This window comes from Cupriavidus pauculus (assembly GCF_002858765.1).
GTDB lineage: Bacteria > Pseudomonadota > Gammaproteobacteria > Burkholderiales > Burkholderiaceae > Cupriavidus > Cupriavidus pauculus_B.
On record NZ_PJRP01000007.1, the window covers coordinates 1 to 57,671 of the forward strand.

Sequence of the window (57,671 nt, forward strand, 5' to 3'; positions counted from 1 at the left end):
ATTCGCTTACCAGCGCGATCGCCCACCTCCATTATCGCGACGCCCGCATCTACCTGCTCGACACGCCGGGATATCCCGACTTCTGCGGCCTGTCGATGAGCGGCATGGCGGCGGTCGAGACCGCCGCCATCGTCATCAACGCGCAGACGGGTATCGATATGACGACGCGTCGCATGATGGCGTGGGCGCAGGCGCGCAACCTGTGCCGGATGATCATTGTCAACGGCATTGATAAGGAAAAGGTGGATCTGCCCGCGCTGCTGACCGACATTCAGGAAGCATTCGGCAAAGAATGCCTGCCCATTAATCTTCCGGCTGCGCGAGCCACCCAGGTCGTCGATTGCTTCTTCAACCCGGCGGGCGACGCCGATTTCTTGTCAGTGGCATCGGCCCATGAGGCGCTCGTCGACCAGGTCGTCGAGATGGATCCCGAACTGATGGAGTTGTATCTCGAACAAGGCCAGCAAATCGAGCCGGAACAGTTGCACGCGCCGTTCGAACGAGCACTCCGCGACGGACACCTCGTGCCGATCTGCTTCACCTCAGCAGCCAATGGCACCGGCATCGCCGAATTGCTCGAGGTGTTTGTGCGCCTGCTGCCGAACCCGACTGAGGGTAATCCGCCGCTGTTTTACCGTGAAGCGGGTGAGCGCAAGGTAACCGTTCGCGCCGAGCCGGTGCCCGACAAACATGTACTTGCGCATGTCTTCAAGATTACGATCGACCCGTACCTTGGCAAAATGGCCGTATTTCGTATCCATCAGGGCACGGTCACGCGCGACAGTCAACTCTATATCGGTGAGGGGCGGCAGCCGTTCAAGGTGGCACATCTGTTGATGCTGCAGGGCAAGGAGCGTGTCGAAGTATCGCAGGCGGGACCGGGCGATATCTGCGCCGTGGCGAAGGTCGAAGAGATCGCTTTCGATGCCGTGCTGCATGATGCCTCTGAGGACGGCAACATCCATCTGCTCCCGCTTGATTTTCCCACGCCGATCTATGGCTTGGCGATTGAGCCTGCGCGGCGGGGCAACGAGCAGCGCCTGTCGGAATTGCTGCACAAGCTCACGGCGAGCGACCCATGCCTGCGCATCGAGCATCCAGCCGGCACTAATGAAACCGTCATGCTTGGCTTGGGCGAGTTCCAACTGCGCTGTGCGCTGGAGCGCCTGACCGATCATTACAAGCTCGAGGTCGTGACCCGGCCACCGAAGATCGCCTATCGCGAAACCATCGACGGCAAGGCTGAGGGCCATCACCGCCACAAAAAGCAAACCGGGGGCGCCGGTCAGTTCGGCGAGGTGTTCCTCCGCGTCGAGCCACTGGCCCGTGGCAAGGGCTTCGAATTCGTCGACGTGGTCAAGGGCGGCGCGATTCCGGGCCAATTCATTCCCGCCGTCGAAAAGGGGATCCGCCAAGTGCTCGACAGCGGCCCACTGGCGGGCTTTCCCATGCAGGATGTACGCGTCACCGTGTTCGATGGCAAGAGCCATTCCGTCGATTCGAAGGAAGTGGCCTTCGCTGTGGCGGGGCGCAAGGCCTTCGTCGATGCTGTGCTCAAGGCAAGGCCCAGCGTACTCGAACCGATCGTGGATATCGAAGTGACGACGCCGGAAGCGGCAATGGGCGACATCATCAGTGACCTGTCGACCAAACGCGGACAGGTCCGAGGCACGCGGAGCGCCGCTGGCAACAACGTCACCGTTGTGGGACAGGTGCCGCTATCCGAGCTCAACGAATACCAATCGCGTGTGAACAGTATTACAGGCGGCCACGGTCACTACGCGATGCAATTCAGCCACTACGAGCCCGTGCCGCTCACGCAGCAGGAACAGATGGCCGCCCAGCATAAGCCGCGGGAGGACAACACACCCTGATGGGATACGTTTCTGGTCAAATATACGAGACACGCTGAGGCGCGCCTGGGACGTTCTCACTCGCTTGGCAGAAAGGGATTGGCATGTTGACTCGTCGGCGCACCGGCCGCACCCGGCAAGAACGTCGGACCGACGGGCAGCGATAGCGCACCGCGGCCGCAGGCCCTTCCCCGCCCGGCCGCGCTCCCCCGGCTGCTCTTTTTGGCGGTCAGAGCCGCTTCGCCGGTATAATTCTGGCCGCACCTATTACCCGAATTCCTGTTGTCTGAAGTGATGTCTCAAATCTGCGCGCCTGTGCCACCCGCGGCGCGAAATGAACGCGTGAGCAGCGGCATCATCACCTACCCTCCACCAGCCCGCGCCAAAAGACGGCGAACGTTCGGCTCAGGATTCGCTTCACAAGGATCCCTGCAATGCTGAAGGCAATGCTGGCTACCATGCTGGTGGCCTGTGGTCTCACCACCACGCCCGTACACGCCCAATCCGCTCACGCCCAATGGCCCACCAAACCCATCCGCCTGGTGATTCCGTTCCCGCCGGGCGGCGGCACTGATATCCTCGCCCGCCTGGTGGCCAACCAGGTGTCGCAAGACACAAAATGGACCTTTGTCCCCGACAACAAGCCGGGGGCTGGCGGCACGCTCGGCATCGCGGAAATCGTCCGTACCGCACCGACCGGCTACGAACTCGTCATGGGCCAGAAAGACAACCTGGTGGTCGCACCCTGGCTCTACAAGTCGGTGTCCTATGTGCCGGGTCGCGACCTCGTTGCAATCAGCCACGTTGCCTACACGCCGATCGCCATCGTCACGTCAGCCAACTCGCGCTTCAAGACCTTGGCCGACGTGGTAGCTGCCGCGAAGGCGCATCCGGAATCCATCAAGTATGGATCGCCCGGCAACGGGACGACCATCCATCTGGCTGCCGAGATCTTCAGCCAGGCGGCCGGCATCAAGTTGCTGCATGTTCCATACAAGGGGTCCAACGCTGCCATGTTGGACGCCATGTCAGGCAACGTCGACCTGATGGTGGCCTCCGTGCCTTCCGCGCTGGCCCAGATCAAGGCTGGTAAGCTTCGCGCGCTGGCAGTGACATCGGCCACCCGTAGCACGTCGCTCCCCAACGTGCCGACTGTCGCGGAAAGCGGCTACAAGAACGTGGATGTCAGTACGTGGTACGGCATCTTCGCGCCGGCCAAGACGCCTGCAGATGTCGTGGAACGCATTGGGACTGAGGTCAACAAGGTTCTCGCCAAGCCCGACGTCATCCGCGCTATCCACGAGCAAGGTGCCGAGCCCAAGCTCATGACATCCCGGCAGTTTTCCGATCTCGTGACATCAGAATACAAGGCTTGGAAACCCATCGTGGAGCGCTCGGGCGCCAAGCTCGAGTAAGAGCGTCTTGTCGGATCCGGAGGGCGACTTGCATACTCGCCCCCGGATTCGTGCTTCGGAGCGCCCCATCGCCAGGAACCGCGAGGGTAGACTTCTTGCTTTTGGAAAGAGTGATTGAGTCGTCGGCGTCCGATTTTGCGAAGGAGCCCGGTTTCAGGGCACGGACCGCCGCACACTATCCAGTAAAGTCACGGCGGGAGCCGACAACATCGCGTTGTACCGGGTGATAATCGCAATGGGATGTTCCACGCCCTCAGGTGGCAATGCCTTGGCAACGACGCCAAGTTCACGCACAAGCTCAGTGACATACCCCGGCAACACCGCCACACCAACGCCGGCCTTCGCAAAGCCGATGGCTGACAACACGGTGCCCACCTCCATCGCACTGGTATAAGTCAAATGCCGGCCAGCGAAGACCCGGTCGATCGTTCTGCGGGTGCTGAACGTTGGATGCAAGGAAATCTGTGGGTGCGTAGCCAGTTGCTCCCAGCTCACTGTTCTCCTGCGAGCCAGTGGGTGGTCAGCTGCGCAGACGACAAACATTCTTTCGTTGTAGAGCGGCTCTAGTGCGAGCTTGGGATGTGGACCTTCGATCGAGGTCAGCCCAAAATCGGCTTTCCCGTTAACGACATAGTCGATGGTTTCGTCGGTGGACAGTTCATGCAGGGCGATGCGAATGGCGGGATGCGCCACATGGAACGCAGCCACCGCCTTGCGCAGAATCCCTACGCAAAGCATCGGCGAGGAGGCAACGCTGACCTCGCCGGCCTCCATATTCAGCAGACTGCGCAGACTGCGCTCGGCCGCGTCCATCGTACCCAGCACCTCGCAGACATGGGCATAAAGCTGGTCGGCAAGCAGCGTCGGGATGACTTTCCGGGTCGTGCGTTCGAACAGTCGCTGCCCGACCTTCGACTCCATCTCCTGGCAAACCTTGCTCACCGCGGACTGCGTCGTATGAATGGCCTGCGATGCGGCGCTGAAGCTGCGAAGCTCATAGACGACGCGGAAAACGCGAAACTCCCGGAGCGTGAAGTTCATGGGCGAAACAGGTATAGCGGAGCAGTCGATCATACAGGACGGCTCCACCAGTCCATCACCGCGTTCTTTTCCGCTCAAGGAACCGGGTCATATACGTATCCGGCTCCGTTCCCGCGTAGCATTCACCGAACACTGCGATACTGTGCTTCAGTCCGCGCTCGATGGTTGGATCCTCCCACGCACGCAACAAGGCTTTCTGGGCGCGCACGGCCTGAGGACCGCACTCCAGAATCTCCGAGACCGTGTGCGCCACAGCGTCATCCAGGCTGCTGTTGGTCACCACCTCATGCACGAAGCCCCACTGAAGTGACCGCTCGGCGTTGATGGAAGCACCTGTCAGCAGCATCCAGCGCGTATTGCCTTCGCCAATGAGCCGCGGCAGGATGTTTGCGTGGATGACAGAGGGAATACCGATCCGGACTTCGGGCATCGCAAAGTTCGCATGCTCATCCGCGATGCGGATGTCACAAGCGGCAGCGAATTCCATCCCGCCACCCATGCACCAGCCAGAAAGGCGCGCGATGGTGGGCACCGGGAAGTCACGCACAGCCTCGCAGAGATCGTGCAGGCGGGTAATGAACGCTACGGCCGTCTCGGGGTCGAGTCGGGCCAGTTCCTTGATGTTGGCGCCGCCGATGAAGGCCTTGTCACCCGTGCCGCGCAGTACGAGCACGCGCACGTTCGGACGCCTCGCCAGGCGCCGCAGCGTGAGGGTGAGTTCAATGATGGTGTCCGAGTCCAGAATATTGAGACTGGTCCCATTGGCAATCTGCAGAGTCGCCACACCCTGCTCCGACACCTCGAGGGCCAAGTGTTTCAGATCTTCCATGGTCATAGTTTTTGTCCTTGTGTGGGTTCGCCCAGCTTCGGCGCTGGCGACGGCAAGTCATGTGCGGCGGCAGGCGAACGGAATCGCGCGGCGATCCGGCGCTGGCCCGCATCCCCGCAATCCCGCTCATCAAAGAAGCCGACGGCCCGGAGCTGGGCGTCATCGATCAGATCTTCCATGCGGTTGACGCACGCGTGAGGAACATCGGCACGCTCCAGCAGCGCGATCCATTCGTCCGTGGTACGTGTCGCCATGACGTCGGAGAGGTACCCGTAGATCCCGTCGTAGTTTTCGGCGCGGGCGGCGGCGGTCTGAAACCTCGCATCCGACTCGAAGGTCGCGAGATCCCCGATCGCCTCGAAAAAGGCACGCCAGTGCTTGTCGTTGTAGACCACAGCCGCGATATAGCCGTCGCGCGTGCGATACGGCTTGCGATGCGGCGTGAGTAATCGGCTATAGCCCATGGGGCCGGCAGCCGGCTCGAACGATGCGCCACCCAGATGGTCGCCCAGCACGAACGCCGCGATCGTCTCGAACATCGACACGCGAATGGTGTCGCCCCGCCCCGTATGCTGGCGGCCAAACAGCGCAGCGATGGTGGCATGGGCAGCCGTGAGGCCCGTTACGCGATCGGCGATCAACGTCGGCACATACTGTGGTGCACCACCGGTCTGGCGGGCAAACAGGTCCGCCAGACCGGTCTGCGCCTGGATCACATCGTCGTAGGCTGCACGGCCGTGCATCGGCCCGCCATCGGCATAGCCGGTGAGTTCCACATACACGAGGCCGGGATTCAGCCGCCGAACCGATTCGTCGTCAAGTTCAAGGCGACGCATGGCTTGCGGTCGCACGTTGTGGACCAGCACGTCGAATGTCGGCAGCATTTCCCGGAGCCTGGCGATGCTGGCCTCCTCCTTGAGGTCAAGTACGACAGACTCCTTGCCCTGATTCGCATGCAGGAACATTGCGCCCATCCCGGCAACGCGCTTGGCACCGGCGTGGCGCATGACGTCGCCCTCCGGCGGTTCGACCTTCACGACCGTGGCGCCGTAATCGGCCAGGATCTGCGTGCAAACTGGTCCCATGATCACGGAAGTCAGGTCCAGCACCCGGACACCAGCCAACGGTCCGATGGGTTGTGCTAGCGAGTCCATCACTGCTGCTCCACGCCCGCCCTGGCAGCACGGGAGGTCCAGATACCGCGCTGTGCCACGGTGAACGATGCGAAATCCCGTGTGCTGGCCGGTGCCGCCACCATACCCAGTTTGGCGAGCTTTTCCACCACCGCCGGGCGCACGACCGCCTCGTTCACGGCCTTGTTCCAGCGATCGACAATTGCCGCAGGCGTACCGGCCGGGGCGGCCAGGCCGACCCAGACGACCAGATCAAAGTTCTTGTAACCCGCTTCGGCCATCGTCGGCACGTTCGGCAGTTCCGGCAGCCGCTTGGGGCTGGTAATGGCCAAGCCATTAAGCTTGCCGCCATGGAGGAAACTCATGACCACCGAGGTATCCGCCACCATGAAGTCGATCTGGCTACCGAGCAGGTCCGTCACAGCCGGCGGCTGGCTCTTGTACGGAATGGCGTCGGCCGGCACGCTTGCCATCTGGGAATACGTAGCGGCTGCAATCTGTGCAGACCCGCTGCCGTAACCGTAGCGCAAGTGGTTCTTCTGTGCATATGCCGCCATCTCTCCGGTCGACTTATATGGAGCATCGGGGCGCGTCACTAGCACCATGGGAATGGTGGCAATGCGGGAAATATGGACAAAATCCTTGATCGGATCGTATCCGGGACGCTTGAATAGTGCCTCGATGCCGGAATGCGTCGAGCTGCTAGTCAGCAACAGCGTGTACCCATCAGCAGGTGACTTCGCCACATAGCTGGAGCCGATGATGCCGTTCGCGCCGGGACGGTTGTCTACAACGATAGTCCCCAGCGATGCCCGCACCTCCTCGGCAACGATCCGGGCGGCAGTGTCCGACGCGCTCCCTGCGGTAAACGGAACAACAAGCTTGATAGGACGGCTCGGGTATACATCGCCTTGTGCAAAGGCACTCGGGGCGATGACCGTCGCAGTCACCAGGGCGGCAATCAGGGCTTTCATGGGCGTCTCCTTGTCTGATACCCCAATCTTCAGCCCGCCAACTCATCACAACAAGCGAATTGTATTCATAGATTTATCGTGCATTGGAATAAATTGGCCGCAGGCGCAGCAAGGGGAGCGTACGCGCAGCATCAACGCCTATGTAGTGCCAGTACCAATTGCGCGCAAACGACGAGCGTCTGACTTCCAGGCATGCCCTGACTGTTGGCGCTGGCCAACCAGTGTTGTCTCATGGCTGTCCGGGCAGGCGCCCATGCGGCAGGCTGAGTCCTTACACCAGCGGCTGGACCATGCCCCTGCTAGCCCCGCGTGGCTCCAGCGCTCGCGTAGGGACGTGGGTACGCGCCCCGGCCCCTTCGAATTCGACAATGACGGCGGTGGGACTTGCAATGCGGGTAATGGTCACCAGTGCCCCCCGAAACGTCCATGTCGTCTCGATCTGATAGGGACTATTTCGGTATGCTTTGCGGCGCTGCTTACTGTTCATATCGGAAACCGCTTAGTCAACAGGCACCGCCCGGTGACGTTGCTCAGCATTTGGCGGTGGAAGGCTCGGACTTCCTCAGCTGCAGCCAAGGTTGCTAGCATTAACTCGGTCATATATTTGCTAATCAAGGACAGGAGGTACCATTCGCGCCCGCCGCAATCCAGGCGGTGCGGGTGGCTGGAGTAAAGGTAACGTTGCCTGAGAGTTCGTCCGGCTCGTAAGGTTCCTGCCCGGTTAGCTCCCACGGAAGGATCACGAGACAGCCTCCTCCGCTGCTACCTCCGAGATGGCTTGCGCCAACTCCTCCGTAACACGGATCTCCGCCCCAATGGGGGTCATCTGCGCCGTTGCCGCGAATGGTGCCGCCGATGTCGGTGAAGGATGGCGATTGCGTCGCCATAGGAAGAAGGAGGCCAGACCCGCGTGAAGGACGAGAAACGCCCAAAATAGCCCGCTCGCACCTAACCGATTCATGAGCGGCGAGATAATCAGGGGACTAATGGCCGAACCTACCGAGTTGATCAGGAGCATGCCCTGAATGACGCGTACGAGTTCGCTCGCCTCTGCACGATCGGCCGAGTGACTCACCGCCACTGGATAGATCGCAAAAATGCCGCCCCCAATGAGGAACATCAGCACTATGAGCAGAGGCGGATAACTCGGCAGGATCAGGACGGCCAGAGAAACCACTGCGCAGCCCACACTCAGCGCAAGCAGTACAGTCTGCCTGTCCTGTCTGTCGGACCACCGACCTACCGGGTATTGCAGCGCCATGGCGCCGCAAATGGCACTGGCCATCAATTGGCCAACCTGGGCAACGCTCATGCCCTCTCGTTGCAGGTAAATCGGCAATAACGTGTAGACCGCCGCGATGCCCACGCCGGATCCAAAGCTGCCGATTGCGCCTGCGGGGGTCAAGCGGACGAGATTTTGAGGCATGAGCGGTTCGGCATGCGCCACTTCTGGCCCAGTCTTCGGTAGAACGGCCATGGGCAGCACAGCCATCGATCCCAGTACGCCGGCCACCATGAACGGCACGCTCTCCGCCGCGGATCCAATGGCGCCCAGACTCATTTGCGCGAGCATGATCGAGCCGTAGAGGGCAATCATATAGATCGCCAACAACCGCCCCCTGGACTTCGTATCCCCGACAAGCAGCAGCCAACTCTCCACGACGAGGTAGATACCCACCATGGCCCAGCCGTTCACGAGGCGCAGAACGAGCCAAACCCAGGGATCGACAATCAAACCCTGGAGCAGATACGTAATCGCGACAAGGGAGGCGAAGCTGCTGTACGAGCGAATGTGGCCGATCCGCGAAATCAGGCGGTCGCTGGTCACCGCGCCTAGGGTCAGCCCAACGAAATACGCCGACGAAATGGCGCCGATCATCGTTGCGGAAACACTGGCGGCATCGAGCCGAAGAGAAGTGAGGGAAGACATGAAGCCGCTTCCCAAGCTAACAATGAACAACCCTAAAAGTGGCCCAATCGCCACCATCCAACCGCTGCGCGACACAACTTCCTCACAAAGCAAAACAAAATGCACCGCGGAGAATACCCGATGTCGGCAACTGCCTGCCTTCGCGCCATAGCTGGCGTGCGGCTCATGGTCACGGAGCGCGTCAGAATCAGCGTGGTTTTGTTGAGTCCTCCCACTTGTCGACGGGAGCTTTTGCGCTTGGCACCAGACTAGGCGCGATTGAGAGGCAACCCAGCCGCCCGATCACCCTGGGCCACCGAGCATATGTTGAACGCCATCCACGAGGTAGTCGTTGGGAACGTCTACCTGAGCGCGGCGATACATGAAACGCTGACGCAGATCCTGACGACATCCACGAAAACGTCCCCATCGCAAACTTATCAGAGTGAGAGTTCGAGGCCCGCATCTAATCGGACGCGGGCTTCAGGACGCACGACGCACTCAGAACCGACACCGATCTAAATCAACCGCGAGTCGGAACAGGGCCATCCCGACCCTGGCCGCCGGTGCTGAGCACAAGCGCTGCTAGCTCGCGAATGCGGCAACGGCCCGATTGAACGCACCTGGGTTGGCGATATTCATGCCGTGAGAGGCGCCGGCAATCGTCTGCCGCGCCGCGCCCCCGATCCATTCCTGCAGGGACTCGACCGTGTTACGAAACATGCGCGGGCTTTTCTGCCCATCGATCAGCAGCGTTCGACACTGAATATCACCGGCGCCTTCGCGGGTGTAGGCAGGCAACGGGTCGCGCAGCTGCTTCGGAAGGGTGAGCGCATTATCGAGGGCCATCCCACGGAAGCTCTGCGAACTCTTGTTCCAGAAACCGGGCATGGTTACCGAGTCGACAAACAGCGTCAATCCGCCATCAAATTCGCCTTGCTCGATCAGCTCTGACGCTTTCGCTCGCAGTGCATGAACGGAAGGTGACAGGCTGCCGACCGATGCATGCGGCGTTGCCTGCAACGGGCCGCCTGGATCGGCGAGCGTGAGCGTCCTCACCAGATGGGGATAGTCGCGTGCCAGATGAAATGCAATACAGCCACCACGCGAGTGGCCAACCAGATGCACTGCCCCCCGGCCCAACGCCTCGATGAATTCCGCGACTTCGACAACATGGGCCTGCCAACTGAAGCCGCCGCGACCGAATGCATCGATTTCCGGCCAATAGTGGCCCAGGCTGGGAGCGAAGCAGTGGAAGCGCTCCGACAGCGTAGCGAGCTGCGGCTCCCAATAGCGGTAGTCGCACAGCGACCCGTGTACGAATACCATCGGCTCGCCGCTCCCCGCTTCTACATAGGGCACGGAGGTGCCCGAGCCTGTGCCGATAAAAGACGGTTGTGGCCAGGCAGCGGCTAAAGCCAGCGTAGTGAGGGGCGCTCGTGCATTCATGTGTGATTCCTTTGCCGAGACTGTGCTTGACGACGGTCAAAAAGAAAACCGAATAATATTGATGAAATCCATCAGCCATCCTGATAGGTCCGCATGGGCGATGCGGAGGCGCGCAGAGATGACGGCCAGCCGAGCACTTGTTTCACCTCGTTGCAGTGCTTTATAGATCACCTTCAATCAGGGATTTCAAACGGATTGGGATGTTGTCCGCGTAGTGGCTACGCCCGTTTGGTAGGGTCGCGGCGCCGATCGCCTTGCCCCGGAACGGAAGCGTGGCGTCACCTATAAATAGGCATACCGATCGCTCAAGACATCGTCATGCATAGCGAATGCCCCATGATCCTGTTCGGGGCCTTTGATCGCCACAATTTTGGCGACCTCCTGCTGCCACACGTCATGGCGCACAGGCTCGCATCCCGTCAGCTGAGGTATGCCGGTCTGGTGCAACGCGACCTGCGGGGCGACGGCGGCCATCGGGTCGAGGCCATCACGCGCCTCAACGCGGCCATGGGCGACAGCGCTGTCGACATCCTCCACGTCGGCGGTGAAATCCTGACCTGCAGTGCCTGGGAGGCGGCCGTAATGCTATTGCCGACAGAGCCGGCGCGATCCGTCGTCGCCCAGCTTGACGCACAACTGCAAGAGCGGACGGCCTGGGCACAGGCATTGCTGGGGCTCACCGATCGAGCACCCTATCTGCTCCCGGCGCAACTGTTTGCCAATGCCCGGCACGTCGCCTACCAGGCCGTGGGCGGCTTCGATCTCGACCGCATTGAGCCGGCGATGCGCGGCGAAGTTGTCGCGAAGCTCAAATCGGCCACGCACATCAGTGTCCGGGATCAACAAACTCACGCAATATTGTCCGCTTGTGGCATCGCCAGCGATCTCACACCCGACCCGGCCGTAATGGTGGCCGAATTGTTCGGCGCGCATATTGAGGGGCGATGCCGTCGCGGCAAGCTGGCTGGCTTGTTGTCCGCATTTCCGGGTGGCTATCTCGCGATGCAGTTCGCTGCGGAATTCGGCGACGACCAGACGCTCATGCAGTTGGCCTCGCAGATCCAGCGCATCACCCAGTCCACAGGTCTCGGCTTAGTGCTCTTCCGCGCAGGCGCGGCACCGTGGCATGACGATCTGTCCAGCTACCGGCGGCTTGTCGCGTTGGGGAACGGCGCATCGATCGCACTGTTTACCTCACTTAACCTATGGGATATCTGCGCAGTCATCGCGCGCAGCCGTGGTTTTATCGGGAGCAGTCTGCATGGCAGCATCGTCGCGGCCGCCTACGCCCTGCCGTGCCTTGGACTACTGCGGCCAGGGCAGTTGCCGCAGACCTCGAAGCAAGCCGCCTTCTGGTCGACCTGGAGCCCTGGCGGCCTGCCTGCGGCCGTCCCGATCGAGGCATTGGCCGACAGGATGCGCCAGGCCATGGCAACCGATCCCGTCGAACGTGCGAAGCTGGCCAAGGGGCTAGTCAACGCCTGTCGGCCGAGCTTTTTCAGGTAGCCCTTAGATAGAAAACAGCCTACGGGAGTGAACTTGACTAACCCGGACCTACCCGATAGTCGCCTTGCACCCGCAAAGGCTGCCCACCTCATGGCTGCGCAGGCAAGCCCATGCGACGAGCTGGTCATCCGCACGCAGCCTACTGCGGTTGACCGGCCTTGCCGGCGCAAGCGCCTAGCACTCGCCGCGACTATCCTTGGCTCGAGCATGGCGTTCATCGACGGCTCCGTGGTCAACGTCGCGCTGCCCACGGTACAAAGCGAACTCGGCGCGAGCATCGCCGATATGCAGTGGATCGTGAACGCCTATCTGCTATTCCTCGGATCTTTGGTACTGGTCGGCGGTTCGATGGGCGACAAGCTCGGTCGTCGCACGGTCTTCATTGCTGGCATCGGGGTCTTCACACTGGCGTCGGTCGCCTGTGGGCTCGCGCCGAATGCGAGTTCGCTGATCGCTGCGCGCATCTGGCAGGGTATTGGCGCGGCGCTTTTCGTACCGAGTAGTCTAGCGATCATCGGTGCCATATACGAAGGCGAGGCGCGCGGACGGGCAATCGGCACATGGTCGGCTGTCGGGGCGATCACGTCGGCGGTGGGCCCGGTGGTGGGCGGCTGGCTCGTCGATACCTTGTCGTGGCGTGCGATATTTTTCTTGAACGCCCCACTTGCGGCGGCAACGATCGCGCTGGCGATGTCGTCCGTGCCGAACAGCCACAAACTCGATGCGCCACGCACACTGGACTGGTCCGGCGCATTCACGGCGACAGCGGGGCTCGCCTCCCTGGCCTATGGCCTGACCGAAGCGTCAGCACGCGGCTTCACAGATTGGACCGTACTGAGCACACTTGGCGCTGGCGTGCTCGTGCTGGCTGCATTCGTGAAAATCGAAGCAGACAGCCGTCACCCCATGATGCCGCTCGACATCTTTCGCTCGCGCGATTTTGTCGGCGCAAACCTTGTCACGCTGCTGCTCTACTTCGGCCTTGGCGGCGCACTGTTCTTCCTGCCGTTCACGCTGATACGCGCACATGCCTATACGGCAACCGAAGCCGGCGCAGCGATGCTCCCGGTTCCGGTCATTATCGGCCTGTTCTCCCGCTTCACCGGTGGCCTGGCCAACCGCTTCGGCGCGAGGGTCCTGTTGAGCGCTGGCCCGTGCGTTGCGGGATTTGGATTCGCGATGCTCGCACTTCCGCTCGTGCACGGCAGCTATTGGATCGGATTCTTCCCGGCGTTGGTCGTGCTCGGCGCCGGCATGACGATCACCGTCGCACCACTCACAGCAACTGTCATGGAGTCCGTACCGAGCGAGCACGTGGGCGTTGCGTCCGGGATTAACAACGCTGTTGCCCGTGTGGCGGGCCTGTTGGCAATCGCGGTGCTCGGCATCGTGTTCGTGTGGTCGCATCAGGCGGCCGTGTCGCCACGGCTCGACGCACTCCATGTTCCTCTGGGTGCCCGCCAGGCAGGCGCGTTACTGGAGCCGACCGCACATGCCGGGGCGTTGGCGGGCGGCACCCGTACATCACCGCGCCCCCCCATTGCCACGGCCGATGCCGAAGCCATCGACTACGCGCTGCGCGCCGTCGCGCTAGTTTGCGCCCTGTGTGCATTTGCGGGAGCGGGTTTTGCGGTAGCCACCATCCGGCCGCGCAAGTGACCCGCTTCCTGCCCCGGACGACGGCAGACCGCCTCACATTGCGGTCAACGCACGTATACCGTCTCCCACGATCGGCTTGCGAAGGCACGCTCCCATCCGCCTTCCGCCTCCGCCGACGTGCGAGACGCGACACTGTTTTTTCCAATGGCCTTGAGCAGTCACCAAAACGCGCACCGCACATACCGCGCGGTGCCAGGTGACGCTACCAGCTCGAGTGCCTCTAAACAGGATCAATTTGAATCCAAACATCACTCCGTTCACCGTTTCGGTGTACCCCACTCAAGGTTGACGTGGCACGGGCGGATGCTGGCGTCCTCACGGTCCGCCACGCGCCATCGAAAATCGATACGCCACAAACTCAGGATATGGCAATGATCGAGTCGATGCTGGCGCGTTACGGCAGCCCCGAATTCAGCATTTAGTAGTCACTGCTTCGCACTTAAGTCATACGCCCAGGTCGGAAGGCACTGTCATGGCCTGCGCGTGCGAACTCCCGCACCTACCGGCCGGAGTTCACCGTCCCAAGGCACTGCCTCCAAATCCAGTACGGCTTCGCCTTCGCTGGTCTTCTCGTAGAGACGGTCGCGGATTGCCTGTCCAATCGCCAAACGGCACAACGCCTCGGAGTTGGAGGCAAACGCGCCCTGAAGCGACGCTGGCTCGGTCGACACCCCGAATGACCGCCTGCCCTCACCGACGAAGCTGGTGAAATTGACGCCCGACGGCTGGCCCGCGTCGACAAAGCTGACGGCAACATGGTAAGCAATCCCGGTGCCTGCGCCCGGAAGCTTGCACAGGAAATTGGATGATGCGGCGCCGCTGTTCATGCCTGAACTCCTCGCAAGTGGCCGATGATTGTTTGTCCAAATATGACGGGCAACGCTGCTAGAGCAAAGTCACTGGCGACTGCTCCATACGGCCCGTTGCAACTATTCACATCCATCACACGCTCTTCGCGTCTTTATCAGATCTGATGCTCACTCTACTCCGCTTTTGAGGCCACGGAAGCCTATCGTTACCCCGAAGATGTCGCATCGTGATCGGAGATAGCTCGGGCGCGGCCGCGCGCGCTCGACCCTTAGAGGATTCACCATAGCGATGTTTCGGGGGCGGCGGACTTGTCACCTATCCATGCTGCGACCGGTCGCCGTCAGTTTTCGCACATCTCGCGGTTTGCGACGGTGGCGCGATCTGGTGCTAACGTGAAACAAAGGGCAGCGATCAGCCACGCAGGTCCTGACGACGCCCGCGCCGGCTTTGCGCTGCGAGCCTACGGCGTCCGCGCTATCCTTCCCGGCCTGTAGGCAGCCTGTAGGCCGAGGCTTGCCGTACACCGGGTCAAATCGCGGTATTCCAATGACCTACAGCTCTCCCAGGCGCGCCACCGTCAGGTCCACTAACGCCCGCAAGCGCGCCAGCCGGCGCAGATCGCGGTGAACGCCAAACCAGACATCTCGCCCTGGCGGCGCTTCGCCCAGATCGATGCGGCATAGATCGGGGGTCGCATCGCCCAACGCGCACGGCAGCACGGCGAAGCCACCGCCCTCTGCGCACATGCGCGCCTGCACGCCACGGTTGTTACTGCGATAAGCGATGCGTGCTTTGGGTAGCATTCGGGCGACCCATGCCACGTCGGGAAGCATGCCGAAAGCCGTATCCATACTGATCAGAGCGGCGCCCTGGCCATCGCCTACGCGGGGCGCCACCCGGTCTCGATGCCCGTACAACGCATATGGCATGTGCATCAGTTTGCGCTGAATGACGTCGGGCTCCTCGAACGGCGTGATGCGAAATGCCAGCTCCGCCTCGCGACGGGCCAGGCTGTACTGGCGAGAATCCGTCACCAGTTCCAGCGACACGTCGGGATGCTGCTTGAGGAAAGACGCGAAGACCGGGGTCAACACGTGCATCCCGAACCAGTCGGACGACGTCACGCGCAGCGAACCTGTCAGTGAATTGCCCCTCCCCGCCAACACCCGGGAAAGACTGAGGGCTTCCTCCTCCATGCGCTCCGCATAGCCCAGGACGGCGCTGCCTTCATTGGTCAGTACCAAACCATCACTGGTCCTATGAAAAAGGGGCTGTCCCACGGCCTGCTCTAAAGCTTTAAGCCGTCGACCCATCGTCGGTTGTGTCTGACCAATCACCCGCGCCGCCCCGCCAAGCGTTCCGGCCCTCGCGATCGCGAGGAAGATGCGGAGATCGCTCCACTCCAGTCTGATGTCATACATATTTGATTACCCAATATTCACATTTGTTGATTTCCATGCGTTTTCGCATACGCCATCATGATTCCAATGACGAGCGCAACGCAAGTTTGTCAGTCGACAACCAAATGGAATCAGGAGATGACAATGTCCATGCAAGCTCTGGTGTTGAATCACTACAACGGCCCCCTCGAACTCTCCACGCTCCCCAAGCCCGAGCCAGGACCCGGGCAAGTGCTCGTCCGCATCGCCGCAAGCGGCCTCAATCCGCTCGATACCAAGATCCGGGCGGGCGCAGCGGCGCATGCACGGCATCCGCTGCCACTTGTGCTTGGCATTGATATGGCTGGCACGGTCGAAGCGGTCGGCGCAGGCGTCACTGCGTTTCGCCCCGGCGACGACGTCTACGGTATGACCGGCGGCGTGGCCGGCATGCAGGGTTCGCTCGCCCAGTACGCCGCAGTCGACGTCGACCTTTTGGCTCTGAAGCCGTCGAACCTGTCAATGCGCGACGCCGCGGCACTGCCGTTGGCTTTCATTACGGCCTATGCCGGTATCGTCGATCGCGCCCACCTGCGGGCCGGCCAGACCGTCCTCGTTCAGGGCGGAGCCGGCGGCGTGGGCCATATCGCGGTGCAACTGGCACGCGCGCTGGGCGCCACGGTGTTCGCCACCGCCAGTGAAAAGAATCTTGACCTGGTGAGCGAACTTGGGGGAACGCCCATTGACTACCGCGCGCACTCCGTCGACGCATATGTCGCCGCGCATACCCAGGGCGAAGGCTTCGATCTAGTTGTCGACTCGGTCGGCGGCCCCACGCTGGATGCATCGTTTGCCGCGGTAAAGCACTTCGGCCACGTCGTCAGCGCGCTCGGCTGGGGGACGCATGCGCTGGCTCCGCTGTCGTTCCGCGAAGCCACCTACTCCGGTGTGTTCACACTGTATCCGCTGCTGACCGGGAATCTGCGCGCGCATCATGGCGAGATGATGCGCGAGGCCACGCGATTGGTGGAGAGCCATCTGTTGCGTCCGGTGGTCGATCCGCGCCGCTTTTCACTGGCGCAGGCAGAGGAGGCATACGAAATCGTCAGCGCAGGCACCGCACGCGCCAAAGTGATCGTAGAGATCGAGTAACGGCCTGCAAGCCACTGGGGCAGCCTGAATGAGGGCTGCGTGACGTCCAGAACGAATCCAGAAAAGACATCGCCAGCGAATTGCTGACGGGCCGCCCCCAGTAAATCGGCTGTAGCGGCGTCCGCGCACAACTATGAGCCGCGCGCCCCGCCGATAAATTGCATATCGATCAAAGACCCGCGGCACTATCGACATACGGTATTCGTACTTAGTCATACACCCGGCATTGGTTACGCTGAGAGACTCCTTCGTGAAGAACCTCAACTACAGTCATGTCCCAACGCACCGGTCAATTAAGCCTGGGGGCCTTCCTCTATCCTTCCGGGCATCACATCGCCGCATGGCGGCATCCCGAAGCACAGGCCGACGGCGGCACGGACCTGCGCTTCTATACTGACCTTGCCCGTGCGGCGGAAGCGGCAAAGTTTGACCTGATCTTCCTGGCCGACGGCGTCGGGACCCGCGGCGACAATGTCGAATTCCTCAGCCGGGTGGCACACAACTACCAAGCGCAATTCGAGCCGATCACCTTGCTATCGGCGTTATCGGTCGTTACAGAACGCATCGGACTGGTGGCCACGGCGTCGACGTCTTTCAACGAGCCGTATCACATCGCACGCAAGTTCGCTTCGCTCGACCACTTGTCCAGCGGCCGAGCTGGCTGGAACGTAGTCACCACTGGCAACGACCACGAAGCGCGCAACTTCAACCGCGACGACAATTTGCTGCACGCCGATCGTTACGCGCGCGCCACCGAGTTCGTGGATGTGGTGGCGGGCCTGTGGGACAGCTGGGAAGACGATGCCTTCGTGCGCGACAAGTCAGCGGGCCTCTACTTCGAGCGCAACAAGCGGCACGTCCTGCATCACAAGGGCGAGCATTTTCAGGTGCGCGGGCCGCTCAATGTCTCGCGGCCGCCGCAGGGGCACCCGGTAGTAGTGCAGGCGGGGTCGTCCGAAGCCGGCAAAGAACTGGCCGCGCGCTGCGGCGAGGTTGTATTCACCGCGCAGCAAACGCTGGACGAAGCGGTCGCGTTCTATGCCGACCTGAAGTCGCGGCTCGCGCGCCATGGCCGCACGGCCGACGACCTCAAGATCATGCCTGGCGTGTTCCCGGTAGTGGGTGCCTCGGAAACCGAGGCACAGGAGAAATTCGAGCAGTTGCAGGCGCTGATCGATCCCGTAGTGGGGCTGACGCTCGTGTCCAACCTGACCGGCGGCTTCGACTTGTCCGCCTATCCGCTGGACGGCCCGATTCCAGACCTGCCTGAAACCAACGGCACGAAGAGCCGTCAGCGGCTAGTGGTGGATCTGGCCCGCCGCGAGAACCTGACAATCCGTCAACTCTACCAGCGTGTTGCCGGCGCGCGTGGTCATTGGCAACTGGTGGGCACCGCAACACAGATCGCAGACCAGCTCGAAGAGCGGTTCCGGCACTATGGCGCGGACGGCTACAACATCATGGCACCGTTCCTGCCGGGTGGCTTGCACGACTTTATCCGTTTGGTGCTACCAGAACTGCGTCGACGGGGCCTGTTCCGCACCGAATACACGGGCACGACGCTGCGCGACCACCTTGGCCTGAAGCGGCCACCACACCCCGCAACTATCGCACCACAGCCGCCCGAGGCTGCCGCTGCCTGACACCTCGCACACCGGAGACGAACAATGCCTATCGAACTGTATGGGACCCTGTACCCGCGCCTGTTCTCGGAAGTGATCCCAGCAGAAGGCCCCGCCTTCGACACGGCACACATCGAGCAGCGTGCCGAGGAGCATGAAGCTGCGGATTTCGATGGGGTGCTGTTGCCGCACAACTCCGGCTGGGCCGACAACATCCTGACGACGGCCCGCGCCGCAGGTGTCACGAAGCGCTTGAAGTTCCTGTTGGCGCATCGACCGGGATTCATCTCTCCCACGCTCGCGGCCCGCAAGCTCGCCACGCTTGACCACTACACCGGTGGACGACTGCGCGTCCATATCATCACGGGCGGTCGGAATGCCGAGCAACGGCGCGACGGCGACTATCTCGAGCATGATGACCGTTACGCCCGCACCGACGAATACCTGGAGATCCTCCGCAACGTCTGGACGAAGCGCGAACCGTTTAGTCACCACGGCACGCACTACCGCTTCGAGAACGCATTCTCCGAACTCAAGCCACTGCAGGCAGGCGGCATTCCCATTTCGTTCGGTGGCGCCTCGGCGCCTGCCATCGACGTTGCGGCCCGACGCGCCGACATCTTCGCGCTGTGGGGCGAATCGCTCGATGGTGCGCGGGAATTGACCGACAGCGTGCGGGCCGCAGCGCGCCCGTTAGGTCGCCGTCCAACGTTCAGCATCTCCATTCGTGTGATTCTCGGCGCGACAGAGGACGAGGCATGGCAACGTGCGCGCGAGATCGAACACAAAACCCGGGAAGTAGGTCTCTGGAGTCCCGCCTCGCGCGTCTTCGGCGGCCACACGCCGCCCGCCAGCGCAGAGAACGAAGGCTCGCGTCGTCTGCTTCGTCAGGTGGCCCAAGGCGACGTGCTGGATCAACGGCTGTTCATGGGCGTGGCAAAGGCGACCAACGCCCCTGGCAATACGACCGCCATCGTCGGCACCGCGCCACAGGTGGCCGAATCCTTGCTGGAGTACTACCGCGCCGGCATCAGTGGCTTCCTGTTCCGCGGCTTTGATCCACGTTCGGATGCCGTCGAGTTCGGGCGCGAGCTGATTCCATTGCTGCGCGAAGGTGCGCGCCAGATCGACGTGCAGCAGCAGGGCCACGCCGCCTGAGGCAAGACGCCAGCTTCGCAATCCGCCCCGCTTATCACCTGAGCGGCTAACGACATGACGAATCGGCAGTTCCGGCCCCACGTGTATCGCCCTACGATGACCGGTCTGCCTCGTGCATCCATTTCTTCTTGCGCCCATCCGGACCGTCATGCATTTCCCTTTTTTTTCCGCGCCCCTGCGCGCCGCGCTTGCAGCACTCGCGGTGCTCCATGTCACCACCGCGCCGGCATCGGCCCAGCAACCCTTCCCGTCGAAGCCGATCAACTACGTAGTGCCCTACACGCCAGGCGGCACCAATGACAACGTCGCGCGGATCATCTCAAAGCGGCTGGCCGAGAAAGCTGGCCAGCCGGTGGTCATCGAGTACAAGGCCGGCGCGGGCGGCACGCTCGGCGCCGGCTTCGTGGCGGCATCGCCGGCGGATGGTTACACGCTACTCAACACCTCCATCGGCAACCTGGCCATCGCGCCGCAGTTGATGACCGTGAAGTTCGATCCGTTCCACGACCTCGTGCCGGTCGCCTACATCGGTAACTCGCTGGCAACGGTCGCCATCAATCCGTCGCTGCCGATCCGGACGTTGCCGGAACTGATTGCCTACGCACGCGCTAACCCCGGCAAGCTCACGTTTGCCAGTTCGGGGAACGGCACGCCCGGACATCTGGCAGGCGAACTGCTCAAGCGCCTGGCTGGCATCGACATTCGGCACGTGCCTTACAAAGGCAGTGCGCCGGCTGTGGCCGACGTGGTAGCCGGCCATGTGGATCTGGTGTTCGATCCACTCAGCACGCAGTTCATCAAGCAGGGCAAGCTGCGTGCGCTCGCCTATTTTGGCGGCGCACGTTCGCCGGACCTGCCGAACGTGCCGAGCATTCGTGATGCAGGCATCAAGAGCTGGGAAGACTCCCTGGCCGGCGCATTCTTCATCACCGCGCCGCGCAACGTGCCGCCGGAGGTGCTGGCAAAGCTGCGCCAGTGGATCGGCGAGATTCTGGCCGAACCAGACACCGTGGCCGCACTGAGCCGCGTGCAGGTCGACGTGCAGACCCTGACGGCCGAGCAGACGTCACAGCGCATCCGCCAAGTGCACGAAATTGCCGCGCGCGTGGTCAAGGACAGCACCGTGCAGGGCAACTGAGCGGCGGCAATCATGAAACTTGGATTGTTCCTGCTCGCGGCCGGGCATCATGCGGCCGGCTGGCGATACCCGGGCGCCGAATCCGGCACCGAAAATATCGATCTGGTCGTGCGCATGACCCAAGCCGCCGAACGTGCAAAGTTCGACATGGTGTTCTTCGGCGACCGCCTGCTGACCTCAGCCGATGCCCATCCCTCGATGATCACGCGCCCCGACCCGCTGGCCATGCTGGCGGCACTATCGATGGTGACCACACGCGTCGGGCTGGCTGCCACCGCATCGACTACGTATAGCGAGCCGTTCAACCTGGCGCGCACGCTGGCCACCGTAGACAAGCTGTCGCACGGCCGTGCCGGTTGGAACATCGTAACCACCTTCGCGGACGGTTCGGTGAATTTCAGCCGCAATCGTCACCCCGACCACGCCGAACGCTACGCCATCGCAGAGGAGTTCGTTTCGGTCGTAAAGGGCCTCTGGCGTTCCTGGGATCCGGACCCATATGTCCAGGACAAGACGCGCGGCATCTATATCGACGTGGACAAAATGCACGCGCTGCACCATGAGGGCCGTCATTTCTCCGTGGCAGGTCCGCTCAATGTCACGAACAGCGAACAGGGCCAGCCCGTGCTGATCCAGGCCGGTTCGTCGGGCCCCGGCCAGGCATTGGCCGCGCGCCATGCCGAGGTCGTGTTCACCGCGCAACAGGACCTCGACGCGGCGATCGAGTTTGCCACCGGCTTGCGCCGACAGGTGATTGAAGCGGGACGCGATCCGCGCCACTGCTTGATCATGCCTGGCCTGATGCCAATCATTGGCGCGACCGAGGCAGAAGCTCACGAGAAGCTCGCGCAACTGCAATCCTTTACCGACCAGTCGAATGCGCTCGCCATCCTGGGCGAGCAACTGGCCGTCGATGTATCCGGCTTCGCGCTCGATGCACCGCTGCCGCCGCTGCCGACCGATGTCGTCGTGCACAGCCGCAGTGCGCTGCTGATCAAGCTCGCGCGCGAGCGAGCACTGACGCTTCGCCAGCTCTACCACCTGGTAGCCAGCGCCCGCGGCCATCAGATCGTGGTGGGCACGGCCGGTCAAGTGGCCAATCACATGATCGAATGGGTACGCGCCGGTGCCGCCGATGGCTTCAACATCATGCCGGCTTACTTTCCGGGTGGATTCGAGGATTTCACGCGCGAGGTGGTTCCGATCTTGCAGGATCGTGGCGCGTTCCGGCGCAACTATGAGGGTCGCACCTTGCGCGAGCACCTTGAATTACCGCTTCCGCAGGGAAGGTAACGCTGAGCTGACCGTCAGCCCAGCTTCGCATAGCCCAGCCGGTGCGCGTCCAGCGCCATGGACGCAATCGGCAGATACGCTGCGGCAGTCGTCTGTACCACATCATCCATGTGAAGACGTGATCGCAGGCCGGCGTCCTCGCGCAGCGCTTCGCGCAACGCCGCGCGGACCTGCCTGACCAGCGACGACCGGGCGCGGCGCGACGCAATGAATGGCAGACCGGGCACTGCGCGCGTGACGCCGATCTGGCGGATTCCGGCGACCAACGCCGGGTGATGTTCGGCCGCAAACGCCAGGGTCACGCAATCGATTGCTGCGACGTCGGCCCGACCTTCACCGACCGCCGCCAGCGAAGCGAGATGCGAGCCGGTCAGCACCACATCCCCGAAGAAGTGTCCACCCCTAGCCAGCGGCGCAACCACATGCCGTAGCGCGTTCATGCCGCTATGTGAATCGGGTCCGTTGCACGCTGCGCGGGCGCCACGGCATGCCTCGATCGTCGCGGGCCCGTCCGCACAGCGTACAACGATGGCACTGCGATAGGTCTGCCGGTGGCAGCCCAATACAGCGAATCGCGGCGTGCCGATTATCCGGACATAGGGCGCCAACCCGTGCACTAGCGGGTATCCACAGGTCTGCGACAGCAGCAGGTCATCGCGACGCCAAAACGCGTGAAGCGCCTCTGGACCCTCGCCCGGATCAACGGCCGCGAGTGTCACCGACGACGGCACACGCCCCAGCAACTGGCCCACCCGGTCAATCAGCAACAACCAGTCTTCGCGCAACTGGGCGGACACGTTGTACATGGGCAGCGCCGCCACCCATCGCTCAGGTCTTGCCATGTTCCCCCGATGCCTCGATACGAAGCTTGAGCATCCCGTCGAACCGCGGATGAACGACCGGTGCCACCGCGCGCCATGCATAACGGACCAGCCACTCACGGTAGCCCTGGACGAAGAAGCCATCGTTACGCGCCAGGTAGTCGTGCGCGCGCCGGCGATAGACCCAGGCCAGCGCAAACCACGGCACGCCCGGCAGATCGTGATGCACAAGGTGGTAGTTGTTGTTCAGAAACAGCAGGCGCCAACCCGGGCCGGCCTCATTGATGACGCTGCGCGATGCATCGGCTTCGGTGGCGCGATGCTCCTGGAAGGAACGGATCGCCGCCAGTGACAGCGCGGGATACGCCACGCCCGCCAGCATCAGCCATGCTGGCATGCCACAAGCGATCTGCAGCCATGCGAGCAACACCATCAGCGCGGCAAGATGGGCTGTCCACACCGGCAGGTCGCGCCAGTCCCCCGCCCGGAAACGCCCCCCCGCATCGATCGCGATCGATGCGATGGAGAACGCCGGCTGCAGCAGGATGCGTCCCGCCATCGTGTTGCGTGCCGCATAGAGCCGACGCAAGGCCCGCGGGGTGGCCTGCCATGCGTCTGCGTCGAGGAAGTAACTCTCGGGGTCGGCATAGGGATGCGTAAGTTCGGCCTCATGGTGCTGCAGATGCGTCCGACGGTACAGCGCATAGGGCCGCCATACGCCCAGCGGCGCGGCGCCAAGTAGCGCGTTCAGCCATGGCAGGCGGGTCGGATGCCCGTGAAGCAATTCATGCTGCAGCGACAGGTACCACGTGGTGCACAACGTGAGCAGTACACACGCCAGCGGCAGTCCGAGCTCGCGAACGTGGATCGCCACGCCGAACCAGGACGCGTACACGGCGGCGACCAATACCCAGGTCGGCAACTCGGTGCGCCACAGCCAATGACGGGCTGCGTGCGCAAGTTCGTTGCGCTGCTGATCGTCGAGATAAGTGGTCATCGGTCGGCGGATTCGTGGCGGTGTGATACGAAGCCGCAGCATACGGGCGGCAGTGCACGCTCCGGAACGAACGATTGCCGATAACGATATGCACCCCGCCGGCTTCGCGTCACACGCGCTTGCTACGCACGACATCAAGCGGATTTGCTTAGTCGGAAACCTTCGTTGACGCGACAGGGACCGTGGTCCACAAGATGAAGCATCAACAAGCACGGGAGATCCTTGCCATGACCGATCTGCTTGACTGGTTCACGGCCATTTGCGCTGTGGCCCTGGTGTACGCCGCGCTGCGCCATCCGCTTTACCCGCCCTACAAGGAGGGCGAACAGTCAGATCGACCGCCACGAGGTTGACCGCGCAAGTCCAGCGCGCATATCGAAGTACGAAAAGATTTGTTCGTATCGGACGCCGCACTCCATAAGCTGATTGATCCGCGACATTGCTTGACTGCATGCCGACATCGTGTCGGCGGGCGTGTCCGGACTCATCCCTGCATTCATCATGCTGCGCCGCAGACTGCTCCACACGTTGAAACTCGCACTGGTGGCGTTCGCCTACGCCACCTGCGCCACCCCTGCTAACGCCAACACGCCGAGCGAGAGCTTCCCGAACAAGACCGTGCGCATCATCGTGCCGGTGGCCGCTGGGGGTAGCGCCGACAAGCTGGCACGCACGCTGGCGCAGAAGCTCAGCGAGCGGTGGCACCAAAGCGTGGTGGTCGAGAACGTGTCTGGCGCCAGCGGCACGATTGGCGCAGGCCAGGTGGCTCGTGCCGCGCCGGACGGCTACACGCTGCTGCTCGGCGGCGAAGGCGTGACGCTGAACGCTTCGCTGTTCAAACGGCTTCCTTACGACACACGCCATGCATTCCGTGGCGTGATCAAGGCCGTCGTCAGCCCGCAGGTCCTGGTCGTCCGCCCCAACCTCGGCGTACGTACTTTCGGCGAGTATCTGGCCCTGACGCGAAGCAAGCCCGGCGAACTCGCACTAGGACTACCGGGCAATGGCGGCATCGCCCATGTTGCGCATGAAATGCTGTCGCGCCAGCTCGGCATCGAGGTCAACTACATCCCTTACCCCGGTGGCGGCCCCGCCACGCTTGATCTGCTTGGCGGCCATATCGATGCCACGCTGATCACGCTGGCTGCCGTCACCGACTATGTACGCAACGGCCGCCTGACCGCCCTCGCCGTAACCACGCCCTACCGTTCAAAGGCGTTGCCACAGGTCCCGACTATGGCCGAAGCCGGCGCACCCGGCTTTGCGGTCGAAAGCTGGCAGGGCCTGCTGGCCCCGGCCGGCACATCAACAGAGATTGTCGAGCGCATCAACCGTGATGCCACCACCGTGCTGGCCCAGCCAGCGACCCGGCAGCAGCTTGAAGAAGCCGGCTTCGTGGTAGTGGCGTCTTCGGCACAGGCGCTCGACGACACGCTGTCGAAGGACCTGCCCCGTTACGCAGCGGTCATCGCGTCGGCAGGCATCAAGCTGAACTAGCTGCCGCGACGTCGTAGTTCTTCCCTCAATTCTGCCCTCGCTGTGCAGCGATGCCCTTGCAGGCATCGGCTGCTGGGCCCTTACGACTTAATCTTTATGACAACCATTCACACCCTGCGAACCATCGCCGCCCTTGCGCTTACTCTCCTCGCCACCCAGCCGGCACGCGCCGACGCCACGCTGGACAAGATCAAGCAGCGCGGCAAGGTTGCCATCGGCGTATTGGTCAATGGCGGCCCCTTCGGTTCGATCGATCCTGCGACGCAGCAGTTGGTTGGCTGGAATCCCGAACTGGCACGTGACCTCGCCAAACGTCTCGGCGTGGAGGCCGAACTCGTGCAGGTGAACCCGTCCAATCGCGTGCAGTTTCTGCAGGCAGGCAAGGTGGACCTTCTGATTGCCTCGATGGAATACAACGCCGATCGCGGCGAGCTGCTCTCCTATGCGCCCACCCCGTTCTACCGCGTAGGCGGGACCGCCGCAGTACTCAAGACGAGCGGCATCCATCAATGGGAAGACCTGCGCGGCAAGACCGTGTGCGCGTCGCAGGGCAGCAGCTTTGTGAAGCCACTGCAGGAACAGTATGGCGCGCAGGTACGCGGATTCAAGACCGCATCCGAATCGTTGCTGGCGTTGCGCGGCGGCCAATGCGTAGCGGCCGTGCATGACGCCACGCTGATCCATCCGCTGCTGCGCTCTAACACCGAGTGGGCCAGCTACGCAGCACCGATTCCGACCGAGATTCTTCCGGCGCCGTCTGTGGTCTGGGCACGCAAGGGCGAGACGGATACCGTCTCCGCCGTCGACAAGGTGGTTCAGGAATGGCACCGCACGGGCTGGCTGATCGGCACGGAAAAGCGGCTCGGCATTACACCGCCGCAGCCGCTACTGCCGGAACTGCAGGCAAAGTACAAGGGCTGAGGAGCGCACGATGCACAATCGTTTCGTATCCACCGCGCTGCTGCTCGTCGGCATGACTGCGGTGCACGCCGCATGGGCTGATGCTACGCTCGAAAAGATTCGCCAACGCGGCAAGCTGTCGGTGGGAATTGACGGCCCCAGCCCGCCGTTTGGCACCCTCGACACGGCCACCGGCAAGACGGGCGGCTACCAGACCGAACTGGCGGCGGACCTGGCCCGACGCCTCGGCGTGCAACTGGAGACCATACCGGTGACCGCGTCCACCCGCGTGCAGTTCCTGCAGGCGGGCAAGGTCGACCTGCTGGTGGCCAATATCCAGTGGACGCAGGAGCGTAGCGAGATCCTGAGCTTCGCGCCCACGCCGTACGATCTGGTCGGCGGCGCTGCCATGGTGTCCAAGCAGAGCGGCATCAAGCGCTGGGAAGACCTGCGCGGCAAAGTGGCCTGTGTATCCCAGGGTAGCAACTTCGCCAGGCCGCTGGCCGAGCAGTATGGCGCCATCGTCAAGGGCCTGCGCGGCATTCCGGAATCGTTGCTGGCGCTCAAGGGCGGCACGTGCGCGGCGTCTGTGCATATCCAGCCGGCGCTGTACCAGACGCTGAATGGGCCAAACAAGGGCGAATGGACCGCGTTCACGCTGGCCACCAATGATCAGTTGATCCCGTCGCCAACCGTCGTGTGGACGCGTCGTGGCGAGCAGGATACCGTGGCATTTGTGGACAAGGCGATCCGCGATTGGCATCGCACCGGATTCCTGCTCAGCCAGGCGCGCAAGTTCGGCGTGCCGGACGGTGCCTATATCCGACCTGCTCATGATCACGCCAAACAAGGCAAGTTCGACGTGGCCCCGCAGGACTTCGCGGTCTTCACGGAGGGCCAGAAGCCATGACTGCGCCACCCATACCGCTGACCATGCCGCTGTCCCAGCGTGCCCGTCGCGTCCGTCTGTCGCCAATCGCCGCCGCCGGCCAGCGCGCCGCCGCACTGATCAGCCAGGGTCGCGACGTCCTGACGCTCACGTCCGGCGAACCGGAATTTGACACGCCGCCTGCCATCCAGCGGGCCGCCATCGCGGCCATGGCACGTGGCGAGACGCGCTATACGCCGACACCGGGCACCCAGGCGCTGCGCCGCGCCGTAGCCGAGCGCTTCGCTGCCGACCATGCAATCAGCGTTGCTCCGACCGAAGTGTTCATCGGCAGCGGCGGCAAGCAGGTGATCTTCAACGCGTTCGCGGCGACGCTCGACGCAGGCAACGAAGTCATCGTACCCGCACCTTACTGGTCGTCGTTTCCGGACATCGTGCGCGTCAACGACGGCAGTCCCGTCATCGTGCCGTGCGACCAACAGAGCGGATTCAAACTGACTGCCAGCGCGCTGGCATCCGCGATCACGCCGCGTACGCGCTGGGTGATCCTGAACTCGCCGTCCAACCCCACCGGCGCGGTATACACGGAGGACGAACTGCTGTCGCTGGCCGAGGTACTGCGCGGGCATCCCCACGTACTGGTGCTACTCGACGAGATCTACGACCAGATCCGCTTTGTCCCCGCTGCGCGGCACTGGCTGGCCCTAGCGCCGGATCTGCGCGGGCGCTCCCTGATTCTCAATGGCGCCTCGAAGACCTATGCGATGACCGGCTGGCGCATCGGCTGGGGCATTGCACCAGCCGAACTGGTGCAGGCCATGACGGCGATCCAGTCGCAGGTCTCGTCGGGGGCCAATTCGATCGGCCAGGCTGCCACGGCCGCTGCGTTGCAGACCAACGACCGCTCCTTCGTCGATTTCATCGAGCATGCCCGCGACGCCTATGCGCGCCGGGCAGCTTTGACCGTCGCGGCAATCAACCGCATTCCCGGGTTGCGCCTGCTACCGCCGGATGGCGCCTTCTTCGCCTACATCCACTGCGGCGGCCTGATCGGGCAATTGCGGCCCGACGGCCAGCCGCTAACCACAGACGGCGACGTAGTGGACTGGCTGCTTGAGAGTGCCGGAGTCGCAGTCGTGGAAGGCGCCGCCTACGGACTGTCGCCGTACTTCCGCCTGTCGTTCGCCGCGGCCGACAACGTGCTGGAAGCAGCGTTGCAGCGTATCGAGCAAGCCATACACACGCTGCGCCCCGCGCGGGTGGAGGCGCGCCCATGATCGACGCCTGGATCGCCATGCTCAAGCCGTTCGGCCTGAACTATGCGTTCGTTCTCGATAACACCGAACGTACCGCCTTTCTTCATGGACTGTTCGTCACGCTACAACTGTGCGCGCTGACGATACCGTGCAGCCTGCTGGCCGGCGTCATCCTGGCGGCGCTGCTCACGTCCGGCAAGGCGGCCTTGGCCACGTCGGCGCGCGCATTCGTCGAACTGACCCGTAACACCCCCACGCTGGTGCAACTCTATTGCGGATTTCTCGTGCTGAACATGCTGATCACGCAGCATCTGAACACCCTCGGCACCGGCAATCCACTGACGCCATTCTTCTGGGTAGTGGCCGTTGTCTCGCTGCACAAGGCCGTGTTTCATGCCGAGGCCCTGCGCGCGGGCATTGAGGCCGTGCCGCGCGTCACGCTGGAAGCCGGGCGCTCGCTAGGGTTCTCGCGCCGGCAGTTGCTGCTGCAGGTGGAATTGCCGCTGGCCGTCCGTTTCGCGCTGCCAGCGTTGGTCAACAACCTTGTCGACTTGGTCAAGATGACTGCCGTGGCGTCGGCGATCGCCGTGGGTGACGTCACGTACGAATCCATCATGATCTGGACCCAGCGCGACAACGTGCTGGAGCTGCTGCTGTTGATCCTGGCGTTCTTCGGCGTGCTGACCTGGCTGGTCAGCCGCACGGGCCGCTGGCTGGAACTGCGCTTAAGGATGCCCGGCTATGGCCAGTAACCCGCTTGCCCTGCCCTGGCGCGCCGCGCCGCGCCCCGTCAGGTACGCCCTTACCAGCCCTTGGGCGCTGGCCGCGTTGTGCGGGCTTGCCGTCGTCGGCTTCTGGACTGCCACTGGCAGCACTCCGGCTGCGTTCCGCAACCTGTGGACATGGTCGCCCGCGCTGCTGCGCGGCATGTGGGCCAATATCGAGATCAGTATCCTTGCGATGGCTCTCGGCACGGTGGCCGGCCTGGTGATCGGCGCGTTGTCGCTGTCCACCCACCGCTCGATACGCTACCTAGCACGGCTGTGGGTACAGGCGTTCCGCAACGCCCCAATCCTGGTGCTGGTGTACTTCACCACCTATGTGTTCCCGTTCGAGCTTCACATTGCCCAGTGGACCGTTCCGTTCCCGGATTGGATCAAGGTCGTGCTGGGCCTGGCGCTACCCGCAAGCGCCAACGTGGCCGAAATATTCCGGGGCGCGATCCAGTCGATCCCAAGCGCGCAATGGGAGGCCGCGCAGTCGCTGGCATTCCGCCGCAGCCAGATTTTCCGGCTTATCGTGCTGCCGCAGTGCCTGCGGCGCATGTTGCCGCCCTGGATGAACCTATACGCCAGCATCACGATGAGCACGTCGCTGGCCTCGCTGGTTGGCGTGCACGACGTGGTCGATACCGCCCAGGTGGCCAGCAACACCGTGGCCCGCACCGATTTCACGGTGCTGGTCTATTTCATGCTGCTGGCCCTGTTCTTTGCCTATTGCTATCCAATCGCGCGCGCCACGCGTGCGCTGGAGCGTCGTCATGACCGCCACTGATTCCTTTCTGCGCAACCGCCAGATACAAGCGCCCACCGATCCGTCCTTCAGACCACTCGTTGCGCTGCACGACGTCCACCTGACCTTCGGCGACAACACCGTGCTCAGGGGCATCGACGTCGAGGTGCGACGCGGCGAGGCGGTGACCATTATCGGGCCGTCCGGGTCGGGAAAAAGCACGATCCTGCGCTGCATCACCGGCCTGCTGCGCCCGCAGCGGGGACAGATCCGCGTTGGTGACACCGCCGTGGATGCGCTGCGCACCGAGGACGAACTGATTGCGCTGCGTAAGCGCGTCGGCTTCGTCTTCCAGCAGTACAACCTGTTTCCGCACCTGACGGTATTGGAGAACCTGGTCATCGCACCCACGCGCGTGATCGGCCGCAACCGGCGCGAAGCCGAACAAGAAGCCCATGCGCTGCTGGGCAAAGTGCGACTGTCCGACAAGGCGCACGCCTATCCGGGCGAACTGTCGGGCGGCCAGCAGCAACGCGTGGCGATTGCCCGCGCGCTGGCAATGCGGCCCGAACTTATCCTGTTCGACGAGGTGACGTCGGCGCTCGACCCCGAAACGGTCGGCGAGGTCCTGACTGTCATCCGCGAACTCGTGGAAGACGGCATGACGTGCGTGCTGGTGACCCATGAAATGCGCTTTGCGGCCGAGATCAGCGATCACATCTATTTCACCGAAGCCGGCCGCATCGTCGAGCATGGGCCGCCCGAGCAAATCTTCGGCAACCCCAGCCACGAGCGCACACGAGCGTTCCTGCGCCGGGCCCTCGGCGCCATTCCGCGCCTGCCGGCCGAATTCAACGCCGCGTTCGCACCGGCACCTGCCACCACCGAAGACTGACAAGGACCACCGATGAGCCAAAATCCCACGGACGGCATCCACACGCGGCTGCTCCATGCCGGAGGCGTGAGCCTGCGAGACGGTGTCGGCCCCGTCAACGTACCGGTGGTGCGCACCAGCACTGTCCGCTTCGAGGATGTCGAGACCCTGGCTGACCGTCATCACCGCCGCTCGCACGGCGAACGGATCGCCACCTACGGTCGCCACGGGCTTGATACCCATGAAGCACTTGAAGACGCGCTATGCACGCTGGAGGGCGGGCATCGTGCATTCTTGGCGCCATCCGGGTTGTCGGCGATCACGCTGGTGCTGCTGGCACTGCTCGGCCCCGGCGATCATGCGCTGGTCTCCGACACGGTCTACGCGCCGCTGCGCCGGGTCGACCAGACACTGCTGCAGCGCCTGGGGGTGGAGGTGCAGTATTTCTCGCCCGCACACGACGATCTCGATGCATTGATCCGCGCCAGTACGCGGCTCGTGTACCTCGAGTCGCCGGGCTCACTGCTGTTCGACGTCCTCGATCTGCCCGCGCTGACCGCCATTGCACGCGCGAAAGGGGTTCCCGTAGCCATCGACAACACGTGGAGTGGTGGCTGGTTCCTGCAGCCGTTGCAGCTAGGAGCGAATATCTCGATCCAGGCGGCGACCAAATACATCGCCGGGCATTCCGACGTGATGCAAGGCGCCGTCGTGGTCGACAGTCCGGCTCTGGCAGGACGCATCGCCACCGCACACGAAGCGCTGGGCCTGACCATTGGCGCCGATGACGCCTACCTGGCATTGCGCGGGCTGCGCACCCTGCCCGTACGGCTGGCGCAGCACCAGCGCAACGCCACCGAGGTTGCGCAATGGCTGCAGCAACAGCCCCAAGTGGCCCGCACCTTTTACCCCGCGCTGCCCGAAGATCCCGGCCACGTGCTCTGGAAACGCGATTTCACCGGTGCGAGCGGATTGGTGTCGTTCGCACTCCGGGACGGTAACCACAGCGTTGCCGGCCGTCTGGTCAATGCCTTGCGGCTATTCTCCATTGGCGCGTCGTGGGGTGGCTATGAGAGCCTGGCGCTGGTCGCGCCTCCCGAGCGGCTCAATGCATCCAGAACGTGGCAGGAAAGCGGTAAAAACGCCCCGGTCATCCGGCTGCATGTCGGACTGGAAGATCCACGTGACCTGATCGCGGACCTGCGGCAAGCCTTTCAACGCACCATCGCCTGAGGCAACCATGAGCGACATCGACCAATTCGCGCGGGACACGCTTCGGCTTCTTGGCCCCGCCCCTGACAACTGGGTGCCGCAACGCGACGGCATTGACCACAACGTCGTGGTCGTGGGTGGCGGCCAAGGTGGCTCCGCCATTGCCCACGCACTGCGGCGTGCCGGCATTGGCGGTGTTTCCGTGATCGACGCTGCGGCGGATTCATCCGGCGCAGGCGTCTGGCTGACCCGCGCACGCATGCAGAAGCTGCGCACGCTCAAATCGCTGGTGGGACCGGAACTTGGTATCACGGCGCTGGGATTCCAGCAATGGTTCGAAACGCGTCACGGCCGGGACGCCTTCGCGGCACTGGACCGCATTTCACGCGCCGACTGGGCCGAATATCTCGCCTGGTTCCGCGAATTCCTTGCTATCGACGTACGCTATGGCACACGCGTGGTCGACATCGCCCCGTGGGACGCCGCCGGGATACCGGGCCTGCGGCTCACCGTGGAAGTTGACGGTAAACGGCGCTTCGAGACAACACGCAAGCTGATTCTGGCCAATGGTGTGGCCGGCAACGGCGCGCCATTTGTGCCCGGCTATCTGCAGGCAGCGGTGCAGGCGGGCCTGGCCGCCCATACCGCAGATGCCATAGACTTTGTGGCGTTGCGCGGGAAGACTGTTGCGGTGATCGGTGCGGCCGCTTCGGCCTTCGACGCTGCCGCCGTAGCATTGGAAGCGGGTGCGCAGGCGGTGAGCCTATTCTCGCGGCGCGACCATATTGCAGCGCGGGCCGTGGCCAAGCCTCGCATGTATTCCGGCTTCTTCGAGAACTACGCCAGCCTGTCCGATGCGCAGCGCTGGCAGCACGCGGTGCGCTACCGTCGCGCCGGCTCGACGCCTCCTGCCGATGCCGTCAAGCGCGCCACCGCTCACGCGAACTTCCGCCTGCATCTGTCTTCGCCGTGGCAAGCCGCCACGTTGCGCGACGGCGCTGTTGACGCTCACGTGGCCGGCCGCACGTTTGCGTTCGACTTCGTGATCGCCGGCACCGGCTACACCACCGACCCGGCGGACCGCGCCGAACTGGCCAGCATCGCGCCGCTAATCGCGCGCTGGCGTGATCGTTATGAGCCGCTACCGGGCGAACGGGACGACGCGCTTGGCGTCTCGCCCTACTTGGGCGCTGGTCTCGAATACACGGAGAAGCATCGCGGTGCCGCGCCTTGGCTTGGCGCAATTCACGTGTTCAATCCCGCTGGCTATGCAAGCACTGGCGTCCCGCTGGGAGATATCCCGAGCATGCGGCGCGACATCCCGCGGATTGTGTCGCGCGTGAGCCAGGATCTGTTCGTGGCCGACCTGGAATTGCACCAGGCACGCGCGCTCGCCGACGTGGCACCTGATTTTGGCTCCGAACTGTACGACCATGCCGTCTGGCGGGGCTGAATGAAACAAGGGGGCACCTGAACCGCCCCCCTTTTCGTCTCAACCTTCGCTGACGTTCGACTCAGCCTGCAGTTTCCGTCGCGCCGATGAGCCGGATGCCAATATCGCCTTCGCGTCCAAGCTGCTCCACGAGATTGATCTCCCAATCAAGATACGCCTGGAAACCAGCATTGCGTTGGGCCACGTCGGCGTGCTGATACGGGCTGAACCAGTAGTCGTCGTCACCGGTCAGCACTCGCTCACCGCCGGTTTCTACGGGCAGCCCTGCAGCCACCCATGCTTGCGTACCACCGTTCACGAAACGGGCCTCGCGGCCAGTGCGCGCCGCCAGCTCTGCGGCCACCACGCGCGCAAGCACGCCATCCGACGAGGTGATCAGGATGGCTTGCTCTACCGGCGTGTCGGCAATCAGCGCTTCCAGCCGGTCCGGCACGGCAAAGTACGCGCCCGCAGCATGACGCTTTTCGTAGGCGGATCTTCGCTCCACGTCAAACAGCCTTGCAATGCCGGCCGCCAGTCGCTGTGAGGCCTGTTGCGCCGACACTGCCGCTGCTGCGGGACGCGATGCCAGCACGCGCACCGGCTCCGGGCCTGTCACTAGGCCCGCATCGGCGGGCGGGGCGTAGACAAAGACTTCATGGCTGCCAAGCTGGGCCAGCCACGCTGCCGTCGTCAACGCGCGCACGCCGTCGAAGTCGGCCAACACGATGCGCGCACGGCGCGTGGCCAGGTATTCGTCGGTCGCCTGCACCAATTGTCCGCCCGGTGCCCAGCGCCAGCCGGGCAGGTGACCCGATTCATACTCGCTGCGGGTGCGTACGTCGAAGTGGTACAACGTCCGCGTCTGCGATGCGGCCTCCAGTTGTTCAAGGCCGGCGGCGTTGATCCTGCGTACGCCCGCCTGCGCCGCCACGCGCTCGGCGCGAGCACGGGCACCATCGAGCGCTGCAGCCGAGGGCTCCGGCAGCGGCGTCACACGCCCTCGTGCCAGTGTCCGGCCAGACAGCAGCCAGGCCATGGTGCCGTCCTTCAGCGATGCCACCGGGTTAGGAATACCCGCATCGATCAGTGTCTGTGCACCCACAATGCTGCGCGTGCGACCGGCGCAATTGACCACCACGAGCGTGTCGGGATTCGGTGCCAGCTCAGCGATCCGATAGACCAGCTCAGCGCCCGGCAAGCTATGCGCAAACGGAAGACTGAAGTCGGCAAACTCCTCGGTAGTGCGGCTGTCCACCACGACAATGTCTTCGCCATTTTCGATACGGCGGTGCAGTTCGTCCGCGTCGATCCAGGGCGTATGTTTCTCGTGTTCGATGATCTCGCCGAACGCCTTGCTGGGCACGTTGCTGCCCGTGAACAGTTCATTGCCTGCCGCCACCCACGCCGCAACGCCGCCTTCGAGCACCGACACGTTGCCCCAGCCCAGGCGCACCAGCTTTGCCGCGGCCTGATGCGCGAGCGCGTCGGCATTGTCACCACCGTCGAGCAGCACGATGCGCGTGTCGCGCCTTGGCACCAGACGGTCGATCAGCAGTTCCAGGCGCCACAACGGCGCGGAGGCCGCCAGCAGCGGATGGCCTTTGGTATAAACGCCGGTTTCGCGAACATCGAGAAGCGCAATTTCCTGCCCGTCGGCCAGCGCCGCCTTAAGCGCTGAGGCCCCGATGACCGGCGCCGCCAGCCGGCGCGGCGGGCCAAAGTGGCGGTACGTCCCGCCGGACTTGCCTTCGAAGACCACGCGGCCCGCCAGCCGGTCCAGCGCGAGCCCATAGAAGTGCAAATGCAGCCCGTTCTCCTCGCCAATTAGTTCGATCGTGTGCACGTCGTCCGGCAGCAACGTCACCGAGGTGCCTGCTACGACATCGAACTCTTCAATCTCGCGCAGCGTGTCGCGCGCCGGATCGGCGGTCCGCTCACGCGCGTAGAAGTTGTTCCGCTCGCGGCCGGTGATGCCGGCAATGATCGCCCAGGTGGTGTGGTCGTGCGGTGGCTGGGCCTTGCCTGGAAGCCCGGCCGACACATACAGCGCAAACCTGCCGTCGAGATCCTCGGCCAGCCGGTAGACCTGTGCGGGATTGCTGGCCGACACCGGGAAATGGACGTCCGGAAACAACTCGCGCTGCTGGCCGAGCGCTTCGAGCGCTCGGGCAATCGGCTCGAGCGTGGTCTTTTCAGTCACTGCGCCATTGCCAAGCTGGCGACGGATTTCGGAGATGAATGCGGCCACGGCTTGGTGGCGACGGCTGGCGATGTCGGATCCTGCTGCGCCAGACAGGGGAGAAGAAGCGGTCATGTCAAATGCCCGAAGGGTCGGATGGGACAAGCTACTGACTCTAGGGCCTACCGCGTACACAAGGAACGAACAAACACGCACATGGTTATGCGTAAATGCCCCCCTCCCGTTGCCCCCTGCCTCGTCGCAGAAAAGGCGCATTTTCGATTGATTTGGCCCGGTCAAGCGCGGTGTAACCTTCGGCGCCGCCGCCAAAGAATGCATACGGGGCGCACCTCCTCGTCCACTAACTTCTCGGCCGTCAACGCAGGCCAGATGCCCATGCCGTATCGCACGTCGATATCGATGTCCTGGGCCAAAGAATCCACCGGATTGAGACTGCTCTCGAGCCGCACATCCGTATCTGGCCACGCCGCATGGCAGTCATGATCTCGTGCCCGCTGCCCCGTTGGTACTGCCCAGGCAGCAAGGTGAACACTCGAAACAAAAAACCCCGTCAATCTGACGGGGTTTTTCTTCAAGCGATCAATCGGTTAGATCGGCTCGATCTTCGTCGCAGCGGGACCCTTTTGGCCCTTGCCGGAAAGGTAACGTACCTTCTGGCCTTCTTGCAACGACTTGAATCCGTTGCCTTGAATCTCGGAAAAATGAGCGAACAGATCTTCCCCGCCTGCGTCAGGCGAAATAAAGCCAAACCCCTTCGAATCGTTAAACCACTTTACGGTACCGGTTTCCATGTAAGGACTCCTTAAAAATTCTCGCTGACGAAAAATGCCGGCAAGGCATGACGATCAAGGAAGATACATGGAGAGAAAGTGGCCCAGAAGGGGTACACCTGACGCTGTGAGGCTAGCTTGAAGATCCTGCGAGGTTTGTTATACAGGCACAGTGAGGTAAGGTCAATCAAAACGCTTCGGCACATGCCACGCCCATTGGACCCGCTCCGTCAGGTGACGACGTCGCGCTATCAGCAATACGGGGAGGGCCGCGGCAGCGCACATGCATCACGCAAAAACGACTGAGGCGTTGCCGCCGGAACTACGCCGTTGAGACATGCGACAAGCGAGATGGCTGACCAAGTACAGGGCTCGTCGGCACGGAATACGTAAAGGTGGTACTATGCTTGACCGTCGATAATCTCGACGGGTCCGCCGACAGTACGACATCAACACTAGAAGAGCGTCATCGGCCACCCGATGTACATCGGGCTTTTTGGGCAATTGCTGCCCATAACCAGATCCGACCAGCGGCACGTCCGCTCCGCAAGCCAGCGTCTGTACAGTACGCGCTGAGATGCGCAAGTACGGTCAACGATGCGTCTGCCACCGCCTGCCTTGGCATAAGGCGTCGACGCGATCCACGCCTCCTCAGCACCACCACCATTAGGTTTGGTGGTCGCGTCGACTCGCGCCGGGCTTGTCATTGCCTGCCCGCAGCATCGACACAAAACAGAGAACCATTTGAATCACGATTTCACCCCTTTCACCGTTTCCGTCTACCCGATCCAACAAGAGCCAGGTCTGTGGTTCGCGAGCTACATGATCTCCGAGTATCGAGACGGCTTCGAACGCGTCGTTGCCAACGTTTCGCTGCGCCACCTCACCTACGCCTCTGAAACCAAGGCCAAGCAAGCTGCCCGACACGCTGGCGACAGCGCTGTCGCGCACATGCGGCCACACTCACGTGGACGGCGCTTCGCGCACGCCTCCGCACTAGGCGCGTAACAACGCGCTCTCACACTACTGGAGCAAACGTGGCAAAAGAAGAACTGGTGGAATTTGGTGGCAAGGTCTCGGAGGTACTTCCGGACAACCGCTTTCGTGTCATCCTTGAGAACGGCTTCGAGGTGTGGGCCTATTCTTCGGGCCGCCTGAAGAAGAACCGCATACGTGTTCTCGCCGGAGATCGCGTCACGCTCGAGATGTCGCCCTACGATCTGACGAAAGGGCGAATCAACTATCGCCACAAAAACTGATTGCGATCGGGATACGCTCGACAACGAAGCATAAGAAGGACCAGTGCGCGCTCCGTCCCAAGCAGAGCGCGCATGCCGGACGCGGCATCATCTCAATGCATGCACAACGTCAATGGCGAATTTTCCATAGTGAAGTGCGGCTTGTTGCGCTGCCTCTTGCGTGAAATAGTCATCGTCATCCGCCAGACAATCGCCATACATCCGATCGTCCGCCTTCAAGCTAAAGCGGATCGCCATCATGTACCGCCATTTCGGGCCTGGCGCAATATGGACATTGATCGCTCTCGGCACTTCAAATACTGCGGTGTGGACGAACATTCCACGGTATGCCGCGCACGCCCGAATCAGCCTCGGCTTCATGTCCGCTCCTTCGCGCGACCGGGTTCTCTTGGGCAAGATCGCCTCAAAGGCCCTTGAGCGATGTACCGCTGATTAGGCCTGCAATGATGTCTGCCCCATGCTGGACGGCAGCACGCTTAGCCGCCCCCAGGTCTTCCCACTGAGCGTCCGGCACCTGAAAGACGCGCCCGCTCTCTGCTGACGGTGCAACACCCTCCCGGCAAATCACGACGGAGGCGCTGTAGCTCCGATCCGGCCGCCGTTCATGCCATTCGCGCGGTGGATCATATTTGTAAACCAGCGGGTAGAGGTCGAAGCCCTCACTGTTTGCTGCAGGAATATTGTCCATGCCACGCTCCCAATGGGTAAGCTACCCACTCTACTCCGAATACTCTGCCTGACTGTTCTTTATTTGCTTGCCGCCCGCGTCTTGGGGACCGGCTCTGTAGGGCATACACCGACATCGCACGAAATCAGCGCACGCTCCAGACACAGAGCGGATGAGGCTAGCTGCGGATCCAGGCAACTATTTGACGTGCTATACCGCCTCTCGCGGGCACTTGACCAACGTTGGGACCGCTGGCGAGCAGGACGTCGCTTTGCAGGCCGGATCGTAGACCAGTGAGCGAAGCGTTTTTGCCGTCGTCGACCGTCACCGTCGCCTCCACACCCTCGCACCCCTGATCGATGGATGCGTCAAAGCATATGTGCGAGACGACGAATTTGATCAACGGGACGAACGCCGGATCAGACGTCAGTCAACAGAATGCGCGCCACGATTCGGGCGCGTCGGCGTGCAGTTTGGCTGCGGCCATCACAGCCGAGCCGTAAGTGAACTGACCCCAATCCTCCCCTTCCTCGGCACCGACAGCGCCACCGCCCTCGCCGCGCCGTACGACGAAGGCGACCGCGAGTAAGACTCGAACAAGATCGGGCGGATGCTAGATTCTGTTGCCGCTCGGGCGTACCCAGCCCACTGCGACGGGCATCGGCGCAACGGATCCACTCCACGATGGAACCTAATGACGTTTTGGCGTCGGCGGGCAAAGTAGCGCTGCCACGCTTGCGATGTTTCCATTGTTCGACTATTATAGAAATATGGAAACTGACAACGCCCTCGAAGCACTTGCCGCGCTCGCCCACGCCATTCGACTGGCCGTGTTCCGACTGCTGGTACAAGCCGGGCCCGAAGGACTGCCTGCTGGCCGTATTGCCGAACTGATGGAAATGCCGGCATCGTCGCTGTCTTTCCACCTTAAGGAATTGCACCGCGCAGGGCTGCTGGGAAGCCGCCAGGAGGGCCGCTCGATCATCTACATGGCTCGCTTCGAGACCATGAACGCCCTGCTGGGCTATCTCACCGAGAATTGTTGCGGCGGTGTCCCGTGCTCGCCGGTGTCGTCCTGTTCCGTCTCCTCGGAGTCCTGATCATGAAACGCTTCCACGTCCACGTCAGCGTGGCCGATCTGTCGGCCAGCATCCGTTACTATTCCGCGCTCTTCGACGCCGAACCGACCGTCCTCAGGGAGGATTATGCAAAGTGGGCACTGGACGATCCGCGCGTGAACTTCGCCATCTCCAATCGCACACAGAAGCCGGGTGTGGACCATCTGGGCATCCAAGTGGAGACGGACGCGGAGCTCGTCGAAATGCAAACACGGCTGGCCAGCGCCGATCTGCCCATGCAGTCCCAGTCCGAGACGAACTGCTGCTACGCGACTTCGAATAAGCATTGGTCGGTGGACCCGACCGGTATCGCATGGGAATCGTTCCACACGCTCGGTGGCGCACCGACCTACGGCGAATCGCGCGACCGTAGCGCCGAGGCCTCCGCGTGCTGCGTACCAGTCCAACTGAACGCCACGCCAAAGCAAGCCACTCACGCCGCCTGCTGCACACCAAAATCTGGCTGCTGCTGAGCCTTCGCTAGTCAGCCTCCCATACTGCCTCGGGCGAGGCGAATTTCGCTCGCCCCAACGACCGCCATGTCCGACAAGACTTTCAACATACTGGTGCTTTGTACCGGTAACTCTGCCCGCAGCGTGATGGCCGAAGCGCTGTTCAATGTGTTAGGCAAGGGACGCTTTCACGCCTACAGTGCCGGCAGTCAACCCTCGGGCACGGTCAATCCCTTTGCCATCGAGCGCTGCCAGTCGATTGGCTACGACACGTCCGGCCTGCGCAGTAAGAGCTGGGACGAGTTCGCCCTGCCCGGTGCGCCCAGGATGGACTTCGTCATCACCGTCTGCGACCAAGCCGCGGGCGAAGTCTGCCCGATATGGCCGGGTACGCCCATCACGGCACATTGGGGCTTCATGGATCCGGCGGCCGTTCAGGGTTCTGACGATGAGAAACGCAAGGTGTTCGACCAGGTCTTCCGTCAAATCCTGAATCGCGTCAGCCAATTCGTGAACCTGCCTCTGCACATCCTGGACCATAACGCTATCCAAAAGGAGATGCGGGCAATCGGCGAGCAGCCGGTGGAGTCCGGGCAATGAGCACGGCGCAGCAGTCCGCCGGTGCCGCCCAACCCAGCGCCATTGGCTTCTTCGAGCGATATCTGACGGTCTGGGTCGCGCTCTGCATCGTCGCAGGCATCCTGCTCGGCCAACGGCTGCCGGCGGCCTTTCAAGCCATCGGTGCCATGGAGCTGGCACAGGTGAACCTGCCGGTGGGCGTACTGATCTGGATCATGATCATTCCGATGCTGATCAAGATCGATTTCGCTGCCATGGGCCAAGTCGCGGGACACTGGCGCGGCATTGGGGTCACACTCTTCGTGAACTGGTTGGTCAAACCATTCTCCATGGCCCTGCTGGGCTGGATTTTCGTGCGCCATCTTTTTTCTGGCTGGCTGCCGACCGATCAACTCGACAGCTACATTGCTGGTCTGATCCTGCTGGCAGCGGCCCCCTGCACGGCGATGGTGTTCGTCTGGTCGCAGCTCTGCAAGGGCGATCCGTACTTCACGCTCTCTCAGGTCGCGCTTAACGACGCCATCATGGTCGTCGCCTTCGCGCCAGTCGTAGCACTGCTGCTGGGTCTGTCGTCCATCACCGTGCCGTGGGACACGCTCATCACGTCGGTCGGGCTCTACATTGTTGTGCCGGTACTGATCGCACAGATCATCCGCAAGGCATTGCTGGCGCGGGGCGAGGCCATCTACAAGCGAGTAGTCGGCGCACTGGGTCCCTACTCGATCACCGCACTGCTTGCGACGCTGGTGTTGCTGTTCGGCTTCCAGGGCAATGCCATCGTCGAACAGCCGCTGATCATCCTGCTACTGGCCGTGCCAATCCTGATCCAGGTTTTCCTGAACTCCGGCCTAGCTTACCTGCTCAATCGCAAGCTCGGCGTGGCCCACTGCGTGGCGGGCCCTTCGGCGCTGATCGGTGCAAGCAACTTCTTCGAATTGGCCGTTGCCACCGCCATCAGCCTGTTTGGTTTCCAGTCTGGTGCGGCGCTCGCCACCGTCGTCGGCGTGCTGATCGAGGTACCCGTGATGCTGTTTGTCGTCGGCGTCGTCAACCGCTCACAACACTGGTACGAATCGCACTGAGGCATCCCCATGACCGTCACCATCTATCACAACCCCGCCTGTGGCACCTCGCGCAACACGCTGGCCATGATCCGTAACGCGGGCATCGAGCCAACCGTCATCGAGTACCTCAGCACGCCGCCGGATCGGCAGACCTTGCGAACGATGATCGGCGCTGCCGGGCTCACCGTGCGCGAAGCCATCCGCGAAAAGGGCACGCCCTACGCCGATCTTGACCTCGGCGAGCCGGCGCTGACCGATGACCAGTTGATTGACGCGATGCTGACGCATCCAATCCTCATCAACCGTCCCTTCGTCGTCACGGAACTTGGCGTGCGGTTGTGCAGGCCGTCGGAGCTAGTACTGGACATTCTGGCGGCACCGCAGCAAGGCGCTTTCACTAAGGAGGATGGCGAGCCTGTGATCGACGGGCAAGGTCGGAGGATCCGATGACTGCGGAACTGCCCAATATTGTCCCTGCGGTGCTCGATACGCCGGACCTCCGCAAGCTGGAGCCTGCAAGCGTCAGCACCCACCCGCCACGCATCTTGCTCCTCTACGGCTCGCTGCGCGAGACGTCCTATAGCCGCCTGCTGGTTCAGGAAGCCGAACGGATCCTGCAGCGCTTCGGGGCGGAGACGCGTATCTTCGACCCGCGCGATCTGCCCATGACGGACAGCGTCCCCGCCGACCACCCTAAGGTGGTGGAACTGCGCAAGCTTTCCGAGTGGTCGGAAGGCCAAGTCTGGTGCAGCCCCGAGCGTCACGGGACGCTAACCGCCGTCTTCAAGAATCAGATCGACTGGCTGCCACTGGAGATCGGCGGGATTCGCCCGACACAAGGACGGACGCTGGCCGTGATGCAGGTCAGCGGTGGCTCACAATCGTTCAACGCCGTCAACGCTCTGCGCGTGCTGGGGCGGTGGATGCGCATGGTGACGATTCCGAACCAGTCGTCCGTCGCCAAGGCGTACCAGGAGTTCGACGCCAACGGCCGGATGAAGCCATCGTCTTACTACGACCGCGTCGTCGACGTCATGGAGGAGTTGTACAAGTTCACGCTGCTGGTTCGCGACCGCAGCGACTACCTGACGGATCGCTACAGCGAGCGTAAGGAAGCGGCGCCTGCCGCGGCGACCATGCTGTCAGCGACGGCCATGAATCATGAGCAGGACGCCCAGATCAGTGATACCGATACCGGCGAAGTCGAATAGCAAACGAACGAGACGGCCATGGAGCCAAGCAGTAGCGTGATCGCCAGGCTGGGCATTGCTCAGACGCTGGCCTGGGGTTCGACGTACTACCTGCCGGCCATGCTGGCAACGCCGATGGCCAAGGATCTCGGCGTTTCGACGCCCACTGTCTTTGCCGCGTTTAGCGTCGCCCTGGTAGTGTCGGCATTACTTGGACCCCTCGCCGGTCGGATGATCGATCGTACGGGCGGGCGATCGGTACTCGTGGCAACCAGTCTGTTGTTCGCCATCGGGCTGGCCGGATTGGGCGTGGCGCAGGGCGCCGCTGGTCTCTTTTTAGCCTGGGTAATCCTGGGGATCGGCATGGGTGCGGGTCTCTACGAAGCGGCATTCGCCACGCTGGTCGCCTTGTACGGCAACCGCTCGCGTGGCGCCATCACAGGCATCACGCTGATCGCCGGCTTCGCCAGCACAGTCGGCTGGCCGCTCTCTACATTCATGGAAGCGCACATTGGGTGGCGTGGCGCCTGCCTGTCCTGGGCTGCGCTGCATCTCACCCTGGGGCTGATCCTGAACCTGAGCATACCGCGCGTTGCCGCACCGGCAACGGTTCCCAGTAAAGTCGCTTTGCCGATCGGCGGCGACAAGACACATCCAGTTGCCGGTCGCTCGCAACAGTTGGCCTCCTACGCCCTGGCCTTCGTTTTCGCGGCGACGTGGTTCATTAGTACGGCGATGGCGGCACATCTGCCCCGGTTGCTGCAGGCGGGCGGCGCCTCTCTCGCTACGGCGGTGATGGTCGGCGCGCTGATCGGACCGGCCCAAGTCGGCGCACGAATTCTTGAGTTTGGCCTGCTGCGCAAGGTACATCCCTTGCTCTCCGCTCGGATCGCGGCCGCGCTTCACCCCCTTGGCGCACTGGCATTTGGCCTGATTGGCGCACCTGCTGCCGCCGTCTTCGGTGTGCTGCACGGCGCCGGCAACGGCATCCTCACGATTGCCAAAGGCACACTGCCCCTGGTCATTTTCGGGCCGGCCGGATACGGCCGTCGTCAGGGCGTCTTGATGGTCCCGGCACGCGTGGCGCAGGCCATGGCCCCATGGCTCTTCGGGATACTGCTCGACTCTCTTGGTGCAAAGGCGCTCTGGATATCGTCGGCGCTTGGTATTGCATCGATCTTCACGCTGCTTCTCCTGCGCACCGACCAGCGCATGGTATCCGCGCCTGCGTAGACTGCCCGCACTCGCATCCAAACGATCGTCAGCGGTCGCGCATTGTCCACGAGCCTGATTGACCGCCCAAGATGACCCAGGAACAGCCGTGCACCAAGGGGGCATTGATCCCACCTATCGGGTAGCGCTATCTTCGGAGCTTTCACTGCCTCCCTGTGTGAGCTCATCTGCAACGCCCATCATCGGGTACAGAAACGGCGAGGTTTCCGGCTCTATGGGCGCGGACAGGCTCCCCCCGGTGCTGTGCTTGATTAAGGCGAGCAACTCCGGGCGCAACCCATCACCGCGTAGGTTCACAAGTGCGTGTAGTGCGAGTAATGGCAGCATGATCAAGCTCCTTGCGAAACAGAGATCCATACCAAGCAACTTTGATATGGCGCGACTTCAACCCCTCCAAATCCTCCAACTCCTAGGGTAAGAAGAAATGCCCAACGTTGCTCGCGGCATCTGGACATATGTTTCGGGCCTTCGCGCGAGCTTGTCGGGCCGCCGACGTCGGGTAGGTCTCCAAAACTAATTCTTGCCATGCGCCGTCATTGGGCGGAGTGCCTGTGAGGCCAAGGTCCAATGTTGATCGAGCGCAAGCCGGTGTAGTCTGATATTGGCACCTCATTCCGAGGGGTGAATGCGATTGACGGTCTGTGACATGCAGGAACCGCCGCACATCGGCATCTGCCGAGCCGTGCGGCTTCTTTTTTGTTTGAACTGTGCACCGGTCACGGAACGCTGAGCCGTCGGTGACAGCCCGCGTCTGCAAGGCAAGAAGGGAGGGGTAATGGAACTCGTGTTGGAAACCGCGCCTGTCGGTACCGACTTCGCGGGCTTGGAGGCCGTGCTACCGCGACTGCGCGAGGAGGGGTTCGTTCTGGCGTGGGAAAGACTGGAAACGGGTACTTATCGCGTGCAGGTCGACGATGATGTCATTGGCGCTCTCGCTCAGATGAACGCGCTGTCCTTCAAGGCAGGCGCATCTGGTTAGCGCCAACAGCGTCGGACAGGATTGGGGCCGCTCCGGCAACGCGCGCATTGACGGGTAAGCTGCCCGGCAGATCAGCCATCATACCTTCGAGCCACCGCCGCATTGCTTCGATCCTAGGTTATGGCGCTCTTTCCCAGAAGCGTTGAACGCGGCGAGGATGGAAGAGGACATAGGACGCGCAGTGTCGCCATGCGACGTCAAAGAAAAAACCACGTCCCGAAGGACGTGGCGTAAGGTTCTAATGGTAGTGCCAATGTCTCGGCACGACAGCCCTGCTCTCTACATATGGAAACGGGGTATGCAGACGACTTACCACTTCACTCGCACGCCGAGCTTTGCACCGATAGCGTTGCTGTCACCGAAGTTCTGCACGCTGGTGCGTGCCAGCAGTTCGCCGTAGACCGTGTACCGGTCATCGTTCCAGTTCAGCGATGCACCGATACCCAGTCCAGCCCACAGCGCCTGTTCCTTGCTGACCACGCTGATGTCGGCCACCCGTGCCGACGTACCGTGCAGGAAGTCGTAGTACAGGTTCGTGATGCCGTAGATGTGCGAGCGCTGCGTCTTGCCGTTGCCCGCCGTCCACTTGGTCTCATGGTCCAGCGACACCCCCAGGCGCGAGACCAGGCTGTTGCCGTTGTCGCGCGACACATTGGCGCCGTATTGGTCGGTGAACGCATCGAAGCGCACCTGCGACCAGGCCAGTTGGGCCTGCGGCGTGATCGACCAGTTACCGCCCAGCGCGAGCTGGTGGCCGGCTTCCACGCTGGTGGCCACGCCGCTGCCCCGATTGCCGTTGGCCAGCTTGGCGGCCAGCGTCGACGAACGGATGTCGGTGTCGTACCACGTCAGCGTCGCGCGGGCATCGACATACGCGCCATTGTTGCCATACCACGTAGCCGTTCCGCCAAACCCATAGCCGGTGGCATCGATCGAGCCATTGCCGAACATCGACGAGACGTTGGAGTTGGCAATGCCATAGTGGAAGGTCGGACCCACTACCAGTGTTCCGGACTGGTTCTGGATAACCGGTGCATCGACACCGCCTTCGAACTTCCACATGCGGACGTTGTAGCTGGCGCTGGTGGTACTGGTCGACGGATCAATGTGCGTGTTCGAGCCTTCCACACGTGCCCAGGCGCCACGGCCGATCACCGGCTTGCCGGCTTCCTGCTCGGCCTGCACCGAGGCGTTGGGCGACCACGAGCGGTTGCCGACGCGCTGCTGCAGCGTGCCCAGCTCGTTGAAGCGTTGCAGCACGCTGGAATAGGCTTCATACAGGGGGACCGTCGGTGCCAGCAGCGGTCCGGAAGCCGCCGCCGCTGCCGTGCCGACCGAAGCGGGGTCGAGCAGCGTCGAACGCAGATACCAGTCGCCGTCCGTCGGCGTGGACGCGCCGTTCTTGAACAACCGGTACGCATATGCGCCACCGACCACGGCCTGCTGACCCTGGAACGTATAGTCGCCGGCCAGCGCGAAGGTGCCGTTCGATGCGCCCTGCACGTCGATGACCTTGATGCCTTCCGAAGTCAGTTCCCCGGTGCCGCCAACGTTGACCACCCGGACCTGGCTGGTGCCCGACGTGTCTCCGGTCACCAACAGGCGTCCCGTGGCTGAGGTATCACCGCCGAGCGCCGTGTTCACCTGCAACGTACCGCCATTGCCGATGTAGTTGCCCGCAATCGTCAGCACGCCCGAGCCGCCGCCCGGCGTCACGGTACCGGTGTTGGTGACGTTGCCAAAGATCGTGCCGGAGCCGGACAGCGTACCAGCCGCATTGACCGTCACCGGGCTGGTGATCGAGCCATCGATGGCCAGCGTGCCGAGGTTGACGGTCGTCGGGCCCGTGTACGTACTGGCCGCGGTCAAAGTCGTGGCGCCCGCGCCGCTCTGCGTCAGCCCGCCCGCGCCGGACACCACACCGCTGTACGTATAGGCGTCAGAGCGGTTGAATGCCAGCGTGGCACCCGTGTTCACGGTCACGTTGCCGGCCAGGCTGCCGCTGGTGCCCCCATTGCCGATCTGCAGCGTGCCCTGGTCGACCGTCCATGGCGTCGTGACCGTACCGGTGCCGATCAGTGCCCAGGTGCTGGCGCCGGTCTTGGTGAAGCTGTCGAAATACTGATACTGGGCGGTGTCGCCAATGGTCGAGACGTCGAAGACCGCGTTGGTGTCGCCGCCGAGGCGGAAGGCGTCGTTCGTACCCGTTGCACTGGCCACGACGTTGCCGATGATGTTGGAGCCCGCCTGAAGCTCGAGGGTCGCGCGGCTGTTGGCGCCTGCACCGAACTGAATCGCGGTGGCAGAGCCCTCGCCGGCCCGCACCGTGCCGGCGTTCACCAAGGTAATCGTATTGACCGTAGACGACGTGAATATCGCCGCGGCACCCTTGCCGCCCTCCAATAGTCCGGTATTTTCGATCGAGAAGGTGCCGGTATTTGCCAACCGCACGGCATTGCCGCCAGTTAGCCCGCCGTTCAAGTCACTCCCTCCGCGGATCGTACCTTGGTTCACGAGGCTAGCTGGGGAAAGCGCATTCCCGAAGCTGACGCCCGCCCCCCCAGTGCCGCCAACAGCGTCGCCGCCGACGATCGTGCCTGATGCAGCGTTGACGACATTGCCACCGCTGGCGACGCTAACCGCTGCACCACCGGTGCCGGTTGTTGCGCCGCCACCGTTGATAGAGCCGTTGTTAGTGAGCGTGATGGAACCGCCCAAAACAAAGCCCGTGCCGCCGGCGCCGGTACCAGTCTGGGTACCACCAGTCACCGAGCCGTTGTTGATGGCCACACCGTTGGCTTGGGCCTGACCAGTGCCTGCGGTTGTACCACTCAGCCCCACAAACGTCCCGTTATAGGTTCTGGAAGCCGTGGTAGCGCTTGTGAATCCGCCCGCGCCCGGATTTCTGGTCAACACATAGCCTTGTGTATCCAGGATAAGCGGCTTGGAGACAGAGGGAATCGCCGTCGAAAGCGTGAGGGCAAAACTCGCACCGAGGCGGATCGTGGCCGTCGGATCGCCGTCAGCATTGGCCGCCGTGACGGCTGCGCGCAGTTCGGTTTCGTTGTTGACCAGATATTCGGCGGCGGATGCGCAGACCGGAAACAACAGCGCGACGGCAATGGTGATGGAGGACGCTTTCGGCGCGCGCACGCCCTCCTGCCGGATTCCACGACAAAAGTTGGACTTCACTGAACTACCCCTTATTTGTATTGTTATCGCTACATTCGTAGCGGGGGCGATGGTAGATCACACATTGATGTTATGTAAGCGCTACAGATAACGTCCTGTGGTGACACGACGACGGGCTGCAATATCCCCGTTGCAGTTAGGGATAGTGACGTATTAGAGGCTACGCTCTAAAAGCGACGTGTGTTCTGCAATGCGAAACGCTTGCGGCGGGAAAGATAAGCGGCTGACCCGATGAAGCTGGCACAGGCACGTTGGCCCACGACCGTCAGATATCACCCAGTAGAGCGTCCGCAGCAATTCGTGCCCGTTGCAAAGATGCGTCTTCAGCCGCACACCGCGTGCCGTAGCCCGAGATCGAAAAATAGGGGCCACACAGCCGCGCGCCTTCCTCGTCCTCGACCGCCACCTCATAGTCCCACTCCGGCCGGCGTGCAGGCACCGTAGCCGGGAACACGAAAAGGTCTAGGACGAGTCCGCGATAGAGTTGGTTGGTGTGGCCAGTTGCGTGGTTCAAGATAGCCCTCTGTAGGCCGGCGGGGTGCACGAACCAAGGCGGCACGCGCGACATATCCGGTGGTGACACCTACAGGGTGCGCGCATTGACGTGTTTCCCTTGTCAGCGTTTGTCCGATAATCCCTCGGGTCCGCCGGACCAAGGTGGCCCCCGAGGCTCCAGCAGACCCGTGCCTCATGAAGGAAGCCACCGCCACATCGGTGTGCTTTAGGGCGATCCCGGCACCATCCTGGGACGGTGGCGGCCCATTTCCTTCGCTGACTCCGGCTTGAGCGCGACGCCACCCTTGAACGGACTCTCGTATCGGCGCGAGCACGCCAGCATTTATTCTGCTATTCTCTGACTTATCAACTATTGTCACGCCAAATATCTCGACCTGCAGGCGGCGAGATCCTGCTATGCATGTTGGTATCCGTGCTCGTATTCATTTAACTGATGCATCAGATAATGACTAGGCAATCTTCTTGCGTGGCCGGCCGGGTTGCCGCTGTTGCGCTCTTTGCATCACTGACCGCCGCAATGACCGGCTGCGCGAACTACGCAGGTATTCACAGCGATAATGAGTTGTTCCAGCCAACACAACTTGCGACCACTCAAAGCCTTCCGCCAGAAAGCGGACACTGGCCCCCTAGTGACTGGACAGTGCCATTCGGCGACCCGCAACTGAAGGCGCTGATCGATGAAGCGCTACAAGGCAGCCCATCCATTGAAAAGACCCGGGCCCGTATCGCGGCGGCAGAGGCATACAGCGAGACCGCCAACGCCAACACGCTCCCGCAAGTCGGCGCCGGATACACCTGGACGCGCCAGCGACTCACCGAGAGCACCTTCATTCCACCGGGATTCGCGGGTACATGGCAATCCGAAAACAAGGCCATCGTCAGCGCTACCTATGAACTGGATCTCTGGGGCAAGAATCGCGAGGCGCTTCGCTCTGCCATCTCGATGGTCCATGTGGCCAAAGCCGATGCCGAGCAGGTAAAGCTGACCTTAAGCCAGACAATCGCCCGTAGCTACAACGAACTCGGCCGTCTATATGCCCTCTTGGATATTGCACGGGACGAAGTTACGCGGCGCGGTGAGGTGCTGCGCATCACGCGTGGTCGCGTCCAGATGGGACTGGAGACCGAGGTCGAGCAACAGACCGCCCAGGCCAACTTCGCGGCGGCACAGGTCGCCGTCTCGGCCCTTGAAGGAAGTATCCAACGCATCCAATATCAACTCGGCGCACTGGTCGGCAAAGGCCCTGACCGCGGGCTAGCCATCGCCCGACCGACCTTCGACAGACTCGATGAAGTGCGTCTGCCCGACAATCTGCCGGCGGATCTTGTGTCGCGGCGGCCAGACATCGTCGCGGCACGCTGGCGCGTAGAGGCTACCACTCACGACATCAAGGTAGCAAAGGCCGAGTTCTATCCGGATATCAACCTAAGCGCTGCCATCGGCCTGGACGCATTCGGGTGGGGACGCTTCCTGCGTGCGGCGAGCCGCACGGCCTCCGCCGGCCCCGCCATCCATCTCCCGATCTTTGACGGCGGCGCATTGCGCGCACAGCTGAAGGGTCGCTACGCCGATTTTGATTTCGCCGTGGCTAGCTACAACGACACCCTGGTCCAGGCGTTCAGCGATGTCGCCACACAACTCTCTGACATTCGCACCACGGATGCCCAGCTTGTCAACGCGGTTCGGACCGACGAGGCCGCGCAGCGCGCCGTGAAACTGGCGCTAGCTCAATATCAGGCCGGCCTGACAACCCAATTGACCGTCCTGAACGCACAGACCGCGGCGCTGGCCAGCAGGCAGGCGGTCACAAACCTGCGCATGCAGCGCAGGGACCGCCAAATCGCACTGGCCGCGGCGCTCGGCGGTGGCTACTCGGCCAACACCCTGCCGACTACCGATCTGCCTCGCTAATGCGGCAACCGCCACGTGAACCATACAGGTGACATGATGACCACAACGCAATCGAATTCGACTGACAATACCCAGGCCACTTCCGCCTCCCCGCGTACCCGCAAGCGGCTGCTTGCCCTTCTGGGACTCACCACTTTGGTCGCGGCCGCTGGGTACGGCACCTACTATTACACCGTGGCACGCTTTCACGAAGAGACCGACGACGCCTACGTCAACGGCAATCTCGTGCAACTGACGCCTCAGGTGAGCGGAACCGTCATCGCCGTGAACGCCGACGATACACAACTCGTCAGGGCAGGCGAACCGGTCGTCATGCTGGACCCTGCGGATGCACGCATCGCGCTTGCCAACGCTGAGGCGGCACTTGGGCAGACGGTGCGTCAGGTCAGCGCACTATATGTGAGCAACAACACCCTGGCGGCAACCATCAAGCAGCGCGAGGTAGATCTCGCGCGGGCGCGTGAAGACTTGCGTCGACGCACCTCGGTCTTGGAAACCGGCGCTGTCGCAGCGGAAGACATCGCGCACGCCCGCGACGCGGTGAAGGCCGCGCAGGCGGCCTTGGAAACAGCATCCCAACAGTTGGCATCGAACCGGGCCCTGACCGATCAGGTGACCGTTGACGACCATCCGAGCGTCCAGGCGGCCGCCACGCGTGTGCGCGACGCCTTCCTCGCCAACGCCCGCAACAGCCTCCCCGCGCCGGTAAGCGGCTACGTGGCGCGACGTTCAGTGCAGGTGGGCCAGCGTGTGGCGCCGGGCAACCCACTCATGGCGATCGTCCCGCTCGACAGCGTCTGGGTAGATGCCAACTTCAAGGAAGTCCAGCTGAAGCACATTCGCATTGGCCAGCCGGTAACCCTGCGTGCTGATCTGTACGGCAGCAACGTGACCTACCACGGCAGAATCGTTGGGTTTTCGGCCGGGACCGGCAGTGCCTTCTCGACGCTTCCCGCACAGAATGCCACCGGCAACTGGATCAAGGTCGTTCAGCGCTTGCCAGTCAGGATCGCGCTGAATCCCGAGGATCTGCGCGCCCATCCGCTTCAGATTGGCCTGTCCATGCAGGTCGACGTCGAGACGCACCGGCAAGGCGACAATCTTGATCCCTCCAAGACAACTGCTACCCCAGCCCGCACGACCTATCGCACTGAAGTCTTCGATGGGCATGGCGCCGAAGCAGATAACGAAATCCGGCGAATCATCGCCCGCAACAGCGGTGGCGACAGCAGGATGGCCGGACCTAACGCGCGAAGCGCCGCAAGTGTAACGGTGGCGCGCGGCGGCGCGAGCACCGCCGCCAAAGCGGACGGCAGCGATCTCTAAGGCGAAAGCAGACAAACACCGACGGAGCGCACGATGTCCAACTCTCTGACAAGCCACTCGCCGCCCCCCCTGACCGGAGGCCGACTGGTGCTGGGCAGTCTGGCAGTGGGGCTTGCGACGTTCATGAACGTCCTTGACTCGTCCATTGCCAACGTTGCCATCCCCACCATCTCCGGCAACCTTGGCGTCTCCGTGGACGAAGGCACCTGGGTCATTACGCTGTTCGCCGCCGCCAATGCGGTCGCCATACCGCTGACAGGCTGGCTGACGCAACGCACGGGACAGATCCGCTTGTTTGTTGGGTCCATTCTCCTGTTCGTACTTGCTTCCTGGCTCTGCGGCATAGCGCCAAACCTCACGTTCCTGCTCGCCGCGCGGATTCTGCAAGGCATCGTAGCCGGGCCCATGGTTCCACTGTCTCAGGCCATCCTGCTGGGATCCTACCCGAAGGAGAAAAGCGGTCAGGCGCTGGCGTTGTGGGCGATGACGGCGACCGTGGGGCCGATTGCCGGGCCAGCGCTCGGCGGATGGATGACTGACAGCTATTCGTGGTCATGGATCTTCTACATCAATATCCCGGTCGGCCTCTTCGCCGCAGCCGTCACCTGGGCAATCTACCGCGAGAGGGAAACGCCGGCACGGCGGATCCCATTCGACGCGGTGGGACTGGTCTCCCTCGTCACCTGGGTGGCAGCACTTCAGATCATGCTGGACAAGGGCAAGGATCTGGACTGGTTTGCGTCGCCCGTCATCATTGGCCTTGCCGTGATTGCCCTGCTGGGTTTTCTCTTCTTCGTGATTTGGGAGCTGACCGAGGCCAATCCCATCGTAGATTTGCGTCTATTCAAGCGTCGCAACTTCTTGGCGGGCACCATTGCCATCTCGGTGGCCTTCGCCGTCTTCTTTGCGAACCTTGTCGTCCTGCCTCAATGGATGCAGCAATACTTGGCATACCCCGCCGTGAACGCCGGCCTTGCCACGGCACCGCTGGGGATCTTTGCAGTCCTGCTCGCCCCGGTGATCGGCAAGCTGATGCCAAAGGCCGAGATGCGCGTCCTGGCCACGCTGTCGTTTCTCGGCTTCGGGGCAGTGTTCTTCATGCGCTCCCAGTACACCACTGGCGTGGACACGTTCACGCTGGTTCTACCAACCCTCCTGCAAGGCGTTCCGACCGCACTGTTCTTTGTGCCCCTGACGGCCATCCTGCTGTCTGGGCTTCCGCCGGAAAAGATTCCGGCAGCCGCTGGGCTGTCGAACTTCGCGCGTATTTTCTGTGGCGCGGTGGGTACATCGCTCGCCACCACCGTGTGGAACAATCGCACCGTACTGCACCACGCCCGGCTCGTTGAAAATGCTAGCCCCAACAACCCGATCTATGGTGCCGCACTTCAATCCATCGAATCGACGATGCACCTCTCCCCGGGACAGGCCACTGCCTACTTTGAAAAACAACTCAATGTCCAGGCGATCATGCTGGGGTTGAACGACATCTTCTGGGTCTCTGCGCTCATCTTCGTGGCCATCATTCCGCTCATATGGCTAACCAAACCGGCACGTGGTGTAGCAGCCGGCGCGGCATCTGCTGCTCACTAACGGAATCACGTGCCATCATGTCCAGCAGGCTGACTTCGCAGGTTTTGCCCCATGACATCCAGCTTCTGGTCCAGAGCGGACGGTTGCGTCGCGCATTGCAACACCGCCTGGCGGCCGCGCTCACCTCATTCAATCTGAGTGTCGCAAAATGGCTCGTTCTTTCACTGATTCAACGCAAGGGCGAGGCAACGCTGACAGAGATCGCCGAGGCATTCGACCATGATGCTGGGGCCGTATCCCGAACAATGGGTGCACTGCGCAGCATGGGCTTGCTCGTGTCGCGCCCCGCCCCACTTGATCGTCGAAGCACCGTACTGTCACTGAGCGAAGCCGGGCAAAGTCTTTTTCAAGCGATTACGGCAAGCACGACCGTCGATGTTGAAGACATGTTGCGCTGCGCCCTTGGCCCGGACGAACTGCAGAAGATGATCAGCCTTATGCAGCAGGCGGCCTATGCTCTTGAAACAATCGTACGTAGCTAGGCCAACCGACGCAAGATTGCGGCAGCGCGCCGGATAGCGCAATCCGCTCCTGAGAAGCCAATGCACGCGATGGGCGACCACCCAGGCTGCTTGCTTGTCCATGCATGCTAGAGGCAGCACCCCTTCTGCAGTTGAATCGGCGGACACTTCACCGTACCGTAGGAACAAAACACACAACAGTCACCGTCCTTCGGTTGCAGTATGGCAGCGCAGTTTCCACACTCGTAGTAGTACTGACAAGCGTCCGTCGGCATGACTTCCTTCCTTGCGAAGCCGCAGTGCGGACATGTAAGGATCGATTCGCGCAGAATTTCGCTCATGGCTGTTGGACCACGGTCAACAGCCGTGGCCGCTGAAATTTGGAGAGCCTGCCGGGTTCCCTCAGATCGCTTGCAAGTCGGGGAGAAGGCGATCGAACTCCTGTTTGACAACCGAGTAGCACTCGCACACGCGAGCCTCCAGGCCTGGTCGATTCAGTACGTCAATAGACCCGTGGTGATAACGAATCAGGCCCGCCTCCTGCAGTTTCAGCGCTGCCGCAGTCACGCCCGCCCTTCGCACGCCGAGCATGTTGGCAATCAGCTCTTGCGTCATGCGCAGTTTGTTGGTCGGCAAGCGATCCAGGCTCAGCAATAGCCAGCGGCAAAGCTGCTGATCGATGGAGTGATGGCGGTTACAGACGGCGGTCTGCGCCATCTGCGTAATCAGCGCCTGTGTATAGCGAAGGAGCAGCCGCTGCATTGGACCACCACGGTTAAACTCGGCTTTCATTGCAGTACCGCCGAGCATGAAGCCGGCTCCCCCACTCTGTACGACTGCGCGGCTCGGCATGGTTTCTCCACCCATGAAGAGAGCGATTCCGACGACGCCTTCATTTCCTACGATGGCGATTTCGGCCGACGAGCCGTTTTCCATCACGTAGAGCAAGGACACGATCGACGTGGTTGGGAAAAAAGCATAGTCCAGGTGGTCGCCGGACTCGTAGATGGCACGCCCCAGCGGAAGATCGACGGGTACAAGTTGTGCCGATAGGCGAGACCATTCTGCCTCCGGCAGAACGGACAAGAGATGATTCCCGCGCGGGACTCCTAAGGAACGCATATCTCGCTTCCTCCGAGCAATCTTGCGCTGCGATGGCGAAACGCGGCACAAAATAAAGACTGCTAAGCATCGCATTTCAATATAGACCGTCAGATGGAATCAGGAGTGGATCCAGCGCCATTCGTATGGCGCAACATGGCTAATATGGCACCTCTGGCACCGCGAGACCCTACAGCTTGCGCGATAGCGTACCGACAGGTCTCAGCCCCCCTTCTATCGTCACACCATTGCGTCACTGCGGACGCGCGTTTGATGTGTGCGCGAACTCCGACATCGCCCGGTGCGCAGGAATATGGAGGGCTCCATGTATCACCAGCACACAGGTCATAGCGTGATTCTCTTTCCGGCCTCGGATGGCGGTTGGTGCTTCGCCGAGGTGGACGGCGCATCGGTCTATCGCTTTGGCCCCTTCGATTCTCACCAAACCGTCGACGAGCTCGTCTCAGTCTTGTTTCCCGAAGTCCACAGAGTGGAATTAAGGGATGTATCCGAGGCACTGGACGACGACGCTCTGATGATCCGCGGGAATGCGGAGCTAGTGGCAAAGAGTAGTTGCACACCACCACGCCAGGACGGGGCACACACTCATGTGGATGACCACGACACGACCGAGAAGGGCACCGTTGACAACCGGTTCGCCCCGTAGGCGCAAACTTCGCGGAGCGGCCTTCCAACGCTGCCTCGTTGTCTCTGTGGGCCCTTAGCTTTCCGGTAAGTCTCGGAGACTACCTTGGACAACTGGACCAAGGTGAGCGGCGAAGTGCTGCACGGCTAGGGACATTTTCCCGCTCTCCCCGTCGTTGCCCAGGGACGGGCGCAGATCTTCAGCAGTTCGCCCACCGGGGGCGATTGCTGCTCCGGAAGCTGGAAGTCGAGCGCAGGTTCTGAGTACCCAACGGGGGATCAGCGACGCCCAGCGCGACGGGACCGCGTTGCACACTGGGCCTGTCACGCGCCGAGGTGTCATAGCAACCGAATCGACTTCAGCGCACTACTACGACCAGTCGACTAATGGAACTGCGCCGTACCCATATATCGTCGCGCCATACATCCAGGTGCCTGGTTTTGGGCCGCACCCAAATCCTCCGCGCCCCACACCGTACGCGAGATAGATTACGCGATGATCGGGGTCGGCGCAGCATTCTGGGTCTCTGGGGCGAACGGACCGACATGCCGATCTGAGCGCGCTATTTCTTGCCGTGAACGCTCGCCCACGACCGCCCTCCAGTTCGTTCGGTTAGGGTAACCTCGCGTTCGATGCACCGCTTTGCGCCTCCCCCTTTTCCGAGCTCTTGCCCGCGATACCCCGTCCGGAGCCATCTTTCTTGCCGGGATCACGCGTTAGCGGGGGCATTAATATGCCGCAAAAGTCATATAGCATAAGTAGCAGCTTGCTTATTAAAACGCTACGTTCAGCGCGGTAAATAAATCAAAAATCTCATCTTCCGTCTCTTGTCGCACTTTCGGCAAAAGCCTACTCTTGGTCAATGCACTGCGACCTTTCGGGGAAGGCCATGTCCGCTTCGGTCATTATCGTGGACGACGATGACAGCGTTCGCGCTGACCTGACGCAGCTCCTCAGGATCCGTGGATATCACACGCGACAGTTTGCCTCCGCCGAGGCGTGTCGCGATTTACTGGCCTCGGCAGCCTGGCCCGCATGTATCGTGACGGAGTTGCGCTTACCAGGGATGGATGGTCTAGCGTTGCAGAGCGCGCTGGCTTCCCGATTTCCCTTCATTGTGCTAACCGGCTATGCGGACGTGCCAACTGCGGTCGCAACCCTGCTCGGCGGAGCCATCGAGTTTCTGGAAAAACCGGTGATGGAGGAGCGCCTGCTCGCTGCGGTGGACAAGGGGCTGGCGCTGGCACAAGCCACACACACATACAATCAGGCGGCAGCGGAGCTTCAGCGCAAATTTGGCCAACTGACACCGCGAGAGCAAGAGGTAATGTCCCTTGTGACCACTGGCATGCGCAACAAGGAGATCGCTATGCACCTTGGAACCGCAGAAAAGACCATCAAAGTTCATCGTGCGCACATCATGCAAAAGCTAAACCTCGAATCCCTTGCAGAAATGGTTCGATGCGCCGACCAGCTTGGCATGGCCCCTATCCGGCCCACATAACGCATGGGTGCTTGCGGCCGTGCAATGGGCACAGGAAAGCAGGCGAACGTGTAACGGATCGCCTGCAGCGATTCGTCATTCCGAGATCGCCGGTAGCAGTGGCGTCCACCCGCGAAGTCGGCTGTGTCTAGCAAAGCGGACGACATCCGCAAGCGTGCTACAGTGAATGCCTGCACTCAGAGCGCGAATGCCACTT

At 62.3% G+C, this 57,671-nt stretch carries 52 protein-coding genes; 35 read left to right on the forward strand and 17 right to left on the reverse strand.

From position 1 onward, the window contains the following. Both fusA and CYJ10_RS15905 read left to right on the forward strand, forming a co-directional pair. Positions 1–1,874, forward strand: a 1,874-nt coding sequence (fusA, locus tag CYJ10_RS15900) for an elongation factor G (RefSeq protein WP_101682470.1), incomplete at its 5' end; no start/stop codon positions are given. A gap of 413 nt (positions 1,875–2,287) precedes the next feature. Beyond that, positions 2,288–3,268, forward strand: a complete 981-nt coding sequence (locus CYJ10_RS15905; RefSeq protein ID WP_101682471.1) for a Bug family tripartite tricarboxylate transporter substrate binding protein — start codon at positions 2,288–2,290, stop codon at positions 3,266–3,268. 153 nt (positions 3,269–3,421) lie between these two features. Here CYJ10_RS15905 and CYJ10_RS15910 read toward each other — a convergent pair whose 3' ends face one another. From CYJ10_RS15910 to CYJ10_RS15940, 6 genes are all read right to left on the reverse strand, one after another. Beyond that, positions 3,422–4,309 carry a LysR family transcriptional regulator gene (locus tag CYJ10_RS15910; RefSeq protein ID WP_101682698.1) on the reverse strand — a complete coding sequence of 296 codons (888 nt, stop codon included), beginning with the start codon at positions 4,307–4,309 and terminating at the stop codon, positions 3,422–3,424. 55 nt (positions 4,310–4,364) lie between these two features. Continuing rightward, the gene (locus tag CYJ10_RS15915; RefSeq protein WP_101682699.1) at positions 4,365–5,138 is read right to left on the reverse strand and encodes an enoyl-CoA hydratase; all 774 of its coding nucleotides are present in this window, start codon (positions 5,136–5,138) and stop codon (positions 4,365–4,367) included. Positions 5,139–5,140: 2 nt separating this feature from the next. Continuing rightward, entirely contained in the window at positions 5,141–6,292 is a 1,152-nt protein-coding gene (locus tag CYJ10_RS15920; RefSeq protein ID WP_101682472.1) for a CaiB/BaiF CoA transferase family protein, read from the reverse strand. Continuing rightward, entirely contained in the window at positions 6,292–7,245 is a 954-nt protein-coding gene (locus CYJ10_RS15925) for a Bug family tripartite tricarboxylate transporter substrate binding protein (RefSeq protein ID WP_101682473.1), read from the reverse strand. Before CYJ10_RS15925 ends, CYJ10_RS15920 begins: the two co-directional genes overlap by 1 nt. A 739-nt stretch (positions 7,246–7,984) precedes the next feature. Then, a complete protein-coding gene (locus CYJ10_RS15935; RefSeq protein ID WP_101682475.1) occupies positions 7,985–9,232 on the reverse strand; it encodes an MFS transporter in 1,248 nt (415 codons plus the stop codon). A gap of 507 nt (positions 9,233–9,739) precedes the next feature. Then, the gene (locus tag CYJ10_RS15940; protein WP_101682476.1) at positions 9,740–10,603 is read right to left on the reverse strand and encodes an alpha/beta fold hydrolase; all 864 of its coding nucleotides are present in this window, start codon (positions 10,601–10,603) and stop codon (positions 9,740–9,742) included. A 336-nt stretch (positions 10,604–10,939) separates the two neighbouring features. Between CYJ10_RS15940 and CYJ10_RS15945 the strand changes: the two genes are divergently transcribed. Together CYJ10_RS15945 and CYJ10_RS15950 are read left to right on the forward strand one after the other, a co-directional pair. Continuing rightward, positions 10,940–12,109: a polysaccharide pyruvyl transferase family protein gene (locus CYJ10_RS15945; protein ID WP_257993362.1), complete on the forward strand. Its 1,170-nt coding sequence runs from the start codon at positions 10,940–10,942 to the stop codon at positions 12,107–12,109. A gap of 90 nt (positions 12,110–12,199) precedes the next feature. Further along, positions 12,200–13,768 carry an MFS transporter gene (locus CYJ10_RS15950; protein WP_101682478.1) on the forward strand — a complete coding sequence of 523 codons (1,569 nt, stop codon included), beginning with the start codon at positions 12,200–12,202 and terminating at the stop codon, positions 13,766–13,768. A gap of 470 nt (positions 13,769–14,238) precedes the next feature. Here the strand turns inward: CYJ10_RS15950 and CYJ10_RS15960 are convergent, their stop codons facing one another. Together CYJ10_RS15960 and CYJ10_RS15965 are read right to left on the reverse strand one after the other, a co-directional pair. Then, entirely contained in the window at positions 14,239–14,595 is a 357-nt protein-coding gene (locus CYJ10_RS15960; protein WP_101682479.1) for a hypothetical protein, read from the reverse strand. A 534-nt stretch (positions 14,596–15,129) separates the two neighbouring features. Continuing rightward, entirely contained in the window at positions 15,130–15,999 is an 870-nt protein-coding gene (locus CYJ10_RS15965) for a LysR family transcriptional regulator (RefSeq protein ID WP_101682480.1), read from the reverse strand. Between the two features lie 123 nt (positions 16,000–16,122). Between CYJ10_RS15965 and CYJ10_RS15970 the strand changes: the two genes are divergently transcribed. The 5 genes from CYJ10_RS15970 (at position 16,123) to CYJ10_RS15990 (ending at position 22,320) form a co-directional block, all read left to right on the forward strand. Next, positions 16,123–17,109, forward strand: a complete 987-nt coding sequence (locus tag CYJ10_RS15970) for a zinc-dependent alcohol dehydrogenase family protein (RefSeq protein WP_101682481.1) — start codon at positions 16,123–16,125, stop codon at positions 17,107–17,109. Positions 17,110–17,381: 272 nt separating this feature from the next. Beyond that, complete coding sequence (locus CYJ10_RS15975; protein WP_101682482.1) at positions 17,382–18,752, forward strand: LLM class flavin-dependent oxidoreductase; 1,371 nt, start codon at positions 17,382–17,384, stop codon at positions 18,750–18,752. A 24-nt stretch (positions 18,753–18,776) separates the two neighbouring features. Beyond that, positions 18,777–19,889, forward strand: a complete 1,113-nt coding sequence (locus CYJ10_RS15980) for an LLM class flavin-dependent oxidoreductase (RefSeq protein ID WP_101682483.1) — start codon at positions 18,777–18,779, stop codon at positions 19,887–19,889. Between the two features lie 148 nt (positions 19,890–20,037). Next, complete coding sequence (locus CYJ10_RS15985) at positions 20,038–21,027, forward strand: Bug family tripartite tricarboxylate transporter substrate binding protein (protein WP_180862952.1); 990 nt, start codon at positions 20,038–20,040, stop codon at positions 21,025–21,027. Between the two features lie 12 nt (positions 21,028–21,039). Beyond that, entirely contained in the window at positions 21,040–22,320 is a 1,281-nt protein-coding gene (locus CYJ10_RS15990; RefSeq protein WP_101682484.1) for an LLM class flavin-dependent oxidoreductase, read from the forward strand. Positions 22,321–22,334: 14 nt separating this feature from the next. Here CYJ10_RS15990 and CYJ10_RS15995 read toward each other — a convergent pair whose 3' ends face one another. Further along, positions 22,335–23,126 carry a phosphate/phosphite/phosphonate ABC transporter substrate-binding protein gene (locus tag CYJ10_RS15995; protein ID WP_101682485.1) on the reverse strand — a complete coding sequence of 264 codons (792 nt, stop codon included), beginning with the start codon at positions 23,124–23,126 and terminating at the stop codon, positions 22,335–22,337. 22 nt (positions 23,127–23,148) lie between these two features. Then, entirely contained in the window at positions 23,149–24,138 is a 990-nt protein-coding gene (locus tag CYJ10_RS16000; protein WP_101682486.1) for a fatty acid desaturase, read from the reverse strand. A 227-nt stretch (positions 24,139–24,365) separates the two neighbouring features. Here CYJ10_RS16000 and CYJ10_RS34760 point away from each other — a divergent pair, with 227 nt between their 5' ends. The 10 genes from CYJ10_RS34760 to CYJ10_RS16045 all read left to right on the forward strand — a co-directional run bounded on the left by CYJ10_RS34760 (position 24,366) and on the right by CYJ10_RS16045 (position 33,731). Then, positions 24,366–24,491 (forward strand): hypothetical protein, encoded by a 126-nt coding sequence (locus CYJ10_RS34760; protein ID WP_257993363.1) that lies wholly within the window; start codon positions 24,366–24,368, stop codon positions 24,489–24,491. 148 nt (positions 24,492–24,639) lie between these two features. Further along, positions 24,640–25,635: a tripartite tricarboxylate transporter substrate binding protein gene (locus tag CYJ10_RS16005; protein ID WP_101682701.1), complete on the forward strand. Its 996-nt coding sequence runs from the start codon at positions 24,640–24,642 to the stop codon at positions 25,633–25,635. 96 nt (positions 25,636–25,731) lie between these two features. Beyond that, a complete protein-coding gene (locus tag CYJ10_RS16010) occupies positions 25,732–26,556 on the forward strand; it encodes a transporter substrate-binding domain-containing protein (RefSeq protein WP_101682487.1) in 825 nt (274 codons plus the stop codon). 10 nt (positions 26,557–26,566) lie between these two features. Further along, positions 26,567–27,445, forward strand: a complete 879-nt coding sequence (locus CYJ10_RS16015; protein WP_101682488.1) for a transporter substrate-binding domain-containing protein — start codon at positions 26,567–26,569, stop codon at positions 27,443–27,445. Then, entirely contained in the window at positions 27,442–28,701 is a 1,260-nt protein-coding gene (locus CYJ10_RS16020) for an aminotransferase class I/II-fold pyridoxal phosphate-dependent enzyme (protein WP_101682489.1), read from the forward strand. Before CYJ10_RS16015 ends, CYJ10_RS16020 begins: the two co-directional genes overlap by 4 nt. Then, a complete protein-coding gene (locus tag CYJ10_RS16025; RefSeq protein WP_101682490.1) occupies positions 28,698–29,432 on the forward strand; it encodes an amino acid ABC transporter permease in 735 nt (244 codons plus the stop codon). The genes CYJ10_RS16020 and CYJ10_RS16025 overlap by 4 nt, the downstream gene beginning before the upstream one ends. Continuing rightward, positions 29,422–30,234, forward strand: a complete 813-nt coding sequence (locus CYJ10_RS16030; protein WP_101682491.1) for an amino acid ABC transporter permease — start codon at positions 29,422–29,424, stop codon at positions 30,232–30,234. Before CYJ10_RS16025 ends, CYJ10_RS16030 begins: the two co-directional genes overlap by 11 nt. Continuing rightward, a complete protein-coding gene (locus tag CYJ10_RS16035; RefSeq protein ID WP_101682492.1) occupies positions 30,221–31,087 on the forward strand; it encodes an amino acid ABC transporter ATP-binding protein in 867 nt (288 codons plus the stop codon). Before CYJ10_RS16030 ends, CYJ10_RS16035 begins: the two co-directional genes overlap by 14 nt. Positions 31,088–31,099: 12 nt before the next feature. Beyond that, positions 31,100–32,299, forward strand: a complete 1,200-nt coding sequence (gene metC / locus CYJ10_RS16040; RefSeq protein ID WP_101682493.1) for a cystathionine beta-lyase — start codon at positions 31,100–31,102, stop codon at positions 32,297–32,299. Positions 32,300–32,306: 7 nt separating this feature from the next. After that, positions 32,307–33,731 (forward strand): FAD-dependent oxidoreductase, encoded by a 1,425-nt coding sequence (locus tag CYJ10_RS16045; RefSeq protein ID WP_101682494.1) that lies wholly within the window; start codon positions 32,307–32,309, stop codon positions 33,729–33,731. A 61-nt stretch (positions 33,732–33,792) separates the two neighbouring features. Here CYJ10_RS16045 and CYJ10_RS16050 read toward each other — a convergent pair whose 3' ends face one another. After that, positions 33,793–36,027 (reverse strand): rhodanese-like domain-containing protein, encoded by a 2,235-nt coding sequence (locus CYJ10_RS16050; protein WP_101682495.1) that lies wholly within the window; start codon positions 36,025–36,027, stop codon positions 33,793–33,795. Positions 36,028–36,500: 473 nt separating this feature from the next. Beyond that, a complete protein-coding gene (locus CYJ10_RS16060) occupies positions 36,501–36,704 on the reverse strand; it encodes a cold-shock protein (RefSeq protein WP_101682496.1) in 204 nt (67 codons plus the stop codon). A gap of 723 nt (positions 36,705–37,427) precedes the next feature. On the opposite strand from CYJ10_RS16060, the gene CYJ10_RS16065 reads away from it, so the two are divergent. Then, positions 37,428–37,691: an isochorismatase gene (locus tag CYJ10_RS16065; RefSeq protein WP_101682702.1), complete on the forward strand. Its 264-nt coding sequence runs from the start codon at positions 37,428–37,430 to the stop codon at positions 37,689–37,691. A 29-nt stretch (positions 37,692–37,720) separates the two neighbouring features. After that, the gene (infA, locus tag CYJ10_RS16070) at positions 37,721–37,942 is read left to right on the forward strand and encodes a translation initiation factor IF-1 (RefSeq protein ID WP_101682497.1); all 222 of its coding nucleotides are present in this window, start codon (positions 37,721–37,723) and stop codon (positions 37,940–37,942) included. A gap of 87 nt (positions 37,943–38,029) precedes the next feature. On the opposite strand, the gene CYJ10_RS16075 is transcribed toward infA, so the two are convergent. Both CYJ10_RS16075 and CYJ10_RS16080 read right to left on the reverse strand, forming a co-directional pair. After that, the gene (locus CYJ10_RS16075; RefSeq protein ID WP_101682498.1) at positions 38,030–38,302 is read right to left on the reverse strand and encodes a hypothetical protein; all 273 of its coding nucleotides are present in this window, start codon (positions 38,300–38,302) and stop codon (positions 38,030–38,032) included. A gap of 43 nt (positions 38,303–38,345) precedes the next feature. Next, positions 38,346–38,630 (reverse strand): hypothetical protein, encoded by a 285-nt coding sequence (locus tag CYJ10_RS16080; RefSeq protein WP_101682499.1) that lies wholly within the window; start codon positions 38,628–38,630, stop codon positions 38,346–38,348. Positions 38,631–39,379: 749 nt separating this feature from the next. Between CYJ10_RS16080 and CYJ10_RS16085 the strand changes: the two genes are divergently transcribed. The 8 genes from CYJ10_RS16085 (at position 39,380) to CYJ10_RS16125 (ending at position 45,224) form a co-directional block, all read left to right on the forward strand. Continuing rightward, a complete protein-coding gene (locus CYJ10_RS16085; protein ID WP_101682500.1) occupies positions 39,380–39,709 on the forward strand; it encodes an ArsR/SmtB family transcription factor in 330 nt (109 codons plus the stop codon). 2 nt (positions 39,710–39,711) lie between these two features. Then, positions 39,712–40,200, forward strand: a complete 489-nt coding sequence (locus tag CYJ10_RS16090; RefSeq protein WP_101682501.1) for an ArsI/CadI family heavy metal resistance metalloenzyme — start codon at positions 39,712–39,714, stop codon at positions 40,198–40,200. Positions 40,201–40,266: 66 nt separating this feature from the next. Then, the gene (locus tag CYJ10_RS16095) at positions 40,267–40,779 is read left to right on the forward strand and encodes an arsenate reductase ArsC (protein WP_101682502.1); all 513 of its coding nucleotides are present in this window, start codon (positions 40,267–40,269) and stop codon (positions 40,777–40,779) included. Then, positions 40,776–41,840 (forward strand): ACR3 family arsenite efflux transporter, encoded by a 1,065-nt coding sequence (gene arsB, locus CYJ10_RS16100; RefSeq protein ID WP_101682503.1) that lies wholly within the window; start codon positions 40,776–40,778, stop codon positions 41,838–41,840. The genes CYJ10_RS16095 and arsB overlap by 4 nt, the downstream gene beginning before the upstream one ends. 9 nt (positions 41,841–41,849) lie before the next feature. Then, on the forward strand, positions 41,850–42,272 hold the full coding sequence (arsC, locus tag CYJ10_RS16105; protein WP_101682504.1) for an arsenate reductase (glutaredoxin): 423 nt from the start codon (positions 41,850–41,852) through the stop codon (positions 42,270–42,272). After that, complete coding sequence (gene arsH / locus CYJ10_RS16110; RefSeq protein ID WP_101682505.1) at positions 42,269–43,033, forward strand: arsenical resistance protein ArsH; 765 nt, start codon at positions 42,269–42,271, stop codon at positions 43,031–43,033. Before arsC ends, arsH begins: the two co-directional genes overlap by 4 nt. Positions 43,034–43,051: 18 nt before the next feature. Next, a complete protein-coding gene (locus CYJ10_RS16115; RefSeq protein WP_101682506.1) occupies positions 43,052–44,245 on the forward strand; it encodes an MFS transporter in 1,194 nt (397 codons plus the stop codon). Between the two features lie 775 nt (positions 44,246–45,020). Further along, complete coding sequence (locus tag CYJ10_RS16125) at positions 45,021–45,224, forward strand: hypothetical protein (protein WP_101682508.1); 204 nt, start codon at positions 45,021–45,023, stop codon at positions 45,222–45,224. 309 nt (positions 45,225–45,533) lie between these two features. Here the strand turns inward: CYJ10_RS16125 and CYJ10_RS16130 are convergent, their stop codons facing one another. Then, entirely contained in the window at positions 45,534–48,377 is a 2,844-nt protein-coding gene (locus tag CYJ10_RS16130) for an autotransporter family protein (protein ID WP_146002053.1), read from the reverse strand. Between the two features lie 1,000 nt (positions 48,378–49,377). Here CYJ10_RS16130 and CYJ10_RS16140 point away from each other — a divergent pair. From CYJ10_RS16140 to CYJ10_RS16155, 4 genes are read left to right on the forward strand one after another with little or no spacing between them, the layout of a single operon-like run. Then, positions 49,378–50,844 carry an efflux transporter outer membrane subunit gene (locus tag CYJ10_RS16140; RefSeq protein ID WP_101682703.1) on the forward strand — a complete coding sequence of 489 codons (1,467 nt, stop codon included), beginning with the start codon at positions 49,378–49,380 and terminating at the stop codon, positions 50,842–50,844. Positions 50,845–50,877: 33 nt separating this feature from the next. Further along, positions 50,878–52,170 (forward strand): HlyD family secretion protein, encoded by a 1,293-nt coding sequence (locus CYJ10_RS16145; RefSeq protein ID WP_374703273.1) that lies wholly within the window; start codon positions 50,878–50,880, stop codon positions 52,168–52,170. Positions 52,171–52,203: 33 nt separating this feature from the next. Then, a complete protein-coding gene (locus tag CYJ10_RS16150; RefSeq protein ID WP_101682511.1) occupies positions 52,204–53,763 on the forward strand; it encodes a DHA2 family efflux MFS transporter permease subunit in 1,560 nt (519 codons plus the stop codon). 17 nt (positions 53,764–53,780) lie between these two features. After that, positions 53,781–54,245: a MarR family winged helix-turn-helix transcriptional regulator gene (locus tag CYJ10_RS16155; protein ID WP_180862954.1), complete on the forward strand. Its 465-nt coding sequence runs from the start codon at positions 53,781–53,783 to the stop codon at positions 54,243–54,245. Positions 54,246–54,352: 107 nt separating this feature from the next. On the opposite strand, the gene CYJ10_RS34770 is transcribed toward CYJ10_RS16155, so the two are convergent. Next, positions 54,353–54,565, reverse strand: coding sequence for a GDCCVxC domain-containing (seleno)protein (locus CYJ10_RS34770; RefSeq protein ID WP_101682513.1), 213 nt, complete (start codon positions 54,563–54,565; stop codon positions 54,353–54,355). A 61-nt stretch (positions 54,566–54,626) separates the two neighbouring features. Next, entirely contained in the window at positions 54,627–55,346 is a 720-nt protein-coding gene (locus CYJ10_RS16165) for a Crp/Fnr family transcriptional regulator (RefSeq protein WP_101682514.1), read from the reverse strand. Positions 55,347–55,650: 304 nt separating this feature from the next. Between CYJ10_RS16165 and CYJ10_RS16170 the strand changes: the two genes are divergently transcribed. Both CYJ10_RS16170 and CYJ10_RS16175 read left to right on the forward strand, forming a co-directional pair. Next, positions 55,651–55,992, forward strand: a complete 342-nt coding sequence (locus CYJ10_RS16170; protein ID WP_146002054.1) for a hypothetical protein — start codon at positions 55,651–55,653, stop codon at positions 55,990–55,992. Positions 55,993–56,860: 868 nt separating this feature from the next. Next, entirely contained in the window at positions 56,861–57,475 is a 615-nt protein-coding gene (locus CYJ10_RS16175) for a response regulator transcription factor (RefSeq protein WP_180862955.1), read from the forward strand. The last annotated feature ends 196 nt before the right edge of the window (positions 57,476–57,671 follow it).

Coding starts and splice junctions, on each gene's coding strand:
- CYJ10_RS16140 (WP_101682703.1), top strand. CDS start 49,378: ATGACTAGGCAATCTTCTTGCGTGGCCGGCCGGGTTGCCGCTGTTGCG.
- CYJ10_RS15915 (WP_101682699.1), bottom strand. CDS start 5,138: ATGGAAGATCTGAAACACTTGGCCCTCGAGGTGTCGGAGCAGGGTGTG.
- CYJ10_RS34770 (WP_101682513.1), bottom strand. CDS start 54,565: ATGAGCGAAATTCTGCGCGAATCGATCCTTACATGTCCGCACTGCGGC.
- CYJ10_RS34760 (WP_257993363.1), top strand. CDS start 24,366: ATGACCGATCTGCTTGACTGGTTCACGGCCATTTGCGCTGTGGCCCTG.
- CYJ10_RS16095 (WP_101682502.1), top strand. CDS start 40,267: ATGTCCGACAAGACTTTCAACATACTGGTGCTTTGTACCGGTAACTCT.
- CYJ10_RS16060 (WP_101682496.1), bottom strand. CDS start 36,704: ATGGAAACCGGTACCGTAAAGTGGTTTAACGATTCGAAGGGGTTTGGC.
- CYJ10_RS15975 (WP_101682482.1), top strand. CDS start 17,382: ATGTCCCAACGCACCGGTCAATTAAGCCTGGGGGCCTTCCTCTATCCT.
- CYJ10_RS16115 (WP_101682506.1), top strand. CDS start 43,052: ATGGAGCCAAGCAGTAGCGTGATCGCCAGGCTGGGCATTGCTCAGACG.
- CYJ10_RS15925 (WP_101682473.1), bottom strand. CDS start 7,245: ATGAAAGCCCTGATTGCCGCCCTGGTGACTGCGACGGTCATCGCCCCG.
- CYJ10_RS15940 (WP_101682476.1), bottom strand. CDS start 10,603: ATGAATGCACGAGCGCCCCTCACTACGCTGGCTTTAGCCGCTGCCTGG.
- CYJ10_RS15990 (WP_101682484.1), top strand. CDS start 21,040: ATGAAACTTGGATTGTTCCTGCTCGCGGCCGGGCATCATGCGGCCGGC.
- CYJ10_RS16025 (WP_101682490.1), top strand. CDS start 28,698: ATGATCGACGCCTGGATCGCCATGCTCAAGCCGTTCGGCCTGAACTAT.
- CYJ10_RS15950 (WP_101682478.1), top strand. CDS start 12,200: ATGGCTGCGCAGGCAAGCCCATGCGACGAGCTGGTCATCCGCACGCAG.
- CYJ10_RS16165 (WP_101682514.1), bottom strand. CDS start 55,346: ATGCGTTCCTTAGGAGTCCCGCGCGGGAATCATCTCTTGTCCGTTCTG.
- CYJ10_RS15945 (WP_257993362.1), top strand. CDS start 10,940: ATGATCCTGTTCGGGGCCTTTGATCGCCACAATTTTGGCGACCTCCTG.
- CYJ10_RS16050 (WP_101682495.1), bottom strand. CDS start 36,027: ATGACCGCTTCTTCTCCCCTGTCTGGCGCAGCAGGATCCGACATCGCC.
- CYJ10_RS16155 (WP_180862954.1), top strand. CDS start 53,781: ATGTCCAGCAGGCTGACTTCGCAGGTTTTGCCCCATGACATCCAGCTT.
- CYJ10_RS16170 (WP_146002054.1), top strand. CDS start 55,651: ATGTATCACCAGCACACAGGTCATAGCGTGATTCTCTTTCCGGCCTCG.
- CYJ10_RS16000 (WP_101682486.1), bottom strand. CDS start 24,138: ATGACCACTTATCTCGACGATCAGCAGCGCAACGAACTTGCGCACGCA.
- arsH (WP_101682505.1), top strand. CDS start 42,269: ATGACTGCGGAACTGCCCAATATTGTCCCTGCGGTGCTCGATACGCCG.
- CYJ10_RS15985 (WP_180862952.1), top strand. CDS start 20,038: ATGCATTTCCCTTTTTTTTCCGCGCCCCTGCGCGCCGCGCTTGCAGCA.
- CYJ10_RS16150 (WP_101682511.1), top strand. CDS start 52,204: ATGTCCAACTCTCTGACAAGCCACTCGCCGCCCCCCCTGACCGGAGGC.
- CYJ10_RS16145 (WP_374703273.1), top strand. CDS start 50,878: ATGATGACCACAACGCAATCGAATTCGACTGACAATACCCAGGCCACT.
- CYJ10_RS15970 (WP_101682481.1), top strand. CDS start 16,123: ATGTCCATGCAAGCTCTGGTGTTGAATCACTACAACGGCCCCCTCGAA.
- CYJ10_RS16045 (WP_101682494.1), top strand. CDS start 32,307: ATGAGCGACATCGACCAATTCGCGCGGGACACGCTTCGGCTTCTTGGC.
- CYJ10_RS16010 (WP_101682487.1), top strand. CDS start 25,732: ATGACAACCATTCACACCCTGCGAACCATCGCCGCCCTTGCGCTTACT.
- CYJ10_RS16080 (WP_101682499.1), bottom strand. CDS start 38,630: ATGGACAATATTCCTGCAGCAAACAGTGAGGGCTTCGACCTCTACCCG.
- CYJ10_RS15920 (WP_101682472.1), bottom strand. CDS start 6,292: ATGGACTCGCTAGCACAACCCATCGGACCGTTGGCTGGTGTCCGGGTG.
- arsC (WP_101682504.1), top strand. CDS start 41,850: ATGACCGTCACCATCTATCACAACCCCGCCTGTGGCACCTCGCGCAAC.
- CYJ10_RS16075 (WP_101682498.1), bottom strand. CDS start 38,302: ATGAAGCCGAGGCTGATTCGGGCGTGCGCGGCATACCGTGGAATGTTC.
- CYJ10_RS15935 (WP_101682475.1), bottom strand. CDS start 9,232: ATGGTGGCGATTGGGCCACTTTTAGGGTTGTTCATTGTTAGCTTGGGA.
- CYJ10_RS15995 (WP_101682485.1), bottom strand. CDS start 23,126: ATGTACAACGTGTCCGCCCAGTTGCGCGAAGACTGGTTGTTGCTGATT.
- CYJ10_RS15965 (WP_101682480.1), bottom strand. CDS start 15,999: ATGTATGACATCAGACTGGAGTGGAGCGATCTCCGCATCTTCCTCGCG.
- CYJ10_RS16030 (WP_101682491.1), top strand. CDS start 29,422: ATGGCCAGTAACCCGCTTGCCCTGCCCTGGCGCGCCGCGCCGCGCCCC.
- CYJ10_RS15960 (WP_101682479.1), bottom strand. CDS start 14,595: ATGAACAGCGGCGCCGCATCATCCAATTTCCTGTGCAAGCTTCCGGGC.
- CYJ10_RS16175 (WP_180862955.1), top strand. CDS start 56,861: ATGTCCGCTTCGGTCATTATCGTGGACGACGATGACAGCGTTCGCGCT.
- CYJ10_RS15905 (WP_101682471.1), top strand. CDS start 2,288: ATGCTGAAGGCAATGCTGGCTACCATGCTGGTGGCCTGTGGTCTCACC.
- arsB (WP_101682503.1), top strand. CDS start 40,776: ATGAGCACGGCGCAGCAGTCCGCCGGTGCCGCCCAACCCAGCGCCATT.
- CYJ10_RS16085 (WP_101682500.1), top strand. CDS start 39,380: ATGGAAACTGACAACGCCCTCGAAGCACTTGCCGCGCTCGCCCACGCC.
- CYJ10_RS16015 (WP_101682488.1), top strand. CDS start 26,567: ATGCACAATCGTTTCGTATCCACCGCGCTGCTGCTCGTCGGCATGACT.
- metC (WP_101682493.1), top strand. CDS start 31,100: ATGAGCCAAAATCCCACGGACGGCATCCACACGCGGCTGCTCCATGCC.
- CYJ10_RS16125 (WP_101682508.1), top strand. CDS start 45,021: ATGGAACTCGTGTTGGAAACCGCGCCTGTCGGTACCGACTTCGCGGGC.
- CYJ10_RS16020 (WP_101682489.1), top strand. CDS start 27,442: ATGACTGCGCCACCCATACCGCTGACCATGCCGCTGTCCCAGCGTGCC.
- CYJ10_RS16035 (WP_101682492.1), top strand. CDS start 30,221: ATGACCGCCACTGATTCCTTTCTGCGCAACCGCCAGATACAAGCGCCC.
- CYJ10_RS16005 (WP_101682701.1), top strand. CDS start 24,640: ATGCTGCGCCGCAGACTGCTCCACACGTTGAAACTCGCACTGGTGGCG.
- CYJ10_RS15910 (WP_101682698.1), bottom strand. CDS start 4,309: ATGAACTTCACGCTCCGGGAGTTTCGCGTTTTCCGCGTCGTCTATGAG.
- CYJ10_RS16090 (WP_101682501.1), top strand. CDS start 39,712: ATGAAACGCTTCCACGTCCACGTCAGCGTGGCCGATCTGTCGGCCAGC.
- CYJ10_RS15980 (WP_101682483.1), top strand. CDS start 18,777: ATGCCTATCGAACTGTATGGGACCCTGTACCCGCGCCTGTTCTCGGAA.